General features: G+C 70.0%; 48 protein-coding genes. 23 read left to right on the top strand and 25 right to left on the bottom strand.

The features are described 5' to 3' along the window. Window positions 1-52: 52 nt before the first annotated feature. Genes A8G15_RS01630 through A8G15_RS32195 form a run of 3 tightly spaced genes read right to left on the bottom strand, consistent with a single transcriptional unit; the run spans window position 53 to window position 2,075 of the window. A complete protein-coding gene (locus A8G15_RS01630; protein ID WP_068154695.1) occupies window positions 53-391 on the bottom strand; it encodes a 4Fe-4S dicluster domain-containing protein in 339 nt (112 codons plus the stop codon). Next, a complete protein-coding gene (locus A8G15_RS01625) occupies window positions 388-1,956 on the bottom strand; it encodes an FAD-dependent oxidoreductase (RefSeq protein WP_068154693.1) in 1,569 nt (522 codons plus the stop codon). The genes A8G15_RS01630 and A8G15_RS01625 overlap by 4 nt, the downstream gene beginning before the upstream one ends. Next, on the bottom strand, window positions 1,953-2,075 hold the full coding sequence (locus tag A8G15_RS32195) for a hypothetical protein (RefSeq protein WP_281180586.1): 123 nt from the start codon (window positions 2,073-2,075) through the stop codon (window positions 1,953-1,955). Before A8G15_RS32195 ends, A8G15_RS01625 begins: the two co-directional genes overlap by 4 nt. Before the next feature lie 149 nt (window positions 2,076-2,224). On the opposite strand from A8G15_RS32195, the gene A8G15_RS01620 reads away from it, so the two are divergent. Beyond that, a complete protein-coding gene (locus A8G15_RS01620) occupies window positions 2,225-3,625 on the top strand; it encodes a T3SS (YopN, CesT) and YbjN peptide-binding chaperone 1 (RefSeq protein WP_068154691.1) in 1,401 nt (466 codons plus the stop codon). On the opposite strand, the gene A8G15_RS01615 is transcribed toward A8G15_RS01620, so the two are convergent. Further along, window positions 3,622-4,140 (bottom strand): O-acetyl-ADP-ribose deacetylase, encoded by a 519-nt coding sequence (locus tag A8G15_RS01615; RefSeq protein ID WP_068154689.1) that lies wholly within the window; start codon window positions 4,138-4,140, stop codon window positions 3,622-3,624. The genes A8G15_RS01620 and A8G15_RS01615 overlap by 4 nt on opposite strands. A gap of 53 nt (window positions 4,141-4,193) precedes the next feature. Between A8G15_RS01615 and malQ the strand changes: the two genes are divergently transcribed. Then, window positions 4,194-6,323: a 4-alpha-glucanotransferase gene (gene malQ / locus A8G15_RS01610; protein ID WP_068154722.1), complete on the top strand. Its 2,130-nt coding sequence runs from the start codon at window positions 4,194-4,196 to the stop codon at window positions 6,321-6,323. A gap of 72 nt (window positions 6,324-6,395) precedes the next feature. Here the strand turns inward: malQ and A8G15_RS01605 are convergent, their stop codons facing one another. The 7 genes from A8G15_RS01605 to A8G15_RS01575 form a co-directional block, all read right to left on the bottom strand. Next, the gene (locus tag A8G15_RS01605; RefSeq protein WP_068154719.1) at window positions 6,396-8,189 is read right to left on the bottom strand and encodes an AMP-dependent synthetase/ligase; all 1,794 of its coding nucleotides are present in this window, start codon (window positions 8,187-8,189) and stop codon (window positions 6,396-6,398) included. Then, on the bottom strand, window positions 8,182-8,643 hold the full coding sequence (locus A8G15_RS01600) for a MarR family winged helix-turn-helix transcriptional regulator (RefSeq protein ID WP_068154720.1): 462 nt from the start codon (window positions 8,641-8,643) through the stop codon (window positions 8,182-8,184). Before A8G15_RS01600 ends, A8G15_RS01605 begins: the two co-directional genes overlap by 8 nt. Window positions 8,644-8,739: 96 nt before the next feature. Continuing rightward, on the bottom strand, window positions 8,740-9,192 hold the full coding sequence (locus A8G15_RS01595) for a MaoC/PaaZ C-terminal domain-containing protein (RefSeq protein WP_068154717.1): 453 nt from the start codon (window positions 9,190-9,192) through the stop codon (window positions 8,740-8,742). 193 nt (window positions 9,193-9,385) lie between these two features. Next, a complete protein-coding gene (locus A8G15_RS01590; protein WP_068154715.1) occupies window positions 9,386-10,465 on the bottom strand; it encodes an ABC transporter substrate-binding protein in 1,080 nt (359 codons plus the stop codon). 22 nt (window positions 10,466-10,487) lie between these two features. Further along, a complete protein-coding gene (locus A8G15_RS01585) occupies window positions 10,488-11,420 on the bottom strand; it encodes a TauD/TfdA dioxygenase family protein (RefSeq protein ID WP_068154686.1) in 933 nt (310 codons plus the stop codon). A gap of 4 nt (window positions 11,421-11,424) precedes the next feature. Continuing rightward, a complete protein-coding gene (locus A8G15_RS01580; RefSeq protein ID WP_068154684.1) occupies window positions 11,425-12,369 on the bottom strand; it encodes a TauD/TfdA dioxygenase family protein in 945 nt (314 codons plus the stop codon). Between the two features lie 113 nt (window positions 12,370-12,482). Beyond that, a complete protein-coding gene (locus tag A8G15_RS01575; RefSeq protein WP_068154682.1) occupies window positions 12,483-13,211 on the bottom strand; it encodes an IclR family transcriptional regulator in 729 nt (242 codons plus the stop codon). Window positions 13,212-13,452: 241 nt separating this feature from the next. Between A8G15_RS01575 and A8G15_RS01570 the strand changes: the two genes are divergently transcribed. The 4 genes from A8G15_RS01570 (at window position 13,453) to A8G15_RS01555 (ending at window position 21,872) form a co-directional block, all read left to right on the top strand. Next, entirely contained in the window at window positions 13,453-14,895 is a 1,443-nt protein-coding gene (locus A8G15_RS01570) for a DUF2397 domain-containing protein (protein ID WP_068154680.1), read from the top strand. After that, the gene (locus tag A8G15_RS01565; protein WP_068154679.1) at window positions 14,892-16,025 is read left to right on the top strand and encodes a TIGR02678 family protein; all 1,134 of its coding nucleotides are present in this window, start codon (window positions 14,892-14,894) and stop codon (window positions 16,023-16,025) included. The genes A8G15_RS01570 and A8G15_RS01565 overlap by 4 nt, the downstream gene beginning before the upstream one ends. Beyond that, on the top strand, window positions 16,022-20,158 hold the full coding sequence (locus A8G15_RS01560) for a TIGR02680 family protein (RefSeq protein WP_068154677.1): 4,137 nt from the start codon (window positions 16,022-16,024) through the stop codon (window positions 20,156-20,158). The genes A8G15_RS01565 and A8G15_RS01560 overlap by 4 nt, the downstream gene beginning before the upstream one ends. A 157-nt stretch (window positions 20,159-20,315) precedes the next feature. Then, window positions 20,316-21,872 (top strand): long-chain-fatty-acid--CoA ligase, encoded by a 1,557-nt coding sequence (locus tag A8G15_RS01555; protein WP_068154675.1) that lies wholly within the window; start codon window positions 20,316-20,318, stop codon window positions 21,870-21,872. 50 nt (window positions 21,873-21,922) lie between these two features. Here the strand turns inward: A8G15_RS01555 and A8G15_RS01550 are convergent, their stop codons facing one another. Further along, window positions 21,923-23,107 carry a thiolase family protein gene (locus tag A8G15_RS01550; protein ID WP_068154712.1) on the bottom strand — a complete coding sequence of 395 codons (1,185 nt, stop codon included), beginning with the start codon at window positions 23,105-23,107 and terminating at the stop codon, window positions 21,923-21,925. 131 nt (window positions 23,108-23,238) lie between these two features. Beyond that, window positions 23,239-24,003, bottom strand: a complete 765-nt coding sequence (locus tag A8G15_RS01545) for a hypothetical protein (RefSeq protein ID WP_245687679.1) — start codon at window positions 24,001-24,003, stop codon at window positions 23,239-23,241. Window positions 24,004-24,474: 471 nt separating this feature from the next. Between A8G15_RS01545 and A8G15_RS01540 the strand changes: the two genes are divergently transcribed. Further along, window positions 24,475-24,795 (top strand): chorismate mutase, encoded by a 321-nt coding sequence (locus tag A8G15_RS01540; RefSeq protein WP_068154673.1) that lies wholly within the window; start codon window positions 24,475-24,477, stop codon window positions 24,793-24,795. A 60-nt stretch (window positions 24,796-24,855) separates the two neighbouring features. Here the strand turns inward: A8G15_RS01540 and A8G15_RS01535 are convergent, their stop codons facing one another. After that, the gene (locus A8G15_RS01535; RefSeq protein ID WP_068154671.1) at window positions 24,856-25,653 is read right to left on the bottom strand and encodes an SDR family NAD(P)-dependent oxidoreductase; all 798 of its coding nucleotides are present in this window, start codon (window positions 25,651-25,653) and stop codon (window positions 24,856-24,858) included. A gap of 170 nt (window positions 25,654-25,823) precedes the next feature. Between A8G15_RS01535 and A8G15_RS01530 the strand changes: the two genes are divergently transcribed. Continuing rightward, a complete protein-coding gene (locus A8G15_RS01530; RefSeq protein WP_068154669.1) occupies window positions 25,824-26,390 on the top strand; it encodes an NADPH-dependent FMN reductase in 567 nt (188 codons plus the stop codon). Here the strand turns inward: A8G15_RS01530 and A8G15_RS01525 are convergent. Both A8G15_RS01525 and A8G15_RS01520 read right to left on the bottom strand, forming a co-directional pair. Then, a complete protein-coding gene (locus tag A8G15_RS01525) occupies window positions 26,371-26,877 on the bottom strand; it encodes a hypothetical protein (protein ID WP_245687678.1) in 507 nt (168 codons plus the stop codon). The two genes, A8G15_RS01530 and A8G15_RS01525, sit on opposite strands and share 20 nt — an antisense overlap. Before the next feature lie 142 nt (window positions 26,878-27,019). After that, complete coding sequence (locus A8G15_RS01520; protein WP_068154668.1) at window positions 27,020-28,444, bottom strand: aldehyde dehydrogenase family protein; 1,425 nt, start codon at window positions 28,442-28,444, stop codon at window positions 27,020-27,022. 280 nt (window positions 28,445-28,724) lie between these two features. Here A8G15_RS01520 and A8G15_RS01515 point away from each other — a divergent pair, with 280 nt between their 5' ends. The 3 genes from A8G15_RS01515 (at window position 28,725) to A8G15_RS01505 (ending at window position 38,124) form a co-directional block, all read left to right on the top strand. Next, on the top strand, window positions 28,725-34,235 hold the full coding sequence (locus tag A8G15_RS01515) for a glutamate synthase-related protein (protein ID WP_068154706.1): 5,511 nt from the start codon (window positions 28,725-28,727) through the stop codon (window positions 34,233-34,235). Further along, window positions 34,232-35,992 (top strand): sulfite reductase subunit alpha, encoded by a 1,761-nt coding sequence (locus tag A8G15_RS01510; RefSeq protein WP_068154666.1) that lies wholly within the window; start codon window positions 34,232-34,234, stop codon window positions 35,990-35,992. The genes A8G15_RS01515 and A8G15_RS01510 overlap by 4 nt, the downstream gene beginning before the upstream one ends. Before the next feature lie 68 nt (window positions 35,993-36,060). Next, window positions 36,061-38,124: an elongation factor G-like protein EF-G2 gene (locus tag A8G15_RS01505; RefSeq protein WP_068154664.1), complete on the top strand. Its 2,064-nt coding sequence runs from the start codon at window positions 36,061-36,063 to the stop codon at window positions 38,122-38,124. A gap of 3 nt (window positions 38,125-38,127) precedes the next feature. Here the strand turns inward: A8G15_RS01505 and A8G15_RS01500 are convergent, their stop codons facing one another. Together A8G15_RS01500 and A8G15_RS01495 are read right to left on the bottom strand one after the other, a co-directional pair. Continuing rightward, on the bottom strand, window positions 38,128-38,832 hold the full coding sequence (locus tag A8G15_RS01500; RefSeq protein WP_068154661.1) for an alpha/beta fold hydrolase: 705 nt from the start codon (window positions 38,830-38,832) through the stop codon (window positions 38,128-38,130). Window positions 38,833-38,841: 9 nt separating this feature from the next. Next, complete coding sequence (locus A8G15_RS01495) at window positions 38,842-39,336, bottom strand: beta-class carbonic anhydrase (RefSeq protein WP_068154705.1); 495 nt, start codon at window positions 39,334-39,336, stop codon at window positions 38,842-38,844. Between the two features lie 190 nt (window positions 39,337-39,526). Between A8G15_RS01495 and A8G15_RS01490 the strand changes: the two genes are divergently transcribed. Then, window positions 39,527-40,186 (top strand): YoaK family protein, encoded by a 660-nt coding sequence (locus tag A8G15_RS01490; RefSeq protein ID WP_068154703.1) that lies wholly within the window; start codon window positions 39,527-39,529, stop codon window positions 40,184-40,186. 9 nt (window positions 40,187-40,195) lie between these two features. Here the strand turns inward: A8G15_RS01490 and A8G15_RS01485 are convergent, their stop codons facing one another. After that, window positions 40,196-40,837 (bottom strand): hypothetical protein, encoded by a 642-nt coding sequence (locus A8G15_RS01485; protein WP_211270097.1) that lies wholly within the window; start codon window positions 40,835-40,837, stop codon window positions 40,196-40,198. Between the two features lie 128 nt (window positions 40,838-40,965). On the opposite strand from A8G15_RS01485, the gene A8G15_RS01480 reads away from it, so the two are divergent. The 3 genes from A8G15_RS01480 (at window position 40,966) to A8G15_RS01470 (ending at window position 43,271) form a co-directional block, all read left to right on the top strand. Then, window positions 40,966-41,724 (top strand): GNAT family N-acetyltransferase, encoded by a 759-nt coding sequence (locus A8G15_RS01480; protein ID WP_068154659.1) that lies wholly within the window; start codon window positions 40,966-40,968, stop codon window positions 41,722-41,724. A gap of 155 nt (window positions 41,725-41,879) precedes the next feature. Beyond that, entirely contained in the window at window positions 41,880-42,782 is a 903-nt protein-coding gene (locus tag A8G15_RS01475; RefSeq protein ID WP_068154657.1) for an alpha/beta fold hydrolase, read from the top strand. Window positions 42,783-42,842: 60 nt separating this feature from the next. Continuing rightward, entirely contained in the window at window positions 42,843-43,271 is a 429-nt protein-coding gene (locus tag A8G15_RS01470) for a PPOX class F420-dependent oxidoreductase (RefSeq protein ID WP_068154655.1), read from the top strand. On the opposite strand, the gene A8G15_RS01465 is transcribed toward A8G15_RS01470, so the two are convergent. Continuing rightward, the gene (locus A8G15_RS01465; RefSeq protein WP_245687677.1) at window positions 43,268-44,305 is read right to left on the bottom strand and encodes a DNA polymerase IV; all 1,038 of its coding nucleotides are present in this window, start codon (window positions 44,303-44,305) and stop codon (window positions 43,268-43,270) included. The genes A8G15_RS01470 and A8G15_RS01465 overlap by 4 nt on opposite strands. Further along, a complete protein-coding gene (locus A8G15_RS30375; protein WP_068154649.1) occupies window positions 44,302-45,213 on the bottom strand; it encodes a pseudouridine-5'-phosphate glycosidase in 912 nt (303 codons plus the stop codon). The genes A8G15_RS01465 and A8G15_RS30375 overlap by 4 nt, the downstream gene beginning before the upstream one ends. Window positions 45,214-45,406: 193 nt before the next feature. On the opposite strand from A8G15_RS30375, the gene A8G15_RS01455 reads away from it, so the two are divergent. Then, on the top strand, window positions 45,407-46,552 hold the full coding sequence (locus A8G15_RS01455; RefSeq protein WP_068154647.1) for a serine hydrolase domain-containing protein: 1,146 nt from the start codon (window positions 45,407-45,409) through the stop codon (window positions 46,550-46,552). A gap of 134 nt (window positions 46,553-46,686) precedes the next feature. Here the strand turns inward: A8G15_RS01455 and A8G15_RS01450 are convergent, their stop codons facing one another. After that, on the bottom strand, window positions 46,687-47,847 hold the full coding sequence (locus tag A8G15_RS01450) for an acid phosphatase (RefSeq protein ID WP_068154646.1): 1,161 nt from the start codon (window positions 47,845-47,847) through the stop codon (window positions 46,687-46,689). Between the two features lie 224 nt (window positions 47,848-48,071). On the opposite strand from A8G15_RS01450, the gene A8G15_RS01445 reads away from it, so the two are divergent. From A8G15_RS01445 to A8G15_RS01435, 3 genes are all read left to right on the top strand, one after another. Continuing rightward, on the top strand, window positions 48,072-48,488 hold the full coding sequence (locus A8G15_RS01445) for a Zn-ribbon domain-containing OB-fold protein (RefSeq protein ID WP_068154700.1): 417 nt from the start codon (window positions 48,072-48,074) through the stop codon (window positions 48,486-48,488). 36 nt (window positions 48,489-48,524) lie between these two features. After that, window positions 48,525-49,670, top strand: a complete 1,146-nt coding sequence (locus A8G15_RS01440; RefSeq protein WP_068154698.1) for a thiolase family protein — start codon at window positions 48,525-48,527, stop codon at window positions 49,668-49,670. Window positions 49,671-49,774: 104 nt separating this feature from the next. Continuing rightward, window positions 49,775-50,428 carry a maleylpyruvate isomerase family mycothiol-dependent enzyme gene (locus A8G15_RS01435; protein ID WP_068154644.1) on the top strand — a complete coding sequence of 218 codons (654 nt, stop codon included), beginning with the start codon at window positions 49,775-49,777 and terminating at the stop codon, window positions 50,426-50,428. Window positions 50,429-50,528: 100 nt separating this feature from the next. Here A8G15_RS01435 and A8G15_RS01430 read toward each other — a convergent pair whose 3' ends face one another. Genes A8G15_RS01430 through A8G15_RS01420 form a run of 3 tightly spaced genes read right to left on the bottom strand, consistent with a single transcriptional unit; the run spans window position 50,529 to window position 53,154 of the window. Further along, window positions 50,529-51,209, bottom strand: a complete 681-nt coding sequence (locus A8G15_RS01430) for an NAD(P)H-binding protein (RefSeq protein ID WP_068154642.1) — start codon at window positions 51,207-51,209, stop codon at window positions 50,529-50,531. Then, window positions 51,206-51,565 carry a 4Fe-4S dicluster domain-containing protein gene (locus tag A8G15_RS01425; RefSeq protein ID WP_068154697.1) on the bottom strand — a complete coding sequence of 120 codons (360 nt, stop codon included), beginning with the start codon at window positions 51,563-51,565 and terminating at the stop codon, window positions 51,206-51,208. Before A8G15_RS01425 ends, A8G15_RS01430 begins: the two co-directional genes overlap by 4 nt. Beyond that, the gene (locus A8G15_RS01420) at window positions 51,562-53,154 is read right to left on the bottom strand and encodes an FAD-dependent oxidoreductase (RefSeq protein WP_068154641.1); all 1,593 of its coding nucleotides are present in this window, start codon (window positions 53,152-53,154) and stop codon (window positions 51,562-51,564) included. The genes A8G15_RS01425 and A8G15_RS01420 overlap by 4 nt, the downstream gene beginning before the upstream one ends. Window positions 53,155-53,389: 235 nt before the next feature. On the opposite strand from A8G15_RS01420, the gene A8G15_RS01415 reads away from it, so the two are divergent. From A8G15_RS01415 to A8G15_RS01400, 4 genes are all read left to right on the top strand, one after another. After that, complete coding sequence (locus tag A8G15_RS01415; protein WP_068154639.1) at window positions 53,390-53,617, top strand: hypothetical protein; 228 nt, start codon at window positions 53,390-53,392, stop codon at window positions 53,615-53,617. A 6-nt stretch (window positions 53,618-53,623) separates the two neighbouring features. Further along, on the top strand, window positions 53,624-53,968 hold the full coding sequence (locus A8G15_RS01410; protein ID WP_068154637.1) for a DUF1036 domain-containing protein: 345 nt from the start codon (window positions 53,624-53,626) through the stop codon (window positions 53,966-53,968). Window positions 53,969-54,035: 67 nt separating this feature from the next. After that, on the top strand, window positions 54,036-54,725 hold the full coding sequence (locus A8G15_RS01405) for a M12 family metallopeptidase (protein WP_068154635.1): 690 nt from the start codon (window positions 54,036-54,038) through the stop codon (window positions 54,723-54,725). Next, a partial coding sequence (locus A8G15_RS01400; protein WP_211270096.1) for a hypothetical protein occupies window positions 54,709-55,735 on the top strand: 1,027 nt, incomplete at its 3' end. The genes A8G15_RS01405 and A8G15_RS01400, both read left to right, overlap by 17 nt.

The raw sequence follows: 55,735 nt of genomic DNA, 5'->3' as shown, positions 1-55,735 counted from the left end.
CCGTGTGTCTTTGTGGCGCCCAGAGGCGCCACAAAGACACACGGGCGAAACTTCAGCGCGGTCCGGTGAACAGATGGTTGTGGTCTGCCCGCGCCCCGGCGGTGCGGCCACCACCCCAGCCCACCATCTCGCGGTACCGCCCGAGTGCCCCGCGCTCGGCCAGGTGGCCTGCGTCGCGATGCGGTGAATCCTGTTCGACCGCTTGACCATACGGTGCGACGTACAACGCATCGGTCGGGCAGTTCACTTCGCACATGAAACACGTCTGACAGTCGTCCTGATGCGCGATCACCGGTAACCCGTCCGCACCGCGAGCGAACACGTCCGTCGGGCACACCTCGATGCAGATGTCGCACCGCACACAACGATCGGTGACGACAACCTCGATCATCCGCGCGCTCCGGTCGCGATCGGGCTGCGCCCGCTCTCCGGTTCGACCAGGACCTCGTCGAGTCCTCTGGCGATCAACCGCCGGGTCTGCCCGGGATCGGTGTCGGGAAAGTCGGTGCGCACGTGCATGCCTCTCGTCTCGGTTCGCGCCGCGGCGCTGTAGGTGACCCATCGGGCGACGGCGAGCAGCGCCGCGGCCGACCGTGCCCGCACCAGCTCCCGGCCGGTGCCGCCGAGCAGTTCGCGGGCACCTCCCCACACCTCGTCGAGGACACCGATGCTGTCGGTCAGACTCGTGGCCGAGCGCCGGTAGGTGCGCCGCAACGGCAGCGTGTGTTCCTGCACGAGACCGATGACCGCGCGGGCACGATCGCGCCGGTCGTCGCGGTCGAGTCCGACCGTGCCTGTGCCGCGGACCCGATCGGCGACGGTGCGGCCGCGGCCGAAGACTGCGGCAGCGGACCCGGCCCACGTTCCCGAGGAGATCGCCCAGGCGCCGTTGTGACTGCCGCCGCCGCTGCGGGCGCCGGTGATCAGTTCGCGCGTCGCCGCGTCCCCGGCCGCGTACAGACCGGGTATTCCTGTGCTGCAGTCGTTTCCGACGAGACGAATACCCCCGGTCCCGCGGACCGTTCCCTCGAGCACCGCGCGTACCGGGTAGCGGTCGGTGAACGGGTCGATGCCGGCCTTGTCCAGCGGCAGGAAGTAGTTCGGCTGCGACGTTCGCATCAGCGCGTGCCGGTCCCCGGGGGCCAGGTCGAGCCGTGCGTACACCGGACGGCCCGTCGCGAGCCGATGCATCGCGGTCTCACGGCCGCCGTCGCCGAGCAAACGGCCGTCCTCGTCGTAGAACCGGGCGAACTGCATGAACAGGCCCTTGGTGTGCCCACTCCACGCCGGGGCGAGGGCGTAGGCACTCGCGAACTCCATCCCGGAGAACTCGGCGCCGACCTCGGCAGCCATCAGGTGTCCGTCGCCGGTGTCCACGTCGGTGCCGAAACTGCCGGACAGGAACGCACAACCCCCGGTCGCCAGCACGACCGCGCCTGCGCGCACCGTCCACGCCGCGTAGCCGTCCTGCCGGTGCACCCCGGCCGCACCGGAGACCACGCCGTCGGAGTCGGCCAGCAGCTGCAACGCCGGCGACTGGTCGAGGATGCGCACCCCTGCGCGGTGCACGAGCCGGCGCATCCGTCGCATGTACTCGGGTCCCTGCACACTGCTGCGCCGCTGCTCCCCGGTGCCGGCGTCGACAGGGAACGGGTAGCGGCCGTTCGTCGCGAGATCGTCCATGCGACGGTAGGTTTCGTCGACGACGCGATGCATCCACGCCGGTTCGGACAGCCGGCCGCCCTCGCGGTAGCGAGCCTGTACCGACTCGGCGCGGGCCGGTCCGGGAGGCAGGTACCACAGATTGTTGCCGCCGGAGGCCGTCGGTCCGCTGGTGCCGCAGTAACCCTTGTCCGCGAGCACGACGGAGGCGCCGGCACGGGCCGCGGCGAGCGCGGCCCACGTCCCCGCGGGTCCACCTCCGAGGACGAGGACGTCGGCGGTGAACGCGCTCACAGCGCGAACCTGATCGCGGTGGTCGCCACGGCGTCTCCGGCGCACGCGGACACGCCCGTGGCGTCCACGAATGTGCGGAGCAGAGCGACAGCGAGGCCGAGCACGGCGGATCCGGTCATCGGGCGATGATGACCCGCCGAACCGACCGGACGGAACCGTTCCGATCAGCGCGATCGCAACCGCCACCTGCGACACCCGTCTTTTGTCGGTGTCCCCCGCTAGTCTTTCCGGCACATTGTTCGGGCTACAGCGGGAAGGGAGGCGGATCATGCCGGGCACGCCGTGGGAGAAGGCCGACACCCGGTTCGATCGCGACGTCGAGCGGGCCTGGAGAGAATTCCGGGTGCGCCTGGCCGACCATGTGGCGGCGATGCGCGACGGCGACGGCCTGGTTCTCGAACCGCTGGCCGAGGAGTCCGCCGGTCCGGCGGGGCCGTGCGTGCAGTTCTATGCGTGGGACGGCGGGCAGGTGCGGTGCGAGGTCCCGTCCGATGCGCACCTCGACGGCGACCGCCACCTGAGTTCCACCGATCGCGCGTTGCTGACCGACCTGGGCCTGCAGGAACCGACCCGGGGTCCCGACGATCCGGAGGACGGCGGGTCTCCGGCGTACTGGATGGACCGGCCCACCGGCTGGTCGGACGAACTGGCCGCGGTGTCCGTGCGGGCACTGCGCGAGATCTGGGGTGTTCCCCATCCGCTGTTCCTGCGTATCGAGACCTTCGGTCCCGGCCGCACCCCGACGTTCGAGGCGGTCCCGACGGTGAGCGAGGCACCCGGCGCTCCTGCGTTGCCAGTGGCCGTCGAACCCACCGGTGAGGACCACCTGCGCGAACTCGTCGAAGCGACCGTGCAGCGGCGGATCGGGGCGGCACCGCCGTGGGACGACGACGGCGACATCGTGCTGCGGGTGGCCGGGGTCCTGTTGTTCGTCGGCATCGGGCAGGGCTCGGGAACGGTGGATCTGTTCGCGCCGATCGTGCACACCATCACCGGTCGCACGCGGGCCGCGGAGGTCGTCGCCGATCTCAACCGTCGCTGGCCGCACCTGAAGTTCGTCCTGGTCGAGGACCGGGTCGCGGTCGCGTTGCATCTGCAGAGCTCGCCGTTCGTGCCCGCCCATCTGTTGTCCGGCCTCGATCGGATGGCCGAGTTCCTCGAGACGCTGGACGTGGAGTTCGCCACGCATCTCGGGGGCGAACTCCTGCGCGAACCCGACCACGTCTGCGCGCCGGACGACGACGAGGACCCGCCGTGGAGCCCCGACTCGGAGGAAGATCTGCCGCTCGCATTGTTGGCGCTGCGCGATTTCCACCAGCAGGGGGCGGTGGAGATCCAGGTCAAGACCGTCGCCGCGATCGGCGACAACGAGCCCACCGAGCTCCAGCGGTTCCTCGCGATGACGGTCGAGCAGCAGGTCGGCTGGGAGTGCGAGGCGCTCGAGCGCGCAGCGGCGGGCGACGACGACGGCGTGGAGGCCGCCGACGCCCGGGCGCTCGAGTGGGAGCTGACGGGCCGGTCGCTGACCGCGGCACTCCGGTTCCTCGACCGGCCCGCGGAGGACTCGGAGCGCACAGCAGCGGTGAAACGGCACCGGCAGGCACGACCTGCGGCACCGGATCAGCCGGCGCTGTTCGACGATCCCGACGAGCCGACCTTGTTCGACTAGTGGTCGCTCGCCGCCGCGCGCCGGAGCGCTTCCTCGGCGGCCGCGTCGAAGGCGACCATCAGGGCCCGCTCGACGCCGGCCACCGATGCGCGGATCGCGGCGACCGCCTGCCGGGCGGCATCGTCGAGGGGCCACCCGTACACGCCGGACGAGATGAGCGGAAACGTCACGACGCGGGCGCCGAGCCCGTCGGCGACGACGAGGCTGCGCGTGTACGCCGAGCGCAGGATCGCCGACCTGTCGTCGTCGGCGGAATACACCGGCCCGACGGTGTGGATGACCCATCGGGCCGGCAGCAGACCCGCGGTCGTGGCGACGGCGTCGCCCGCGGGCAGCCCGTCCGGCAGAGCGGTGGCGCGCAGGTCCCGGCAGGCCGCGAGGATCTCCGGGCCGCCGACCCGGTGGATCGCGCCGTCCACCCCGCCCCCGCCGAGCAGCGACGAGTTCGCCGCGTTGACGATGGCATCCGCCGCGATCCGGGTGATGTCTCCCGGGACGACCTCGACGACAGGCATGGTCCGCTCCTTCCACGCTGACGGACGGATCCTTTCCTGGCATGATCCCACCCGTGACGGCGACGGCGAAGCTCCGCGAACTGGCCGAACAGTCCGGCGTGTCCTGCTCGTACCACGGTTGGGACGGCCAGGAACACTACGTCGGCGACCCCACCCTGCAGGCGGTGCTCGCGGCACTCGACGTCCCCGCCACGACGGACGAGGAGATCGCCGCCTCCCTCGACGACGTCCCGAACCGCGCGTGGCGCCGTGTCGTGCCGCCGTCGCTGGTGGTCGTCGAGGGCGAGCACCGGACCTTTCCGGTGCACGTCCCGCACGGCGATCCGGTCGAGGTGTGGGTGGTTGCCGAGGACGGCACCGAACTCGAGGCGGAGCAGCTCGACGTGTGGGTCGATCCGCGCACCGTCGACGGCCGGCTCGTGGGCCGGGCGACCTTTGCGGTGCCGGATCTTCCGCCGGGATGGCACACGCTGCACGCGCGCAGCAACGACGTCGAGGCCGTCTCGACGCTCGTGGTGACGCCCGCGCGGCTCGCGGGCGCGGACCGCCTGTTGCAGAAGCGCCGCTGGGGTGTTGCGGCACAGGTGTATTCGGTTCGGTCGCGACGATCGTGGGGTCTGGGTGACTTCGCGGACCTCGCAGACCTCGCCGCGGTGACCGGCGCCCGGTACGGCGCGGACTTCCTGCTGATCAACCCGGTGCACGCCGGGGATCCGCGGCCTCCGGTCGAGCCGTCGCCCTATCTGCCGTCGTCGCGGCGGTTCGCCGATCCGCTGTATCTACGGGTCGAGGACATCCCCGAGGCCGTCTACCTGCCCGGCAAGCACCGCAAGCGCCTCACCGAGTACGCCGCGCAGTTCGCCGGGGCGAACCGCAAGGGCAAGCGGCTCGACCGTGACACGACGTTGCGCGCGAAACTCGATGTGCTCGAACACGTGTACCGGGTGCCGCGGTCCCCCGCCCGCCGGCTCGGGTTCGAGACGTTCCGGATCGCGGGCGGCCGCCCGCTCGCCGATTTCGCGTTGTGGTGCGCGCTCGCCGAGAAGTTCGGGGACCGGCCGGAGCGCTGGGCTGAGCGCGCACCGTCCCCGGATCATCCGGACCTCGAGCGGCTGCGCTCGAAGTTCGCCGACCGCATCGATTTTTACTGCTGGCTGCAGTGGGTGTGCGACGAGCAGCTCGCGGCGGCGCAGCGGGCGGCGCGGACTGCGGGGATGGACGTCGGCATCGTGCACGACCTGGCGGTCGGGGTGCGCCGCGACGGCGCCGACGCGTGGACGCTGGGCGATGCGTTGGCCACCGGAGTGACGGTGGGGGCACCCCCCGACGACTTCAACAGGCGCGGCCAGGACTGGAACCAGCCACCGTGGCGGCCGGACCGCCTCGCCGAACTCGGATACCGGCCGTTCCGGGACGTGCTGCGGGCGGCGTTGCGGCACGCCGGCGGGCTCCGCGTCGACCACATCCTTGGGTTGTTCCGCACCTGGTGGGTCCCCGACGGCTGTTCCCCCGACGAGGGTGCCTACGTGCGGTACGACCACGAGGCACTCGTCGGGATCCTCGTGCTCGAGGCGCAGCGCGCCGGGGCCGTGGTGATCGGTGAGGACCTGGGGGTGTTCGAAGGCTGGGTGCAGCAGTACCTGGCCGGTCGCGGTATCGCGGGCACGTCGATCCTGTGGTTCGAGACGGACGGGCACGATCCGCGCCCGCCCGAGAGTTACCGGCGGCTGTGCCTGACGTCGGTGACCACGCACGATCTGCCGCCGACGACCGGCTATCTCGCCGGCGACCACGTGCGGTTGCGTTCGGAACTCGGTCTGCTCGAACGCGATCTCGACGACGAACTGGCCGACGCGATGCGGCAACGCGATGCGGTGCTGCGGCTCGCCCGTGAACGGGGCCTGTTGCCACAGGCCGACCCGGACAGCGCGGGCGAGGGCGCCGACGACCGGCGCACCGTCGAAGCCCTGCACCGACTGATCGCGGCGAGTCCCTCTGCGCTGCTGGCGGTTTCACTCGCCGATGCAGTCGGTGAGCGGCGCAGCCAGAATCAGCCGGGCACCGAGGACGAGTATCCGAACTGGCGGGTCCCCCTCGCCGACGATCGCGGCAGGGCCGTGTTGCTGGAGGACCTCGCCGACAACCCCCGGTTCGCCGCGCTCGCCGCCGCCGTCCGCGGCTGACACTTCCCGCGCACCCGATACGACGCCGCGGACCCGCCCGGATTCCGGGCGGGTCCGCGGCGGTGAGCGGAATCAGCGGGTGTACAGGCTCTCGATGTCCTCGGCGAAACGCTCGGTGACGACGTTGCGCTTGATCTTCAGGGTCGGGGTCAGTTCGCCCGTCGCCTCGGTCAGGTCGCGGTCGAGGATCACGAACTTCTTGATCGCTTCGGCGTGCGAGACGGTCGTGTTGGCGTCGTCGACGATGGTCTGCATCGCGTCCCGCAGCGACGGGTCGTGTCGCAGCTGGGCGATCGTCGCGGTGGCGGGTTTGCCGTTCTCGGTCTTCCAGTTGTCGAACACGTCGGGGTCGACGGTGATCAGCGCGGTGATGTAACTGCGGCCGTCGCCGATCACCACGGCCTGCGAGACCAGCGTGTGCGAACGCATGCGGTCCTCGAGCGGGCCGGGCGAGACGTTCTTGCCGCCGGCGGTGATGATGAGATCCTTCTTGCGGCCGGTGATGTACACATAGCCGTCGTCGTCGATCTCGCCGAGGTCGCCGGTGCGGAACCAGCCGTCGCGGAAGACCTCCTCGGTGGCCTTCTCGTTGCGCCAGTAGCCCTGGAAGACCACGCCGCCGCGCAGTTCGATCTCGCCGTCGTCGGCGATGCGGGTGCTGTTGCCGCCCATGGGCTGACCGACCGAGCCGATCTTCTGTGCACCGGGCGTGTTGACGCTGTGCGCGGCAGTGGATTCGGTGAGGCCGTAACCCTCGTAGATCGGTACTCCGACGCCCCGGAAGAAGTGACCGAGCTTCGGGCTGAGCGCACCGCCGCCGGAGATCGCGTACCAGCAGTCGTTGCCCATCGCGGCCCGCAGCTTCGAGTAGACGAGCTTGTCGGCCATCGTGTGCTTGGCCTTGAGCGCCAGCGACGGCCCGCCGTGATCGAGGGCTTCGCTGTAGGCGACGGCGGTTTCCTCGGCGAACCGGAAGATCGATGCCTTGAGCTTGCCTCCCGCCGCCGCCTTGCCCGCGGCGGCGTCGCGGACCTTCTCGAACACCCGGGGCACGCCGAGGATGATGTTCGGCGAATACCGTTCGAACTGGGTGGACACCGTCGAGAAGTCCGACCAGTGCGACTGCGCGGTGCCGGATTCGAACAGCGCCAGCGCCACCGCGCGCGCGAGAACGTGTGCGAGCGGCAGGAACGTCAGGCCGCGGTTGCCGGGCCTGGCGACCTCGCCGACCGCGGAGGTGAGGATGGCGCGGACCTCGGACAGGAGGTTGCGGTGGGTGAGGATGCAGCCCTTGGGCCGGCCGGTGGTGCCGGAGGTGTAGACCAGCGAGGCCAGGTCGTCGGCGCGAATCCCCTCGAGGCGGGTCTTCAGCTCGATGTCGTCGACACCGGCGCCCTCGGCGGTGAGCGTGTCCACGGCACCGCCGTCGATCTGCAGGATGCGGCGCAGCGTCGTCGGCATCTCCACGAACAGCGCCTCGTGACGTGCCGACTCGACGACGGCGACGACCGCCTCGGAGTCCTGCAGGATCCAGCGGATCTGTTCGGTCGAGGACGAGTCGTAGATCGGCACCGACACCGCCCCGGCCGCCCAGATCGCGTAGTCCAGCAGGGACCATTCGTAGCGGGTTGCGGACAACAACGCGACACGGTCGCCGGGCTGTACACCGCCGGCGATCAGTCCCTTCGCGACACCCGCGACCTGCTCGGCGAACTGGCTCGCGGTCACCGCGACCCACTCGTCCCGGCCTTCGGGTCGCGAGAACATCACCCGGTGCGGGGTCTTCTCCGCATGCACGAAGACCGTGTGGACGACGGATTCGTCGTCACCGACGGTGAACTGGGCGGGGGTCGAATACTCACGCACGGGCATCTCCATCGTTCGGGTCGGTCGTCGCGGCGGACATGGTGTCCACACCGTGACGGAATCGGCGCAGCAGGTGGACGAACCGGTCGAGTTCATCCTGGTCCCAACCGGCGAGCCCCGCACGCACTTCGTCGTGCCGGCGCCCGACCGTGTCCGCGAGGACGGTCCGGCCGTGATCGGTCAGGTTCAGCGGATGCCCGAGCCGGGTCGGTCCCGGTTCCGCCGCGACCCAGCCGGCGTCGACGCAACTACGCAGCTGGCGGGACACGGTCGACCGGTTGACACCGAAGGCGTCCGAGATGTCGGTCGCGCGGCATCCGGGGTGCCGGGCGATGTACCCGAGCAGGGAGTGCTGCGCGAGGCTGAGCGCACCGTCGTGCGCACGTTCCCCTGCGGTCAGGTAGCGGACGAGGTTCACGAATTCGTCGTACACCTCGCCCACGGCGGCCGGCACGAGCGGACGCTCGGTGCCGGCGACATCTCCGACCGCGGAGTGGTTCTGTTGCACAGCGCAACTGTAAGCCTCGGGTGGCGCGGACCACGAATCGGCCTACCCGCGGCGCCGCACGTACGACTCGACCGTCCCGTCGAGCACGGCCGTTCCCCTGTCGTCGAGCAGCGTGACCGTGGCAACGACCAACCCGCGGCCCCGGTCGTCGAGCGTCACGTCGTCGACGACATAGGTCCCGGTCAGCGTGGTTCCCGGCAGCACCGGACTCAGAAACCGGACCTGGCTGAGCCGCCTGCCCGCGATCACCGCCCACCGGCCGTAGGCGGCCTCGACCGTCAGCCGCTGCGCGACCGCGAGGGTGTGGATACCGCTGGCGATGAGGCTGCCGAACGGTCCCGACTCCGCCGCGTCGCGGTCGGTGTGGAACCACTGCGGATCCCAGGAACGGGCGAAGTCGACCAGTTCGTCCTCGCCGACCGTGTGGGTCGCCAATTCGATCCGGTCGCCGACGACCAGATCTTCGGCATACAACAGGCTCTGCGGTGCACTCACGTGGGTTTCTCCTCGGTCCGTACCGGATCCGGTGACAACGATCCGGTCCGGCCATTGGATCACCCCACACTCCGCCGGGGACGTGCGGCCGGTTCCTCCGGACGCGACGGTTCACCGGGATACGACGGTTCACCGGGACACGACAGTGCCCCGGGACGACGTACGTCCCGGGGCACACTGCCGGATCCCCCTGCTATCCCGCAGTCGGTTCCCCGTCCGGTCCGCTGTCCGGCGGGTAGGTTCCGTTCGCATAGGGGTTGAACTCGTTGGTGAACAGCTCCTCCGGCTCGACAGCGCCCGGCTGCAGAGTGCCCAGCCGCACGCTCTGGTCGATCCAGATCGCGAACTCGTCCGGGGCGATCACCCCGCCCGGTGTCGGCACTCCCGTGCTCTTCCACTGCCGCACGAAGTCGGTGGATTCGTTGCGTCCGCGGCCGTCGATGATCGAGACGAACCGGTCGACGACTTCCTGCCGCGGCGTGACCTGCGCCCACCGCAGCGCCCGCGCGGTCCCCTGCACGAAGTCGGCGACCTCGTCGGGATGCTCGGCGACGAAGTCGTCCCGGAGGACGATCCCGCCGATGCCCAGCGGCCCGGTCAGGTCCACGTCGGTGAACAGCGGTCGCAGTCCGCCGCGGGCCAGCGCCGCGTCCTTGATGACACCGCCGAGATTGCCGACGTCGATCTGCCCCTGCCGCAAGGACTGTTCCGTGTTCAGCGGTGGCACCACGACGAGTTCGACCTGCGCGATCTCGTCGTCGCTCAGACCCTCCCGGAACAACCACTCCTTGATCACGTACTCGTGGTACGCGCCGAGCGTGTTGATCCCGATCTTCTTGCCGATCAGGTCACGTGCCGACCGCAGCGGGCTGCCGTCGAGCACGTAGTACCCGTTGAAACTGTCCTCCTCGGTGTCGCCGTCCGATCCGTAGTTCGCGATCACCGCGGTGAGTGGAGCACCCGCGTCGACCAGCTTGGCGATCGCCCCGTAGAACGCGGATCCGAAATCCGATTCACCGGTCGCGGTGTTCTGGATGCTGGACGGCCCACTCGTGTTGTCGCCCAGCCACTCCAACGTCACCTCGTCGAAGAACCCGAGGTCCTCGGCGAGTTCCGGGTAGGTCACCGAACTCGCCGTGCCCTCGTATCGAAGCACGGTCTTCCCGTCCGGGGACACCTCTCCGGTGTCCCCGGACGGGCCGGCGCACGCCGCCGACACGAGTGCGAGCAGCACGGCGAGGGCCGTGCCCACCGAAACCCTTCTTCGCAGCATCGACGGCATCTGCATCTCCTCGTCAGTCCCGCCCGTGGAAGGGCTCGCCGATCACGGAGACGGACCGCTGCCCGTCCGGTCCCACCGGAACGTCACCCTCCACGGTGGTGCGGTGCAGAACGCGCACCACGTCGAGGTGATCGAGGTCGGTGGGCGCCTGATGCGCCGTGATCCGGTTGTCCCACACGCCGATGCTGTCGTCCTCCCACCGCACCCGCACCGTGTAGGCCGGGTTCGTGATCTCCTCGAACAGCAGGTCCAGCAGCCGGTCGCTCTGACGCGGCGACACCCCGACGATGCGGCTGGTGAAACCGGGGGTCACGAACAGCGCCCGCTCCCCGGTTTCCGGATGGACCCGCACGATCGGATGTTCGGTCACATACGGTTCGGTGACGACGTGCTGTTCCGATCGGCTGCCGGACGCCCACCGCGGTGCCCGGCCACCGAACCGGTGCTCGGCCCGCAGACCGTCGAGAAAGACCTTCAGGGAATCGGGCAGATTCGCATACGCCGCGCCCAGGTCGGTCCACGTGGTGTCACCGCCGACCTCCGGAACGAGTTCGGAACGCAGGAACGTGATGGCCGGGGGATTCACCAGCGCCGAAATGTCCGAATGCCAGAAGTTCGCGTACGAGTACTTCCTGGTTCCGGCTCGCTCCGCGTACTTGCGGCTGTCGACCTCGAGGATCTCCGGGAACCGCGAGGCAGGATCGTAGTTGTACGGATGCGCCGGGGTGACCCGGCCGAAGTACTGCGTGAACCGGATCTGCTGCGCGTGGTCGAGCGGCTGGTTCCGGAAGAACAGCACCTTGTACTCGAGCAGCGCGGCGCGCAGTTGCGCGACGGTGGCCGCGTCCAGCTCGCCGCTCAGGTCGACCCCGTCGACCTCCGCGCCGAGGTATCCGGCGATCGGCGCGACCTTCAGGTCGGTGGCGTGCTCTGCGAGTGCGGTCATGGTCTCACTCCTGCCCGCGGAAGGCGTCACCGGCGAGGGACACCGACGCGCGACCGTCCGTCCCGACCGGGACGTCCCCCTCGATGGTCGTGCGGTACAGCACCCGGGTGACGTCGAGGTGGTCGAGATCGGTCGGGGCGAGATGCGCGGTGGCGCGGTTGTCCCACACCGCGATCGAGCCCGGCTGCCAGCGGAAACGTACCGTGTAGGCGGGGCTGGTGACCTCCTCGAACAGCAGATCGAGGAGCCGGTCGCTCTGCGACGGCGACAATCCGACGATGCGGGCGGTGAATCCGGGCTGCACGAACAGGGCACGTTCACCGGTCACCGGATGGACCCGCACGACCGGATGCTCCGAGACCAGTGGGTTCTCCTGCACGCGGCGACCGTAGTCGCTGTCCGAGGACCACTGCGGCCGGCGTCCACCGAATCGATGTTCGGCGCGCAGCCCGTCGACGAGCCGCCGCAACGGCTCGGGCAGGCCGTTGTACGCGGCGACGAGATTCGTCCAGGTGGTGTCGCCGCCCCGCTCGGGGACCTCACCGGACCGCAGCAGCGTCACCGCCGGCGGGTTGACGACCGCGGTGACGTCGGTGTGCCACTGATTGTCGTAGCTGTACTTCTTACGGCCGAAACGCTTTTCGTACTTTCGGCTGTCCACGGCGAGGATCTCCGGGAAACCTTCGGGCGCTTCGTCGTCGTACGGGTGCGACGGGGTCACGGTGCCGAAGTTGCGGGAGAACGCGATGTGTTGTGCGTGGTCGATCTCCTGATCGCGGAAGAACAACACCTTGTGCTCGTGCAGAGCGGCGCGCAACTGCTCGGCGATGTTGTCCGCGAGCGGGTTTCGCAGATCGAGTCCGCCCACATCGGCGCCGATGTGACCGGCGACCGGGGTGACCGTGAACGTGCCTGCGACGCCGACGGGTGCTTCGGATGCGAGTGTCATGGGAATCCCTCACTTGTGGAGACGATCGTGATTCGGACCGGAACCGGTGCCTGCCACCACCGTGCCGCCCGGGAACCCCCTGCGAAACCCGCTTTTCACCATGCGAAAAAGACTCAGCCCGAATATTTCTCGACACTGCTCGCCGGCGGCAGCCGGCGGCCGATGCGGGCGGCGGCACGCTGCATGGCCGGCACCACCTCACCGACGGCACGGTCGGTGAGGCGGCGCCGTCCTGCCTGTACACCCACCGCACCCCACGGTCGACGATCGGTCCCGAACACCGGCACCGCCAGTGCCAGTACCGACGACCGCTCGCTCCGGAACTCGAGGGCATATCCGCGGCGGCGGACGAGCTCGAGTTCGGCGGCCAGAGCCGGTGGGCGCGGCTGCGCGGGACCGAACGCCAGGATCGCGCGGCCCATCACGCTGTCGTCGATGCTCTCGCTCGACCGCGGGATCTGCGTGTCACAGCACCCGTCCGGCGGGCGGGCCGAGAACAGGGACAGCACCTCACCGGAACGCGCGACCCCGAGACTGGCCGCAAGGTCGATGTCCGCGGCCAACGCATACAGATCGGGAGCCCAGTGGTCGACACCGAGCCGCATCAACGGCGGCACCGCGAGCGAGAACAAACCAGGGCCGACCCGATAACCCTCGCCGCCGGGAACGCGTTCGAGCATCCGGCCGCGGACGAGAGCCTGCGCGATCCGGTGCGCGGTACTCACCGGCAGTCCGGTGCGCACAGCAAGCGAACTGACCCCGATCTCGGCCTCGCCACCACCGAAACATGCCAGCACGGCAATCGCGCGTTCCACGGCCTGCGACCCGGACCTCGGTGTCATCGCTCGGTACCCCTCGGTGTCATCGCTCGGTACCCCTCGGTGCCATCGCTCGGTACCCCTCGGTGTCATCGCTCTGCGCTCCTGGCTGGGCGGGTCCCGGCGCTGCGCCGCACCGGCCGGTTCGCACTATGTCCGGAGCCGCGCCCGGCTGCAATGGTTTTCCGCACCGGGTGGCCCAAGTCCGCGGGCCCCGGCTAGCCTGTCCGTACGCAGGGACATGGGTGGGGAGGTTGGCACGGCAATGGGCGAGAACCGGCGCCGCGATCTGTTCCGCCACCTCATCGACGACAACGCCGACGACTACCTCGCAATCGTGACCTGTCTCTCCGGCACGCTCGTGTCCGATCTGTCCGCCGCCGACATCGCCGCGCGCATCCCGGGCAGCCCGCTGAGCGCCGACATCGTCGAGCAACGCTGCCGCCGCCTGGTCGAATGGGGCAATCTGACCGCGACCCGCCCGGTGGGCGTGAACACGGACACCGACCGCGACCGATTCCGGGTCACAGTCTTCGGCGGGCGCGTGCACCGCGAGGCCACCGCGGTCCTGACCGCGCACGACGGTGCACGCGACGTGGCCCGCGAGGTACTCGGCCTGATCGCCTCGGACCTGGACCGCCTCACCGACGCGCTCCGGACGGCCCGCGTCGACCCGGATGCGGTGGCCGGTCTCGTCACCAGCGTGTTCACCCATCACCGGACCTTCACCGACAGCATCGCCGATTTCTATGCCCACCTCGCGGACGTGCTGGCGCGGCTCGAACTGTCCCGAGACGACGTCGGCCGGCTCAAGACGCTGCTGCTCGAATACGTCGACCTGCTCGACGGCGACGTCACCTCACACACCCCGGTCATCGCGGCGCGGCTCGGCGCGCTGATCCCCCGGCTCGATCCGCTGCTCGCGGCGCTTCCCGGCCCGCCCGTACCGGACGGCACCCCGGTCGCACGGCCCGCGGGCCGCGCCCGCAGCGACTGGGAGGAACTCGCCGCGTGGTACGCCGCCGACGCCGGGCCCCGGCAGTTGCGGGAGGCGGCCGGACAGGCACTGGGCCGGCTGCTCGGTCACACCCGGCGGCACCTCGCACCCGCGGGTGCGGGTGGTTCGCGCCGCTCCGACCTGCTGGCCCTGGCCGGCCGCTTCGCGGAATCCTCGGATGCGCAGGCCCACCGGCTGTTCACCGCGGCCTTCGCCGCGTACCCGAGCCGGCATCTGCTGCTCGGACCCGACGAACCGGACCCGCGGATCGGACCGGGCACGTCGTGGTGGGACGCCGACCCGGTTCCGGTGCCGGTGTCGCTGCGCGAGCGCGGAGACCGGTCCCCCCGCGGCCACAGTGCGCGCGTGCCGGACCCCACGGCGGACCGCCGGCGGATCGCGGCCCTCGCCCGGGCCGACACGGACGCGCGGCGCGCGGCCGCGGCCGAACTCGCCGCCGCCGGCGACCTGAACGGTGCGACCGTGTCCGCCGCGGCTCGCGAACTGCTGCTCGACCGGCTCGCGGCGCTGCTCGCCCGGCACCGCACCCTCGACACGGCGGTGCGGGTCCACGACAGCGATCTCGGGTTGTGCCTGCACGCCGCGCCCGGCCCGGACACCGTGGTGCACGGCCCGGACGGGGACCTGACAGTGCACGCGGTTCTGTTGCGCGCGACCGTCGTGGATTCGTGGCAGGTGAGCGCGCAGTGACGACGGGCACCGGCACCGCCGCGCAGGACGTGACGGGGCGCCGCGACGCGGCACGCATCCTGTTGCAGCAGCCGATTCTCACCGCGGGACGCGATCCGGATGCGCTGGCGCTGATCCGACGGCACGCCACCGCACTGCGCACGATGTTCGCGACGCGCCTCGGCTACACGCTCGTCGTGGAGTCGACGTTCGCCCGCCTGGTCAAGACAGCTCCAACCGCGGACTCACGTCCACGGCCGCTGCTTCGCGACGGCGGCGAACCGTTCGGGGCCGCAACCTACGCCAATCTGACGCTGGTGTGCGCGGCGCTGCTCGCGCCGGGCATCGGCGATCACGTGCTCGTCTCGGCGCTGGCCGAGCAGGTACGCGTGGACGCCACCGCACTCGGCATCGCCGGATCCGATCCGGTCGCGGACCGGCGGCAGCTGGTGGCGGCGCTGCGGGCACTGCAGGACTGGGGCGTGCTGACCGACGACGCCGGGATCATCGAGGGCTGGGCAGCCGACGGCAGCGCCGACGGGGTATTGGACGTGCACCGTCCGCTACTCGCTCATGTGCTCGCACCGCAGCCGGCGGGTACCCCGGAGCCGCAGGTTCCCGCGCGCGTGCGGCTGTACCGGAGGCTCGTCGAGGACCCGGTCGTCGCCCGCGACGACCTCGATGCGGACGAGCTCGACGAACTGCACCGCGACCGCGTCGATCTGGCGCACCGCCTCGACGAGGACTTCGGCCTCACCCTCGAGGTCCGCACCGAAGGCGCCCTCGCCTACGACGCCGACGGTTCCCTCACCGACCTGTCGTTCCCCGGTGCCGGAACGCTGAAACAGGCCGCACTGCTTCTCATCTCGTCACTGATCGAGGAACACGAGCCGACCCCGGGAGCGGATCTGGCGGTCACCTCGTCCGCAGTGGACACGGCGATCGCGAACCTGCTGGCCGCACACGGCCGGAACTGGCGGGCACGGTACGTGCGCGACCCGGGCACCGTGCGCCGTGAGATCACCGAGCTGCTGGTCGAACTGCACCTGGCCCGCCCCGACGGCGACGGACTGGTGCTGCGCGCCCCCGCCGCCCGCTACCGCCCGACCGTGACCGAAAGACACACCGCCACCGAAAGACCCGAGCCATGACCCGATCCACCGACTCGATCGCACCCGTGCACCACCCCCGGCGGTGGCGGCTCTCGCGCGCCGGCATCGTCAACGTCTGGCACTATCTGGACACCGAGTTCACGCTCTCGGGTGGTCGGTTGATCCTGCGGGGCACCAACGGTTCCGGCAAGTCCCGCGCGCTCGAGATGCTGCTGCCGTACCTGCTCGACGGCGATCGCAAACGCATGGACGCGACCGGCTCCGGCAAGGTGAACCTGGACGAGCTGATGCGGACCGGCGCGGGCGACCAGGACAACAGGATCGGCTATCTGTGGCTCGAACTCGCCTGTCCAGATGGTCATTTCACGATCGGTGCACACATCCGGTACAGTGCCGCCGCGCATCGCAGCGAGGTGCATCTGTTCACCACCGGGCTGCGCGTCGGCCACGATCTGACACTGATCGACGAGCATCGGATGCCGCTCTCACGCGACGACCTGATCGCCGCCGTCGGCGCCGACCGCGTCACCCGCAGCCCCGAGGAACACCGTGACACCGTCCGCGCCGACGTCTTCGGCCTGCGCGGCGAAACCGGACGCGACCGCTACACCGGCCTGCTGCAACTGCTGCACACCCTGCGCTCCCCCGATGTCGGCAACCGCATCGACGAGGGCCGCCTGCCGCAGATCCTGTCCGATGCGCTGCCGCCGCTGAGCGAGAACCTGCTCACCACCGCCGGCGACCGGCTCGACGGACTCACCGAAACCCGCACCGTCCAGGAACATCTCGAACAGACGCGGGACCAGCTCGAGCAGTTCCACGGGGTGTACCGCCGCTACGCGACCGGTGTGCTGCGCGAGGCCGCCGACGCCGCGGCCCGCGCCGCCGACCGGGTGGCGGCGACCCTCACCGAACTCGCCGATGCCGACGCCGACGCCGCGGACCTGGAAGCCCAGTCCGCCGCCGCCGACACCCGGCTGCGCGAACGTCGCGATCAGCTCGACGAACTCGAACGCGCCGTCCGGGGACTCGAATCGCGCCCGCTGTTCCGGGACGCGGACGATCTCGCCCAGCGGCGCGCGACCGTCGCCGCCCTCGCGGACGCCGCGGAACAGGCACTCGACAGCGCCGGCCGGGCCCGCCACCACGAACAGGTCGATGCCGACGTCGCGGCCGAGCACGTCGGCGAACTCACCGCGGCGGTGTCCCGGACCGCCGAACTGCTCGCCGACGCGAAAGCGCGCCTGGCCGCGGCCTCGATGTCGCACGGCCCGCTCCCGGCCGAAGTGCTGCTGCACATCGACACCACCCCACCGCACATGGAACCGGTCCGCACCGACCGCGACAGCGTGCCGGTCGCGCAGGTGCGCCCCGCCGTCGCGGACGTGCAATTGCGGCCCGGCGACCTCGAATCGGCCCGCGACGCCGCGCACGACGCGGCCACCGCCGCCCACCGTCGCAGCGACCGCGCCGGGCGGCGGCTCGAGGAGGCACGCCGCCTGGAGGCCACCGAACGCGCCGTCCGCGCCGCCGAGGCGGACGCCGAACGCACCGCCGGCGACGCCGAACGCGACCGTACCGACCTCGCGGAGTCCGCCCGGGTCCGCGATGACGCCGCCATCGACCTCAACCGCCGGTGGCAGGCGTGGATCACCGACGCCCGCACCACGCGGCTCCTGCCGACGGTCGAACGGTCCGGCCGCGAACTCCTGCAGGTGCTCTCCTCCGACCTCGAGGCCCTCACCGGCACCGGAGGCGCCGACGCCGGGGCCGCCCTCACCGAACTCGACCACCTGCCCGAGGCTGCCGCCCGCACCGCCCGCGACGACATCGCCACCGAACTCGTCGCGCTCGAACTCGCCGACCAGGCCGCCGCCGGGATCCGCGCGGCCCTGCTCGACGAACGCAAGACCCTCGAAGCGGACCGCCGGCACGGACCCGAGGACGCCCCGTGGCGCCGCGAAAACGACGGTGTAGCACTTTGGCGCGCAGTCGAATTCGCCGACAGCCTGGGTGCGGACGATCGGGCCGGGGTGGAGGCGGCACTGCTGGCCGCCGGATTCCTCACCGCCACCGTCGACGGGGACGGGCGCCTACGCGCCCAGTCCGGTCAGGTCCTCGTCTCACCCCGCAACGACCCCCCGCGGCATCCGTTGTCGACGGTGCTGACGCCCTCGGCCACCGCACCGGTGCCGACGACGGCGATCGCGACCGTCCTCGCGGCGATCGGATTCGAGGACGCCGGCGCGGTCGCGTCGGTCTCCCGGGACGGGCGCTGGCACAACGGTGTGCTGCGCGGACGGCACACCGCCGACGAAGCCCGGTACATCGGCGCGGCGAACCCCGGCGATTCCGGTCGCCACACCGAACGGCTCGACGAGATCGCCGCGGAACTGGCCGCAGCCGACGCCGCGGACGCGCAACGCGCCGAGCGCCGCCGCACCCTCGAACAGGATCGCCGCGACCTCGACAGCCACCTGCCGACCGCGCCGCGGTCGCTCGCACTGCGCGAGGCCCGTGTCCGCACCCGCGACCACGAGACCCGCGCGGCACGCAGCGCCGAGACGGCCGCCGCGGCACGCGACCGCGCCGCCGAGCTGCGTGCCCGCTGGTCCGCCGACCTCGACACGCACCGTGCCACGTGCGCACACTTCGAGATGCCGTCCGATGTCCCCGCCCTCGAGGCGGTCGTCGCCGCGTGCGCCGACGCCGGACGAGCCTGCGTCGATCTCGCCCGGGGCCTCGACGAGGTGCGCGCGAGCCGCGACCGCCACGCCCGCGCGCTGCGCCGGTTCACCGACAGCGCCGCGCGGCGGGTCGACGCCGAGACCGTCGCCGAGGTCCGTTGGCACGAATGGCACGGCAGGGCGGCGGTGGTCGCGGCCCAACACGAGGCCGTCGCGATGAGCGTGGCCGACCTCGAGGCCGAACTGTCGAACTCCGTCACCGAGCACGCCCGCACCGAGGAGCAGTGCCGGCGCACGCAGGCACACCGGGAACAGCTCGGCAAGGACGTCGCGCAGGTGCGCGAACGCTGCTCGGCGATCCGCGAGCGGCTGGTGCGCGACCGGGAGGAACTGGCCGCGGCGGGTGCCACCCTGTCCGCGCGGCTGCAGCTGCCGTCGATCGCCGCCGCCACGGACGTGCAGGTCGATCCGGTCGCGCACACCGACGATCCGGACACGGTGCGAGCGGTCGCCGATGCGGTGCGCGCCGCCCTGCCCTCCGGCAAGACGACCGGACAGAACCGGGCGCTGGCGGCACTGCAGCAGTTCGGCCGGGTGGTGTCCGGCCGGCTCGACGTCGAGCACACGGTCGACAACGGCGTGCACGTGGTGCGGGTGACCGGGGCGGGTGCCGGCGGAACCCCGACCGAGGTGCTCGAGCACGTGACCGCGCGGGTCGACGAGGGACGGCGCGCGCTCACCCAGCGGGAACGGGACGTGTTCACCGGGTTCGTCCTCGGGGGTGTCGCCGACGAACTGCGTCGCCGCATCGAGCGGGCCGGCGAACTCGTCGAGGCGATGAACACGAGCCTGTCCGGCAGCCGCACCAGTCACGGTATCGGGGTGCGCATCGGGTGGGCCCCCAACCGCGGCGACGACGAGATCGCCCGTATCACCGCGCTGCTGGCGGATCAGGCCGGGGCGGGCAACGGAACGGAGCTGATCGAACTGCTGCGCCGTCGTGTCGAGGCGTCGCACACGACGGATCCGTCCGCCGGGTACGCCGCGCATCTCGCACACGCACTGGACTACCGGAACTGGCACACCGTCGACGTGACGATCCTCGGCCCCGAACCCGATCAGGAGAGGCGGATTTCCAAGCGCGCCAAGATTTCCCAGGGCGAAACCCGGTTCGTGTCGTACGTGACGCTGTTCGCGGCCGCCGACGGCTATCTGTCGAGCCTGCCCGAGGTGGACCGGGCCCTGCGACTGGTGCTGCTCGACGACGCGTTCGCGAAGATCGACGATCCGACCATTGGCGAGCTGATGGGTCTGCTGGTCCGGCTCGACATCGACTTCGTGATGACCGGTCACGCCCTGTGGGGTTGTGTGCCACAGGTTCCCGCCCTCGACATCTACGAGGTGCGGCGGCTCGAGGACAGCTCCGCGGTGACCACGCACGTGCACTGGGACGGCCACAGTCGGCACCTGCTCCCCACCAGCTGACCCCCCTCCGGTGATGGGAACCAATATTCGGTCCAACCGACTGAAGGTTCCTATCACCGGGCGGGTCCGGCGAAATCCGGGACGGCCGCACCGGCCGGCTATAGCCTCTGATCCAACGTCGCGGTGCACGACCGGCGACGAGAAGGAGGCTCCCCGAATGTCCGAGTCGACCCGCCCCACCCTGCTCGAACGTGTCGCACACTGGGCGCGCACGACACCGGATGCCGAAGCCGTGCGGTACCTCGACCGCAGCCATACCTGGTCGCAGTGGCACGAACGCCTGCTGCGGCTCGCCGGAGCACTGGCCGACGCCGGTGTCGGCCCCGGCGACACGGTGGCATTCGTGGACAAGAACAACCTCGCGTGCATCGAGGTCACCTACGCCGCGTCCGCCCTCGGTGCGGCCACCGCGATACCCAACTTCCGGCTCGCCGGCGACGAACTCGTCCACGTACTCGACGACGCAGGGCCTCGAATCCTGTTCGTGGGCAACGAATTCGTCGAACAGATCGGCGCCATCGAAAACCGCTTGAGCAGCACCCCGCAGATACTGGTGGTGGGCGGGGAGAACGACGAGTTCGAACCGTCGATCGCGCGCTCCGGGCCGCCGGCGGAACTGCCGGAGGTCGCCGCGGACACCACGGCACTGCTGCTCTACAGTTCCGGCACCACCGGTCACCCGAAGGGTGTGCAACTGACCCACCGGAATCTGGTCGCGCATGCCGAGGCGGTGATGTCGGTGCTGCCGTTCACCGACGGGGACTGCCTGCTGGTGGCGATGCCACTGTTCCACGTGGGCGGCACCTGCTACGCGGCGATGGGTATCCACGACGGACGACGCTGCGTGTTCACCCGCGAGGCGGACGCACCGTCGTTGTTCGCGGGGCTCGCGGCGGGCGGGAACATCGCGTTCCTGGTGCCGCCGGTCATCGCCGGGGTGCTCGCCGCCGGCGAGCAGGCCGTCAAGGCGTTCTCCGCACTCGCCCGCATCACCTACGGTGCGGCCCCGATGCCGTTGCCGCTGCTGCGCGCGGCGCTGGCGGCCTGGCCCGACACCGAATTCGTGCAGGTCTACGGGATGACCGAACTTGCCGGGGTGATCACCGCGCTGCTCCCGGACGTGCATCGCGACGAGACGCAGGTCGCGCGGATGGCGTCGGCGGGGACCCCGTTGCCCGGTGTGGAGATGCGCATCGTCGACCCGGCGACCCTCACCGACGTCGAGCCCGGCGCCGTCGGGGAACTGTGGTGGCGATCGGAGCAGACCACCCCCGGCTACTGGCACCGACCGGACGCGACGCACGAGGCGATCGTCGACGGCTGGTTGCGCAGCGGCGACATGGGCCGTGCCGACGACGGTGGTTTCGTCTACATCGAGGACCGGCTCAAGGACATGATCATCACCGGCGGGGAGAACGTGTACTGCCCGGAGGTGGAACGAGTGCTCGTCGAGCATCCGGCCGTGGCGGAGGTCGCGGTGATCGGCGTGCCGGACCCGAAGTGGGGTGAAACGGTCAAGGCCGTCGTGGTGCCGACCGCGGACAGCACCGCCGACGCTCAGGAGCTGATCGACTACACCCGCGAACATCTCGCGAAGTTCAAGTGCCCCACCAGCATCGACATCGTCGGGGAGCTGCCGCGCAATCCGACCGGCAAGATCCTCAAGCGGTCGCTGCGCGCGCCCTTCTGGGCGGATCGGTCACACAGCATCTGAGCCGCGTGTCGTGCGGTGGGTGCGCATCAGCGCCCCCACCGCACGCCGGATCAGCGGATGCGACGGAACAGCGCGGCCAGGGCCTGCCCGCCGCCGATGCACATCGTGACGATGCCGAGCTCGAGGTCGCGGCGCACCAGATCCTTGGCGACGCGGACGGTGAGGATCGCGCCGGTCGCGCCGACCGGGTGCCCGAGCGCGATCGCCCCGCCGTACGGGTTGGTCTTCTCGGGATCGAGGCCGGCGTCGCGGATCACGGCGACCGCCTGCGACGCGAACGCCTCGTTCAGCTCGACGGTGTCGATGTCGGAGGCCGTGGTGCCGGTCTGCTCGAACAGCTTCTTCAGAGCCAGCACCGGGGCGTATCCCATGAGTTCCGGTTCCATCGCAGCGGTCGCGACGGACTCGAGGGTGACCAGGCCGGTCAGGCCCTTCTCCTCGGCGACGGACTGCCGGGCCAGCACGACCGCACCGGCGCCGTCGTTGATGCCGGACGCGTTGCCGGCGGTGACGGTGCCGTCCTTCTCGAACGCAGCGCGCAGCTTGCCGAGCGTCTCGACGGTGGTCTCCGGCTTCGGGTGCTCGTCGGTGCTGACGGTGACCGGGCGGCGGCCACCGATCTCGACGGAGGTGATCTCCTCGTCGAACGCGGCCTTCGCGGCCGTGGACGCGGCGCGGCGCTGCGACTCGACGGCGAACTCGTCCTGCTCCTCGCGGGTGATGCCGTACTTGCGGGCCACGTTCTCGGCGGTCACACCCATGTGGATGTTGTGGAACGGGTCAGTGAGCATGCCGACGGTGCCGTCGACGAGGGTGTGATTGCCCAGCTTGTAGCCGGCCCGCGCGGAGTAGTCGTAGAACGGCATCCGCGACATGTTCTCGTCGCCGCCTGCGACCGCCAGATCGACACCGCCCCAACGCATCTGCATCGCAGCGGACCACACGGCCTGCAGACCCGAACCGCACAGGCGGTTCACGGTGTAGGCGGGAACCGAGTCGGGAATTCCGGCGGCGAGGGACACACGGCGGGCGTTGTAGGCATCGGGACCGACCTGCCCGATGCACCCCATGACGACCTCGTCGATGTCGGAGGCGGCCACACCGGACCGTTCGAGGGCGGCCTTGACAGCGGTCGCACCGAGTTCGTGCGCGGGCACGTCCTTGAAGACGCCACCGAAGCTGCCGACCGGGGTCCGCGCCCCGTCGACGACGACGATCGGTTCCGGAGTGGTCATGTCGTGTCCAATCTTCTCGAAACGCCCGGAGATCCCGGTGTGGGGAATCCCGGCATCGGGTGTCAGCACTGCCGCCGACCAAGTTACCTGCGCCACGTGATCGGCCACACCCCCGACCCGGTGCGACACCGTCAGCGCGGGTCGGCGAGGTCGCGCTGCAGAATCCGTTCCGTCGCGCGGGGTGAGCCCAGTTCGCGGCGCAACTCCGGGAAGCGGGCATAGAACTCGAGTACCCGGTGCAGCAGGACCGGGTCGATGTCGAATCGCCGCGAGTCCACTTCGATCATCGGCGCGTCCGGGATCCGATCCAGCCGGAAGAGGCGGCTGGTGCGTCGCCTGGCCCACGCCGCGGTGGGGGCGCCGAGCACCCAGGTCTCCGGGTACCCGTGGTGGTCGGCACGCACGCCGGCGACCGACACCCACGGCAGATACGACTCGAGGGTCCATCCGCGCTGACGGATCCCGTCGGGCCCCAGCAGCAGGGAACCACAGCGGATGCGGCCGAGCAGAACCTCGACGACGAACGCCACGCACGGCACCCCGAGCAGCGCGAGCACGGGACTCACCCAGGGGAACCCGCTGCTGAAGACGAACACCTCGACGGCGGCACCGACGGCCAGCGCTGCGCCGCATCCCACCATCGCAACGAGCAGCCCGAACACCGACCGCCGCGACCGCACCTCGGTGACGCCGGCCGTGCCGTTCGGCACGTACCGGACCGCGGGCTCACCGCGCCACGGCCGCCAATAGACACATCCGAACAGTGCCGTCAGTCCCATCAGCGCCGCGAGTATGAGGAAGAAGCGGGTCACCGCGCCGGAGTCGGCGTCGCCGGTACCGGCGCGCCACAGCGCCAGGACGAAGACGACGGCGGCCATGACGATCGCGACCGCCACTCGCGGATTCCGGGAGCCCTCCGGCCATTCCGGGGGCCGTTCCAGCGGTGCCGCGGACGGTGCGGATTCCGGTTCGTCATCCCGCCGTACGAACGCCCGTCCCACTGCGATTCCCCTTCCGGAAGCGCCAGGGGACCCCGCCGCCCCCGACCGGTGCCGGTTTGGGCGCGAACGCTACCGCAGCGGAGGCGCTCGAGCGGGTAGACACGCCCGGAGCTGGACATTTGCCCAGCAAGCGGCGAAGCTGGTCACACTGGCCTGGAGAATGCACACAAATATCTCCTGCACCAGTGTGATCATCACCATACTGGAGAGTCAGTCGTCGTATTTGCGCTGTTCAGGCAGCGTTTCACTGGGGGGAATCGAATGGCACGGAAGAGACACGCGGATTTTTGTGTACGGATGAGTAACACCTTCGGCGATCGGCACGACACAATCTGTGACGATTCAGACGAGACCGGAGGAATCTGCATGACTGTCCAGCTTGATTCGCCTGGCATCGAAACCGCCGAGCAGGCTGCTTCGACCGAGGTCGAGCTCGTTTCGGCCGAAGTCGAACTCGCTCATCTGTTCGACGAGATCCAGGAACTCGACGCCCAGATTCTCGAGGTGATCAAGCGGCGCTGCGAGCTGTCTCAGCTGATCGGCGTTGCGGCGAAGGCCACCGGCCACTCCCGTGAGGCCCAGAACCACGAGATGCAGGTTCTGGACCGCTTCACCGAGCTGGGCACCGACGGCAACACCCTCGCGATGACGCTGCTGCGTCTCGGCCGTACGCGCCTCGCTTCCTGACGACCGCCCAACGGGCCACGAAGCCCCCGCACCCGATCGGTGCGGGGGCTTCGTCCTTCCTCAGTAGTAGACCGCGCCGGGCACGCCCCCGCCGACGGCGATGGCGTCGCCGGTGATCCCGACACTGAGCGGGGACGCCAGGAACGCGACCACGTCCGCGACCTCGCTCGCGTCGATCAGCCGGTGCAGCGAGTTCTGTGCCAGTTCGCGCTCGAGTTCGTCGACGGGAACTCCCGTCTCCTCGGACCGCGCCGCGACCTGCGCGACGAGCCGCTCGGTCCGGGTCCGGCCCGGATGCACCACCGTCACGTTGATGCCGTGCGGTCCGAGTTCGTCGGCCAGGTTCTTCGTCAGCGCGGACACACTGACGTTGCGGACCGTCTGCGCGATCGAGTTGGCGGCCCGCGCCCCGAGGCCGCTGATGTTGATGATGCGGCCCCAGCCCTGGTCGACGAGGTACGGCGCGCCGGCCCGCGCGGTGCGCAGGTAGCCGAGCACCTTGATCTCGATCTCGCGGCGCACCACATCGTCGGTGGTCGCGGCGAAATCGGTCGGGGCGTTCGCACTCCACGGCGTGGCCGCCGAGTTCACGAGGATGTCCACACCCCCGAATTCCTTCACGGCCCGGGCGACGAGAGCGTCCACCGAGTCCTGGTCGCCGGTGTCGGTGGGGACTGCGACGACGCGGCGGCCGGTTTCCTCGGCGAGTGCCTTCGCAGCGAGTTCGAGGTCGTGTGCGGTGCGGGACGCGACGACGACGTCGGCTCCCTCGGTCGCCAGTGCCCGGGCGATCGCGTAGCCGATGCCGCGACTACCTCCGGTGACGATCGCGCGCTTGCCTTCGAGGCCGAGATCCATGGTGCTCCTCACGAAATTCCGGTTGGTTCACCGCCGACGCTAGCCCGCGACCGGGGTGCCGCCACCGGTTGCCGTCACGGTGACCGGAAGTCGGGGTCGGCCGAAAAGCGCACTGCCGACGTCGTGATCGGCGGATACTCGACCGAAGTCACCCGGGAAGGACATCGCCCATGCCCACCTACACGGTCGGTTACTTCGTCGGCAGTCTCTCGTCGCGCTCCATCAACCGGATCCTCTCGAAGGCGCTGATCCGGCTGGCACCGGACGAGCTCGAGTTCCTGGAGATCCCCATCAAGGATCTCCCCCTCTACAGCCCCGACTACGACGCGGACTATCCACCGGAGGGCACCGCCTTGAAGGAGACGATCGCGACGGTCGACGCGGTGCTGTTCGTCTCTCCCGAATACAACCGGTCCATTCCGGGTGCCCTGAAGAATGCCATCGACTGGGCGTCGAGACCGTGGGGCCAGAATTCGTTCGATCACGTGCCGACCGCTCTGATCGGCGCATCGATCGGCGCCATCGGCACCGCGGTCGGCCAGCAGAGCCTGCGCGGGGTGATGGCGTTCTGCAACGCCCGGTTGATGACCGCCCCCGAGGCGTACATCCATTACACACCCGAGGTGTTCGGCGACGACGGCACCGTCCACAACGAATCGACGGAAGCGTTCCTGCGCAACTACATGTCGGAGTTCCGGGACCACATCGTCCGGGTCCTCACGGTGCTCCCACGATAGGACCGAGCGGCGCGACCTTCTCGAGTTCGAACTCGGCGAGAACGCGGCCGGCGACCGCGGCGATGCGATCGGCGGGAAGTTCCTCGTACGCCGAGAGCACGATGGCGAGCTGTTCGGTCGGCGGCAGCGTCGCGAACAGCACCGCGCCGTGGGGGCAGTCGCCGGAAACCCGGCCGACGTGCCCCTTCCGGGGGCGCTGCAGGTGGACGAACCAACACAGCACGTAGGCGCACAGTTCGGGTCCGACGGGCCCGCGCCAGGTCGCCGCGGCCCGCGCGACCGCGCGGTCGAGGATCTCCGGTGCCGCGTCGCCGGCGAGGAGCCGCGCGCACGGCGCGAGATCGGGGAGTTTTCCTTCGAGGACTTCGCGCAGACCGACGAGCCGTTCCCGGTCCACGCCCAGGGTCCGGACCTCGTTCGCGCGGATGCTTGGCGCGCGTTCGCCGCTGCTGCTCGCGATGGTCGTTTCTGCCGCCGGCTGGTACATGGCTCCGCTTCTTTCCTCGCGTCTCTCTACTCCGACCATCGTCGCGAGCGTGAGGAATGTCACGCGTAGTCGCCTACGCGTGTCGCGATCGACGACTACGCGGGACCGCCTGCGGCGTCGGCGGCCCGCGTAGTCGAACCGGTCAGCGCAGGATCGATTTGATCTCGAGGAACTCTTCGAGGCCGAACACTCCGGCCTCCCGGCCCAGGCCGGACTGCTTGTAGCCGCCGAACGGCGCGTCGGTGTTGAACGCGCCCCCGTTGACGTACACCTGGCCGGTGCGCATCCGGCGGGCCACGCGTTCGGCGCGGTCGCGGTCGCCGGACCACACGCCGCCGGACAGCCCGTACTCGCTGTCGTTGGCGATGCGCACGGCGTCGTCCTCGTCGCGGTAGCCGAGGATCGACAGGACCGGCCCGAAGATCTCCTCACGGGCGATGGTCATGGTCTCGGTGACGTTGCCGAACACGGTGGGGCCGACGAAGTACCCGGTGGCCAGACCGGTCTCGCGACCGTCGAGGACCAGATCGGCGCCTTCCTCCACGCCCTTGTCGATGTAGGACCGGACCCGGGCGAGCTGGGTCGCGTTGACGAGCGGACCGAGCTTGGACGCCGGGTCCGACGGGAGTCCGACGGTGTAGGCCCGGGCGACCGTCGCGGCGAGTTCGGCGGCCTCGTCGAGGCGGTCGGCGGGCACCAGCATGCGGGTCAGGGCGGTGCAGGTCTGCCCCGAGTTGAGGAAGCACTTGGAGACGCCCTCGGTGACGGCGGCGGCGAGGTCGGCGTCGTCGAGGATGATGTTCGCGGATTTGCCGCCGAGTTCGAGCGCGACCTTCTTGACCGTTTCGGCCGCGACCGCGGCGACACGCTTGCCGGCGCGGGTGGACCCGGTGAACGAGACCATGTCGATGTCGGGGTGGGCGGCGATGGCTTCGCCGACGACCGGTCCGTATCCGCTGACGAGGTTGAACACGCCCGCGGGCAGGCCGGCGTCGTCGCAGATGTCGACGAGCGCGTAGGTGACGAGGGGCGCGACCTCGGTGGGCTTGAGGACGACGGTGCAGCCGGCGGCGAGGGCGGCGAACACCTTGAGCACCACCTGGTGCAGCGGGTAATTCCACGGGGTGATGGCGCCGACGACCCCGACGGGTTCGCGTACGACGAGGGCGTTGCCGATCTCCCGGTCGTCGAAGTCGTACTCGCCGGCGAGCGTGGCGTAGGCGGCGATGTTGTGCAGCGGCATCCCGATCTGCACGGCTGCGGCGAGCTTGAGCGGCATCCCCATGTCGCGGGAGACGAGTTCGGTCAGTTCCCCGGCGCGGTCGGCGGCAAGCGCGGCAACCTTGCCGAGGTAGGCGCTGCGTTCGGCGCCGGACAGGGCCGACCAGGCGGGGAACGCGGCGCGGGCGGCGGCGGTGGCGCGGTCGACGTCGGTGGCGGTGCCTTCGGCGACGACGGCGATGATCTCCTCGGTGGCCGGATCGATCACGTCGATGCGTCCGGTTCCGTCGGAGTCCACCCAGGCGCCGTCGATGTAGATCCTGGAGCGGTCGAGTACGTCGGTCATGCCAATTCCCTCTCTGCGGCGCGGTCGCGGTGTGTTCTGGGACACTCCGCCCTGCAGCCTAGCCGAGCGCTCGCTCGGGCAGTGTGACGAAGACGGCGTCCGCGCCGGGCGGGTCGTGCGGTACGCTGACACAGCACTCGCGGGTTTCGGTTCTGCTACGCGCGGGTTGCCAGACAACGACGTCTGCCTCATTTCAGACGTCGGCATCCGAATCCACCGAGTCCGGTTTCCGGGCTCTGCTGTGGCGGCTGCCGACACGATCCATCGAGGAGGACGTCCGTTGCTTACGCATGCCGGCGGAACCGGCCTGTACGACAGCACTCTCGACAAGAGCAGCTGTGGCGTCGGATTCATCACCCGCAAGGACGGCGTGCAGACGCGCGAGGTCCTCACTCGCGGTCACGAGGCCCTGTGCGTGGTCCCGCACCGCGGCGGTATGTCCGCCGAGGGTGTCGGCGACGGAGCCGGCGTCAACGTCGACCTGTCGGTCGCGTTCTTCTCGAAACTCACCGGAAAGAGCCTTCGGGCAGGCGAATTCGGTGTCGGCAACTTCTTCCTCCCCACCGATCCGGCGGCGCGCCCCGCGGCGGAGGACCTGATCGGTGCGGCCCTCGCGGCGCAGGACATCGACGTCCTCGCGGTCCGGGACGTGCCGGTCGACGACAGCGTGCTGCGGCCGGCCGCCCTCGTCTACCAGCTGCCGATCCGGCAGTGGATCTTCACCCGTCCCGAATCTGCGGTGACGGCACAGGATTTCGACCGCATCCTGCACACGGTGCTGCTCGCCGTCGAGGCGCAGGCGTACACCGATCCGGCAATGGCCGGGCTGTACCCGCTCTCCCTCAGCGCACGCACTCAGGTCCTCAAGGGCCGCTTGAACTCTCACGAGGTCATCCCCTACTTCGCCGATCTCACCGATCCGGCGCACGCGGTGCACACCCTGTACTTCCACACCCGGTTCTCCACCAACACCGACCCGCATCCGACGATGGCGCAGCCGTTCCGGCTCATGGCGCACAACGGCGAACTGAACACCGACCGCAAGAACAGGCTGTTCGAGGGCGCACTCGCTCGTGCGCTGGGCCGCAACATCATCCGCCCGCCCGGGCAGTCCGACAGCTGCCGCTTCGATCAGACCCTCGCCTCGCGGCTCGTCCACGACGAGCTCGATCTGGTGACCGCGGTCGTGCAGATGATGCCGCCCGCATGGGAGAACGACACCACCCTGTCACCCCAGGTGCGCGCGATGCTCGAGTTCTTCTCGCTGTACGAGGAGAAGAACGATGGCCCGGCCGCACTGATCTTCGGCAACGGCAGCGTCGTCGGCGCCCGCCTCGACCGGCTCGGGCTGCGTCCGCTGCGCACCGTCGAGACCGCCGACTACCTGTGTGTGACCTCCGAGGCCGGCCAGTTCGGGTTCGCGCCCGAGAGCGTGCTGCGCCGCGGCCGCATCGAGGCCGGCGGGATGCTGTACTTCGACCACGAGCAGGGCCGCTCGTACGGCACCGTCGAGGCGCTCGAACTCCTCGCCGCACGCCGCGACTACCCGGCGCTGGTCGCCGACGCCCGCGCCGAGCTCGCGTCGCTGCCGGAGATCCCCGCCGAGAAGGCCGGCTCGCCGCTGCGCTACAACGGTGATCTCGACCGCTACCAGCGGTACGTGTCGTACTCCCTGAACCAGGAGTCGTTCAAGTTCATGCTCGACCCGATGCTCGCCTCGGGGACCGAGAAGATCTCCGCGATGGGCTACGGCAACGCCATCAACGCGCTGTCCGACCAGGAGGGTGGTGTCGCCAAGTACTTCTCACAGCGGTTCGCCCAGGTCACCAACCCGTCGCTGGACTCGATCCGCGAGGCCGACGGCATGACCCTGCGGGTCGCCCTCGGTGCCCGTCCCGGCTCCGGTGCCGCCGAGGCCCGGCAGATCGTGGTGCCGTCGCCGATCCTCACCCACCTGGACATGCTGCGCATCCGCGAGCAGACAGACACCCCCGTGCGGCGGTTCCCGATGCTGTACACGCCGGTGTTCGGCGATCCGGCCTCGAACGCCGCCGCGCTCGAAGCGGCCGTCGAGACCGTCGCCGACGAGATCGTCTCGTTCGCCCGCGAATCCGGCGGCATCGCGGTGCTCACCGACCGGCACGTCGCGACCGATCGTGCCGCGCTGCCGATGATCCTGACCACCTCCGCGGTGAACCAGCGGCTCATCGACGAGGGCCTGCGGCTGCGCGTCTCGGTGATCGTCGAATCCGGCCAGCTGTTCTCCTCGCACCACATCGCCGCGACCCTCGGTTTCGGTGCCGCCGGCGTGTACCCGCTGACGGTGCAGATGCGCGCGGAGGAGAAGTACGGCGACGACGCCGACACCGCGTTCCTGAAGTTCCGCAAAGCCGCCGAGAAGTCGCTGATGAAGACGATGGGCCGGGTCGGGCTGTGCACCGTCGAGTCGTACATCGGTGGCGAATTCTTCGAACCGAGTTACCTCGACACCGACGACGCCGCGCTGCGTCGCTGGTTCCCGAACGTCCGTACCCCGGTCGGCGGTGTCGGCTTCACGACGATCGCGCAGGCGGTGGCGGACTGGCACCAGCGTGCCCTGACGGTCGCCACCGAGAAGGACGTGCCGCTGCTCGGCCTGTTCAAGGAACGCGCCGAGGGCGCCGGGCACTCCTACGGCACCACCGCGGTGCGCGGCTTCGTCGACATGACCGAGGAGCCCATCACGCTGCCGGCCGGCGAGCGCGACGGCGAGCCCGACCTCACCGATGCGCTGCGGCTGCTGCCGCTGCACCGGCTCGGCGACGCCCACGGACTCGACGACGCCGCCTACCGGTACGGCGGATTCCGGGCGCTGACCTCCGACGAGATCGACCGGTTCGCGATCACCCCCGGCTATCGGGCGTTCGCGCGCACCATGGCCGACGAGCGGGCGCAGCGTCCCGCCGCGCTCCGTGACGTCCTGGCGACCCCCGCCGACGTCACCTACGCCACCACCGCCGACGAGTTCCGCCGCGAGATGGGACGGTTCGCCCGCTACGGCAACAACTCGATGCTGGTGCGCGGCGTCTCCGCGGCCCGCGTCGGCGACGAGGAATTCGTGCTGCGCCTCACCGGTCCGCGCGCCGACGAGGCCGACCGTCTCGAGGCGCTCGCGCAGTCGCTGCTCGCCCGGTTCGGCGACGAGATCACCGGCTACCGCTGCTACGGCGACACCGTCACCGTGCAGGCCACCGGCCAGGCCCGCGACTATCTCGCACAGGTCCGCAAGGCCCCCGACGGCGTGCCGCTGGACCGGGTGCAGCCCGCCCACGAGATCACCCGCACCCTCGCGTCCGGCGCGATGAGTCACGGCGCGTTGAACTCCAACGCGCACGAGGCGGTCGCGCACGGCACCAACATGGTCGGCGGCATGTCCAACTGTGGTGAGGGCGGCGAGCACATCTCCCGCTACGGCACCATCCGCGGTTCGCGGATCAAGCAGTTCGCGTCGGGCCGCTTCGGGGTGTGGGCCGGCTATCTCGCCGACCCGATGCTCGAGGAGATCGAGATCAAGATCGCGCAGGGCGCCAAGCCCGGCGAGGGCGGTCAGCTCCCCGCGCCGAAGGTGACCGTGGAGATCGCCGCCGCGCGCGGTGCGACGCCCGGCGTCGAGCTGGTGTCCCCGCCGCCGCACCACGACACCTACTCGATCGAGGACCTCGCGCAGCTCATCCACGACTGCAAGGCCGCCCGGGTACGGGTCATCGTCAAGCTGGTGTCCTCCGAGGGCATCGGCACCATCGCGGTCGGTGTCGCGAAGGCCGGCGCGGACGTCATCAACGTCGCCGGCAACACCGGCGGCACCGGCGCCGCGTCCGTCACCTCCCTCAAGTACGCGGGCCGTTCCGCGGAGATCGGCGTCGCCGAGGTGCACCAGGCGCTGTGCGCCAACGGACTGCGCGAGAAGGTGGTGCTGCGCTGCTCGGGTGCTCACCAGACCGCGTCCGACGTGATCACCTCGGCGCTGCTCGGTGCCGACAGCTTCGAGTTCGGCACCACCGCGCTGATGATGCTCAAGTGCGTCATGGCCAAGAACTGCAACGTCAAGTGCCCCGCCGGCCTGACCACCAATCCCGAGGTGTTCGACGGCGATCCGCGCGCGATGGCGCAGTACCTGCTCAACGTCGCGCACGAGACCCGCGAGCTGCTGGCCCGCCTGGGCCTGCGGTCGCTGCGCGATGCCCGCGGCCGCGCGGATCTGCTGCACCTGCTCGACCACCCGTCGTCCGTCGGGAAGCTGGACCTGCGCGCCATGCTGACCGTCGTGCCGGAGGTCCACATCGAGAACCCGGTGTACCTGGAGAAGGACTACGAACTCGACGACCGCTGGATCGGTGAACTGCGTGCGGCGCTGGTCGAGGCCGGCGAGTCCGTGGTCGCCCTCGGCGACGGGATCGCACTGACCAACCGCAACAAGAGTGTCGGCGCCCAGCTCGCGATCGACATCGAGCGGATGCTCGTTCACGAGGATCTCGGCGAGATCCCCGCGGCGCTGCGCGACGAGCGCGGCCGGCGCTGGCTGCGCGACGGCGCGGTCACCGTCACCACCACCGGCTCGGCCGGGCTGTCGTTCGGTGCGTTCTGCAACGACGGAATGGTGCTGGCGCACACCGGAACCGCGAACGACGGTGTCGGCAAGGGCCAGTGCGGTGGCGAGATCGTCGTCCTCTCCCCCGGCGGCGGCTCCTCCGGTCACGGCGGCAACGTGCTCATCGGCAACTTCGCGTTGTTCGGCGCGACCGGCGGCCGGCTGTTCGTGCAGGGGCAGGCCGGCGACCGGTTCGCGGTCCGCAACTCCGGTGCGGCCGCGGTCGTCGAGGGTGTCGGTGAATTCGCCTGCGAGTACATGACCAACGGTGTCGTGCTCAACCTAGGCGGATTCGGCAAGGGCCTGGGCAACGGCATGTCCGGCGGGTTCGTCTACCAGTACGACCCCGAGGGGCTGCTGCCCGGCAAGGCGAGCGCCGACTCGATCGTGCTCGGTGCGATCACCGGCGACGACCCGCAGGCCGCCGTGCACAACGCGGCCGTGCTGGAGCTGCTGCACCGGCACGTGGAGGCCACCGGGTCCGTCAAGGCCCGCATCCTGCTGGACAACTGGCAGACCGAGCAGGCGCACTTCGTCTACGGCATGCCCCGGGCTCTGCTGCAGTACCAGGACGCCGGGGAGATCCTCGCCGCGAAGTCCCGCAAGGATCTCGCCGAGGAGGTCGCCGCGGCCCTCGTCGAACATCAGGTCCGCAAGTTCAAGACCGATTACCAGCGGGGCACGCCCGTCGCCGGAGGGGTCACCCCCGACGGCACCGACAGCGAGGCGATGTTCGCGCTGCTCAACAACTACACGGTGCTCGCCGCCGCCCAGTCGATGGCGATGCAGCGCATCCCCGGTGCCACCGACGCGTCCGCCCCGGCCGTGCAGAAGGCGGTGCGCAACCTGCTGCTGACCGAGGATTTCTTCCTGGTCAAGAAGCTGCAGCGGTACGCACTCGAGGCGATCGCCGAGCGCACCGACGAGGAGCTCGCGGTACTCGTCGCCGACAAGCGCCTCACCGACTACAAGCGGTCGCTGGCGTTGCGCAACGTCCGGTCCGTGCACACCCCCGGCACGTACGGGTGGATCCTGTTGCAGGACAGGAAGAACCACGTCTCCGTCGGACGACTGCCCGGGTACGAGGAGTTGTTCGCGCGGCACGCGGTGCCGGATCTGCTCACCCAGTCGCCCGCCCTGTCCACGGAGGTGGCTCCCGCATGACCCCGTTCATCCCCACCGACGCCCCGTTCACCACCGACCAGCGGTCGTGGCTCGCCGGGTTCCTCGCCGGCATGCAGACCCGCCTGTTCGCGACCGGTCCCGACACCGCGGGCGCCGCGGGCTCGGCGCCGGCCCTGCACGTGCTGTACGGATCGCAGACCGGCAACGCCGAAGCGGTCGCCGAGGACACCGCCGCCGCGGCCCGGAGCCACGGCTTCGCCCCGACGGTGTGCGCCCTCGACGACGTCGACCTCGACCGGTTCGCGACGTTCGGTCGCGTGCTGATCGTGACGTCCACCTACGGCGAGGGCGAGATGCCCGACAATGCCGAACTGTTCTGGGACGCACTGGCGGCCGAGTCCGCGCCGCGCCTCGAAGGCATGGACTTCGCGGTGCTCGCGCTCGGCGACACCGGCTACGACGGGTTCTGCCAGGCCGGCAAGCTCATCGACATGCGGCTCGAACAGCTCGGCGCGCAGCGCATCGTCCCGCGTGTGGACTGTGATGTCGACTACGAGGACATCGCCGCCACCTGGATCGCCGAGACCCTGCCGCTGGTCGCGGCCGTCGAAGGCATCCACGGTGACGGCACGGCGGCTGCCGCAATTGTCGCGACCTCGGCACCGGCTCGCGTGAAGTCCCAGTGGAACCGCAAGAATCCGTTTCCCGCGGCCGTCACCGTCAACCGGTTGCTCTCGGGTGACGGGTCGGGCAAGGAGATCCGCCACTACGAGTTCGACCTCACCGGCTCGGGCCTCGAATACGAGGCCGGCGATGCGCTGAACGTGGTGCCGGTCAACGATTCCGGGCTCGTGCAGGCGCTGCTCGACACACTCGGTCTCGACGGGTCCGTCGTCCCCGCCGGACACGACCGCACCCTGACCGAACTGCTCACCTACAGTTTCGAGATCACCGCGCCCAACATCGACCTTCTCGAAGAGGTCGAGAAGCGCACGCGCAACGAGGAACTGACCTACGTGCTGCGGCACGGCGACAAAGCCGCGCTCGACGACTGGCTGTGGGGCCGTGACATTCTCGACGTACTGCGCCTGGAACCCACCCCGGAGCTCACCGCCGAGGAGTTCCTGGCGCTGCTCAAGCCGCTGCAGCACCGCGCGTACTCGATCTCGTCGAGCCCGAACGCCACGGAACAGAGCGTGCACCTGACCATCGCTGCCGTGCGGTACGGCACCGACGGCCGCGAACGTCGCGGCGTGTGCTCGACGTTCCTGGCCGACCGGGTCGGCGAGAACGGCACCGCCGGCGTGTTCGTCACGAAGAACAAGGCGTTCCGGGTGCCGGTGGACGACGCCGCCCCGATGATCATGGTCGGCCCCGGCACCGGAATCGCGCCGTTCCGCGGTTTCCTCCAGGAACGCCGCGCGCGGGGTGCGACGGGCCGGAACTGGCTGTTCTTCGGCGACCAGAAGCGCGAGTGCGACTTCGTGTACGAGGACGAGCTGGCCGAGTTCGTCGATGCCGGGGTCCTGACCCGCCTGGACCTGGCGTTCTCCCGCGACCAGGCCGAGAAGATCTACGTGCAGACCCGGATGAAGGAGCACGGCGCCGAGCTGTTCGCGTGGCTCCAGGACGGCGGCCACTTCTACATCTGCGGCGATGCCTCACGGATGGCGAAGGACGTCGACCGGGCGTTGCACGAGATCGTCGCCGAGCACGGTGGTCTGTCGCAGGACGCCGCCGCCGAATACGTCACGACCCTCAAGCGCGAGAAGCGGTACGTGCGAGACGTGTACTGACCCCGTGGGATACCCTGGTCGGAGGCCGTGTCGCGCGGTGGCACGGATGCCACGGGAGGAGACCTCCGATGCCCGACCGCACCTCGGCGCGAACCGAACGGGCGCCTGTCGTCGAACGCCCGGACCAATTGCGCAACGTCGTTCTGATCGGGTGCAGCGGGGTCGGCAAGACCACCCTCGCCGAATCGCTCGCGCTGGCCGCCGGTGCGATCGGACGGGCGGGCCGCACCGCGGACGGCACCACCATCTCCGACTTCGAGCCCATCGAACAGCAGCACCGCCGTTCGGTGCAGCTCGCCGTGATTCCCCTGGAATGGAACGGCATCAAGATCAACCTGATCGACACTCCGGGCCACCCCGACTTCGACGCCGAGGTGCGCGCCGCACTGCGCGCCTCGGACTCGGCGGTGTTCGTCGTCTCGGCGACCGACCCGATCAGCGCCGCGACCCGGGCGTTGTGGCGGGAATGCGCCGACGCGGGCCTTCCCCGCGGCATCGTCGTCACCAAGCTCGACATCGCGCGCAGCGGATACGAGGAGATGCTCACCGAATGCCACGACGCGTTCGGCCTCGGTCCGGACACGCTGCGCCCGGTGTTCGTGCCGGCCTACGACGGCGCCCGCCCGTGCGGGTCGGTGGACGTGCTGCTCGGCCGCAGCTACGGCGACCCCGGTGAGACACCCGATCTCGCGCAGGCCCGCGAGAGCCTCGTCGAGGCGATCTCCGGGCAGGACGATTCGCTCATGGAGCGGTACCTCGCCGGCGAGACCCTCGACACCGACTCGCTCGCCGACGGTATGCGACGCGAAATGGTTTCGTGCGCATTGCATCCCGCATCCGCCGCGACCGATTACGGGGTCGGCGCCGCCGAACTCCTCGACCTGATCGCCGCGGTGTTCCCCGATCCGACGCACCGGCGGCCGGGCGCACCGGCCGCCGACGCCGACGCACCGCTGGCCGCGCAGGTCGTGCGCGTCACGGGCGACGCGTACGTGGGGCGCATCAGCCTCGTGCGCGTCTACTCCGGCACGCTGCGCCCCGACACGTTCGTGCGGTTGAGCGGTCCCGGCCACACCGACGACACCACCGAGCGTGTCCCCACGCTGACCAGCCCGTTCGGCAAGCAGCAACGTCCCGTGGCGGACGCCGTCGCCGGGGACCTGGTGTGCATCGGCAAGCTCGGCAGCGCCGTGCCGGGCGACACCCTGTGCGACCCGGACCATCCGGTCCTGCTCGACCCGTGGCCGCTCCCGGAGGCGCTGCTGCCCGTCGCCGTGGAGGGGCACACCCGCAGCGACGACGACAAGCTCGCGCAGGCCCTCGCCCGCCTGACCGCCGAGGATCCCGCGGTCCGCCTCGAAAACAATCCGGACACACACCAGTTGGTGCTGTGGTGCACCGGGGAGGCCCACGCGGAGGTCGTCCTCGACCGGCTCCGCACCCGGCACGGGGTCAACGTCGATGTCGTGGACTACCGGGTCGCGCTGCGCGAAACCTTCGCCGGCGCCGCCAACGGCCACGGCCGCTTGGTGAAACAGTCCGGCGGGCACGGCCAGTACGCGGTGTGCGACATCGAGGTCGAGCCGCTGCCGGTCGGCAGCGGAGTCCGGTTCGAGGAGCACGTGGTCGGCGGCGCCGTACCCCGCCAGTTCATTCCGTCCGTCGAGAAGGGCGTGCGCACGGCGACCACGAAGGGCGTGGCGACCGGGCATCCGCTCGTCGATGTGAAGGTCACGCTCGTCGACGGCAAGGCCCACTCGGTCGATTCGTCGGACGCGGCGTTCCAAGCCGCTGCGGGACTCGCGTTGCGCGACGCCGCCGCCCACGCCACGATGCGGGTGCTCGAACCCGTCGACGCGGTGAAGGTCGTGCTGCCCGACGACTATCTCGGCGCGGTCCTCGGCGACCTCTCGGCCCGGCGCGGCAGGGTTCTGGGCACCGAGAACGCCGGGCAGGGCATGACGCTGCTGCGCGCCGAGGTCCCCGAACTCGAATTGGCGCGCTATCCCGTCGATCTGCGCGCGCTGACGCAGGGTACCGCCGAGTTCGCCCGCGGCTACCTGCGTCACGAGCCGATGCCCGAGGCCCTCGCGGCCCAGCACACCTTCACCGGCAACGGTGACGGACGCTGACGGTCACGCCCGGTGGCGGCCGTCGGCGACCGGCGTGACCAGCAGCTCGGTGAGTTCACGCGGCCGCGCGAGTGCCACCAGGTGCCCGCTGTCGACGACATCGGGTTCCACGCCGATCCGCTCGCGGGAGATCCGTCGGATCAGGTCGAGCGGGAACAGGCGGTCGTGCCGGCCGGCGACGACCCGCACCGGAACGTCCGGCCAGCGGTCGGCGCGCCACGGCGGTTCGAACGCCGAATCCGACAGCACCGGACCGTCGTGGGCGAAGGCTTCCTCGGCGATCTCGGCGGACACGTCGTGGAAGAACAACTCGCGCGGGTCCAGCGGCGCGTCGGGATCACGGCCGTCCGCGACATCTCGAGCGCGTTTGGCCTGTTCCTGCCCGACCGCACCCCACCACCGGCCGGGAGATTCACCGGGAGCCGGGATCATCGGCGCCACGAGAACCAGCCGGTCGACGGGCAGGCGCTCCGCCGCGATCACCGCGGTGAACGCGGACATGGACTGTCCGACCAGCACCAGCGGGCCCACCGCGTCCCGGGTCGCCGCGACCACGGCATCCGCGTACTCGTACTGTCCGGCAGCGGCGTCGGAGTACGGCAGGTCCACGGGAATCACGGTGTGCCCCAGTTCCTGCAACAGCGGAACCACCAGATGCCAGTACCACGAGTCCGATCCGGCGCCGGGCAGCAGCACGTACGTCGCCACGGCGCCGCCTCAGTCCCGGGTGACTTCGGTGAGCAGGCCGGTGGCGACGTCGAAGACGAAGCCGCGCAACGATTCGGTCGCGGTGATGAAGGGACTGGCCTCGATGCGCCGCAGCGACTGGCGCACGTCCTCCTCGACATCGGGGAACGCCTCCGCCGACCAGGCGGGTTTGATGCCGGTCTCCTCCTGGATCGAGCGCTTGAAGTCGTCGTCGGTGAATGTCAGCATGCCGCAGTCGGTGTGGTGGACGAGGATGATCTCGCGGGTGCCCAGCAACCGCTGGCTGATCGCGAGAGATCGGATCTCGTCGTCGGTCACGACACCACCGGCGTTGCGGATCACGTGCGATTCGCCTTCGCGGATCCCCAGCACCCGGTACACGTCGAGCCGGGCGTCCATGCAGGCGACGACCGCGACGTGCTTGCTCGGCGGCAACGGCAGGGGGCCGGTGAAGGTCTCGGCATACTTCTTGTTGTTCTCGAGGTACTCGTCGGTGACACTCATGGGCTGCGCCTCTCGTCGACCGGTGTCCGCGAGCACGGACACACCGGGGTCCATGGTCCCCCGTCCGGCCGGTCGCGGTGAAGAATTCGGATCGGCGCGGTCCGTACCCTGGACGGTCATCGAAAACCGTGCAGGCGCCGCGACGGCCGAACTACCGTGGTCTGAGCACCCCGGCGGAGGAACCCGGTTCATGGCGACGCAGACCTCGACATCCCTACGGTTCGCGCTGGTCCTCACGCTGGTCGGCGGCTATCTCGACGCCTACACGTTCATCACTCGCGACGGAGTCTTCGCGAACACGCAGACCGCCAACGTCATCCTGGGCGGTATCGATCTCGCCGAGGCGCAGTGGCGCGCCACGCTCGCCCACCTGTATCCGATCCTCGCGTTCCTCGCCGGTATCGGCGTCGCGATGCTCGTCAAGACCGGCCGTATCGAACGTCGTGTCACCCGCCCACTGAGGTGGGCGACGGGCCTGCAGGCCGTCATCCTCGTGATCGTGGGGTTCCTGCCGGCCGGTGTCCACGCCGCGGCGGTCACGGTGCCCATTGCGTTCGTCGCGGCGCTGCAGATGGGGCTGTACCGCACGATCGGCGACCTCACCTACATGTCCATCGCCACCACCGGAAATCTGATGCGGCTCACCGAAGCCTGGTTCCGTGGGTTCGTCGACCACGATCCGGTGGCCCGCCGGCACACCGCCGTGTACGCCGCGATCTGTGCGGCATTCGCGGGCGGGGCGATCTTCGGTGCCCTCGTCGCCCAGTGGATCGGCGGGCGCGCCGCGTGGGTTCCCGCACTGATCCTGGCCGTCACCCTGGTGCTGTTCTACCTCGACGATCAGGATTGACGCCCGCCTTCATCCCGCGGCATCACCGACCCGCGCGCGCACCCGGTCCGGATACCAGGCGGAGAACTTGATCGCGGCGACCATCGCCGCGACCTGGATCAGCCATCCCGTCCACAGGTTGTCGTCGTCGTGCAGCACCGCGTCGCCGATCCACCCGGCGACCGCGGCGACCAGGAACGCGAGCGCCCAGACCCCGGTGATCACGTAGTTGGTGCGCAGGAACACCGGCGAATCCCAATACTGCGGATCGACCTGCTCCCGGGCGTACTGGATCGTGAACGGCATCCGCGCCAGCATCGATCCGGCGGCGATGAGGACGAGCGTGATGTTCGCGATCTCACCGATCCACGTCTCCAGCCACAACTGGTTGTCGACGCTCAGCGAGAAATGGGTGATCAGCAACGCCGCGAAGAACACGACGTCGACGACGCCCAGCAGTTTCAGGGACCGGCCACGGACCAGGTCGAGGACGACGAACACCACCGACAGTGCCAGGGCCACCGCCGCCACCCACGCGATGCTGCCGGGCCCTTCGAACACCGCCAGCACGATCCACGGGGCGAGGCCGGCGAGCGGACTGTCGAGCAGTCCGTCCACGACGGCCGGAAGACGGTGCTGCCGGTGCGGGGCGTGCTCGGTGTCGTCGGCCATGCCGGTACCTCACGGCGATCACGGGTCTCTGGCAGTTTTCGATTTTAGGTGCGCGCACGCGCGCGTACCGGCGGTTTGGCCATCACCCGCCGGAACCGCCGCCACGGCGAGATGAGAAGGTCGGGATCATGTCACCGGAGAAGTACCTGCCCAGCCGCCCGAGCAGCCCTGTCCCGGTCGCGGACGTCGCTGCTCTCGACCACCCGGTGGAGGCATCCCTCGACGGCCACCACGCGCACCTGTCCCGCCGGATCGGCCGGGCAGCGACCTATTGCTCCGAGGTGGCGACGTTCTGCTCGGTGCCGGCACAGCCGGAGCCCGGTGACTGGGCGGATCTGGCCCGGCTGCTCGGTTCCGGCGCCCTCGCCGACCTGTTCAGCGGCCGCGCGCAGCCGCCGGCGGACTGGGAACCGGTCTTCGCGGTCGACGGGCTGCAGATGGTGGCTCCGCCGGTCACCGCGTCCGACGCGGGTGCGCCGGACACCGGCCTGACCACGGGCACCGAACTCGTCGAACTCGGCCCCTCGGATCGCGCGGACATGCTCGAGCTCGTCGAACGAACCCGACCGGGCCCGTTCCGGCCGCGGACCCCCGAACTCGGCACCTATCTGGGGATCCGGCAGCACGGCACGCTGATCGCGATGGCCGGTGAGCGACTGCAACCGCCCGGATGGACCGAGATCAGCGCCGTGTGTACGGCGCCCGAGGCGCGCGGACACGGTCACGCCGGCAGACTGGTCCGGACCCTCGCCGCACGTATCTCGGCGCGCGGCGACGGCGCGTTCCTGCACGTCGTCGACGGCAACGCGAGCGCGATCGCGCTCTACACCCGGCTGGGCTTCCGGCCGCGCGCCCGGGTGGCGTTCCGCGGATTCCGCGTCCCCTGACCGCCACGAGGACCGCGTCGTTTCCGACCGCGACGAGAATCGCGTCCCCGATGTCTGTGCTCGTCCACAACTGGCGCACCGGATCGACCGGGAGAAAATATGATCTAGGTCTGCCGGCGACCCTGGCACAGTGCCGCGGGCGCAGAAAGGGATTCATGGCCTCGCAACGCTCGGACGACGAGTTCGCACTGCTGCCCGAGACCGCCGCCGACCTCGGCCTGGAACCGACGGCCGTGCCGATCGTGCAGCGCGTGGGCACCGAGATCCGTGACGACCTCCACGTCAGCTCCCTGCAATGGGGCACGGAGCGCCCGCGTGTGGTCTTCCTCCACGGCCGGGGGCAGAACGCCCACACGTGGGACTCGCTGATCCTCGCGCTCGGCCTGCCGGCCCTCGCCGTCGACCTGCCCGGACACGGGCATTCGTCGTGGCGCGCGGACAGCGACTACTCACCCTGGACGACCGCCGACGCGGTCGCGCACGCCGTCCGCCGATGGGCACCCGACGCGGAGACGGTCGTAGGCGCATCCCTGGGTGGGCTCACCACCATCCGGCTCACCGCGATCGTCCCGGAACTGGTGCGCCGCGCGATCATCGTGGACGTCACGCCGTCGGCACCGCAGCGGCACCGCGAGATGACCGGCACGGAACGCGGCGCGACCACCCTGATCCAGGGTCCGGACAGCTTCGATTCATTCGACGAGATCGTCGAACTCGCGGCGGCCGCCTCGCCCCAGCGGTCGCGGGCGTCGATCCGGCGCGGCGTCGTCCACAACACCCGGCAGCGACCCGACGGCCGGTGGGTGTGGCGGTACGACCGGCACGACAGCGGCCGGGACACCACCCCGTTGTGGGAGGATCTCGCCGGAATCCAGGTTCCCCTGACACTGATCCGCGGGGGCGCATCACGTTTCGTCACCGACGCCGACGTCGACGAGGTGAGACGCCGCAATCCGGCCGCGCGCATCCTCGCCGTTCCGGGCGCCGGTCATTCGGTCCACGGCGACGCGCCGCGCGAACTCGCCGAGCTCATCGGAGCGTCGCTCGAAACCGTATGACGCACTGCGTATTCCGCCGCTCACCGGAAGGGCGGCACACCCGGCCACTAGGCTGTCCGCATGGCACCGGCAGCCGATCCGTTCGAAGCGCTGTTCACCACCACGAAAGTCGTCACGCTCGTCACCCTCAAACGTGACGGGCGGCCGCAGCTGTCGAATGTCGCGGCCCACTACGACACCCGCACCCGGACGTTCTCCGTGTCGGTGACCGACGGCCGCGCCAAGACCCGCAACCTGCGCCGCGACCCCCGCATCAGCGTGTTCGCCGACTCGGACGACGGCTGGTCCTACGCGGTCGCGGAGGGATACGCCGAACTGTCCCCGGTCGCGGCGCTCCCGCACGACGACACCGTCGAGCAGCTGGTCGAACTGTATCGGCAGGTACAGGGCGAACATCCGGACTGGGACGAGTTCCGCGCGGCGATGGTCACCGACCGGCGGCTGCTGCTGCGCATTCGCGTCGAACGCTTCTACGGGACGGCTCGCTAGTCCTTCACGGGATCGGTCATCACGACCCGCACCCCCAGCAGCCGCACCCGCCGGCTGTGATCGAACCGGTCGAGCAGGGCGACCGCAGCGTCCGCGACGACCTGCGGATCCAGCGTCGGATCGGGCAGCGCCCGGGCGGTGGTGTGGGTGGTGAACGGCGCGTACCGGATCTTGACCTCCACCCGCACCCCCGGCCGCTGCTCGGCACGAATGTCGTCGGTGACGCGCGCGGCGAGCCGGCGGGCATGCTCGGCGACCTGCGCCCAGTCGTCGACGTCCTGCTGGAACGTCACCTCCCGCCCGTGTGACCGCGCCACCCACGGTTCGGCCGTCACCGTGGTGCCGCCGACCCCGCGGCCGAGTCCGACGAGCCACGGTCCGGTCTTCGGTCCGAACCGAGCCGCCAGGTCCTGTTCCGAAGCGGCCGCGAGTTCCCGCACGGTACGGATGCCGAGCGCGTCGAGTTTCTTCGCGGTGCGCGACCCGATACCCCACAACGCGTCGGTGCCGCGCTCCCCCATCACCGCGAACCAGTTGTCCCGGGTGAGCCGGAACATGCCGCGCGGCTTGCCGAACCCGGTGGCGATCTTGGCGCGGAGCTTGTTGTCGCCGATGCCCACCGAGCAGTGCAGTCCCGTCGCGTCGAACACCGCGCGCTGCACGGTCCGCGCGACCGACTCGGGATCGTCGGTGTCCGCACCGAGGAACGCCTCGTCCCAGCCGAGCACCTCGACCACGACGCCGAGCCCGCGCAGGGTGTCCATCACCGTGTCCGAGACCTCGTTGTAGGCGTCCGCATCGACGGGAAGGAACACCGCGTCGGGAATCTTGCGTGCCGCGACCCGCAACGGCATCCCCGATCCGACGCCGTGCTCGCGGGCCTCGTAGGACGCGGTGGACACCACACCCCGTTCGGTCGGGTCGCCGCGGCCGCCGACGATCACCGGCCGACCGGCCAGCGCCGGATTGCGCAGCACCTCGACCGCGGCGATGAACTGGTCGAGGTCGACGTGCAGCACCCAGTGCCCGGTCACCGGGACACCAGTTCCGCGGCCACGGCGCCGCCGAGGGCGACGTTCGCGCGGTACACCGCCACGTTCACGTCGAGGCTGCGTCCCCCGGTGGCGCGATGCAGGTGGTCGAGCAGGAACGGGGTCGTCGCCTTGCCGGTGATCCCCGCGGCCTCGGCGGCCTGCACTGCCTCGCGCAGCACCCGATCGTGCAGTTCCGGGTCGAGCTGGTCCTCCTCGGCCACCGGATTGACCAGCAGTACGGCGCATTTCGTGCCGAGACGATCGCGGGCGTCGGCGATCGCCGCGACCTCGACGGGCGATTCCACGGAATAATCGATCGCGCAACCACTCTCGCGGACATAGAACCCGGGGAACCGCCGCGTCCGATACCCGACGACGGGAACACCCAGGGTTTCCAGACGTTCGAGCGAGGCCGGAACGTCCAGGATCGACTTCACGCCGGCACTGACGACGAGAATCGGCACCGCCGCCAGCGTCGTCAGGTCGGCGGATTCGTCGAACGTCGTCGCCGCGCCCCGATGCACCCCGCCCAGGCCACCGGTCGCGAACACCCGCACGCCGGCGTGATGGGCCAGGACCGCGGTGGAGGCGACGGTCGTGCCACCCGACAGCCCTTTCGCCGCGGCGACCGGAAGATCGCGGACGCCGAGTTTCTCCACTCCCGCCTCCGATCCGAGCGCGGAGATCTCCCCGGCCGACAACCCGACGATGGGGACGCCGCCGACCACTCCGACGGTCGCGGGTACGACACCGGCATCGCGCAGGTTCCGCTCGACCTCGAACGCGACCTCCAGGTTGCGGGGCGGAGTCAGTCCGTGCGTGAAAATGGTGGATTCGAGTGCGACGACAGGTCGCCCGGCGGCGACCGCGTCACGCACGTGCTGCGATACGTGTATGAGCGGCTTCATCGAAACTCCGATCCGTCGCCCCACGGTAGGACGGGGCCGCGGTGGCGCGGGCGGATTCGGTGATCACCCGCGAAGCCGGTCGCGGCGGACGCATACTGGCCGAGCCACGTTTCCTCAGTTCGCCCGGACGATCCCGTACAGCAGAGCCGATACAGCAGAGCCGACACAGCAGAACCGATACACCGGAGGCCCGATGCGCCGACTCCCGATCGCCTTGACCGCCGCCCTCGTCGTCCTGGTTCCCGCCTGCACCAGCGACACCGACACCTCGACGACGACCACCTCCGCGTCCGCGGACAGCGCGGACACCGCGCTGGCGGACCGTCTGCAGGAGACCATCGACAGCCTGCACGGTGAGATCGGGTTCCCCGGCATCGTCGCACGGGTCGTGGGGCCCGACGGGGAATGGACCGGGACCGCGGGCGTCGCCGGGGTCGACGACCAGCGCCCGCCGACACCCGAGGACCACACCCGCGTCGGCAGTCTCACCAAGACGATGACGGCCACCGCCGTCCTGCAACTGTGGGAGGACGGCCGGCTCGAACTCACCGACCCGATCGGCAAATACGTGCCGGGCCTGCCGAACGGCGACATCGCGACACTCGACCAGCTCGCCACGATGACCAGCGGCATTCCGAGCTACACCTTCGACCCCGGATTCCAGCAGAAGCTGTTCGCCGACCCCGATGCCCCGTGGACCCCGGAGCAGCTTCTCGATGTGGTGCGCGGCGATCCGCCGAACTTCGCGCCCGGCGAGAAGTTCGAATACTCCAACTCGAACTACGTCGCGCTGGGACTCGTCGTCGAACAGGTCAGCGGGCAGAGCCTCGCCGACTATTTCCAGGACAACCTGTTCGGTCCGCTCGGCATGACCGAGACGTCCCTGCCCGCCGACGCGGCGTTCCCTGAGCCGCACCTGTCCGGCATCACCGAACAGGGTCAGCCGGACGGGGAGACCGCCGACGCCACCGACTGGAACCCGTCGTGGGGCTGGGCGGCCGGAGCGGTGATCTCCACCATCGACGACCTGCAGCGCTGGGCGAAGGCGCTGGGCACCGGCGAGGGCATTCTCGGACCCGAAACCCAGCAGTACCGGCTCGAATCGTTCAACTACGACGTTCCACCGGCTACTCCGGAGCGCGCGTACGGCTTCGGCTGGGGCATCGACAACGGATGGCTCGAGCACACCGGCGAACTCCCCGGCTACAACACCTATGCCGGTTATCTGCCTGCGTCGGGCACGATCCTGGTGGCCACGGTCAACAGCGACATCCCCACCTCCGACGGGGACGGCCCGGTCACCGCGGTCGTGAACGCCCTGAAGCAGGACCTGCAGTAGATCGGGTGATGGGAACCGATATTCGGTCTGACCGGCTGAAGGTTCCCATCACCCGAGGGCGGGGGGATCAGATCGCGTCGCGACCCCGGCGATCTCGTCGGAGGTGAGTTCGTGGGTGAGGTCGAGTCCGTGGATCAGCGCGCGCCGACCGCCTCGTATGCGGCGACGAGGTCGATGCGCAGCCAGCCGCCGTCGGGGCCGGTCCGGTCGAGCGGGTAGCCGGCGGGGATCGCCGTCCGCCGCAGTACGTCCAGGCGTTGCCTGTCGGTCAGTTCCGGCGCGACCGCGCGCAACAGCACCGCGGCCTCGGCGGGAATGTCGTTGACGAGATCGGGGTGGAGCTGTTCGAAGCCGTAGGTGAGACGCTCGGTGAACTCGGCGCGGGCCGTGTCCGCGGACCGGTACGGGCGGTCGGTGGCGATGTAGTCGCCGAGCGGCATGCCGGCCGCAGCTTCGAGAACGGCACGTAGTTCCGTTCCGGCCTCGTCGAGGAGTCGCGCGAACGCCGGATCGTTGAGCCGGTCCGCTGCGGCCGCCTGGCCCATGATGCGACCGCCCATGATGTCGAGTGGGTAGTGCACGCCCAGGACGATGCGTCCGTTGCCGATCTCGGAGGCGCGGGTGAGGATCTGCGGTGCCAGTTCGGGCAGCATGCCGGCGAGCAGGATTCCCTTCCAGTACGCCTGCGCCGCGTGCCCGGATGGGTACGAGTCGGTGCCGTACACCTCGGCGAACGGGTCGGCGGCGCCGCTGATGCCGTCACCGCGGTAGGCGACGATACGTTCGGGTGCGAGCTCGAAGGGCCTCGGATTGCTCCAGTGTTCCTTCTCGAGGAGCGTCGAGTTCGCGATGCCGCCGGCGCGGGCGATGTCGCCGGCGAGCAGAGCTTGTACCTTCGGCAGCCGGTGGTCGTCGAGCGCGGTGCGGAAGAGGGCGCCGAGTCCGTCACCGAGACCGTCGGACAGAGACAGCAGGCGGTCGTGATTGTGATCGAACAGGGCGCGTTGCTGTTCGAGTGGGGTCGCGGCGTTGTTGATCTCCACGCCGAGGTCGAGATTGCTCCGGATCAGGTCGGGGCGGGTGTCGCGGATCTCGGTGAAGCCGTCGAGCACACCGATGTAGGTGCCCCGCGCAGGAAGGTCCGACGGATACGGTCCGATCAGTTCCGGCAGGGTGAACGCCTCGGCCACGGGGGCCGCGGGCACGACCGGATCTGCGTAGGCGAACGGCATCGAGACCGTCATCGTCGTCGCCACGATCATCGCGGCCACCCCTGCACACCTGCGGAACGTCATAGAAGCTCCTCTCCGGAATCCGGACGCGCGTCCGTGAAGTTAAGCGTCCGAAGCATCCGGCTGGCAACCATGTGGTGAATCCGAGTCGACGACGTGCGGTGTCCGGCTGGACGGCGCTTCTCCCGATCCGGGGCAACCACACCCCAGGATGGTTTTACTGTATGGCTTACCGTATATTCGTCGACGTTCGGATCGCACCGCCCCGCGACGAAGGAGAACCGCCGATGCCCAAGGCCCTGGCACCCGAGATCTCCACCTGGCCCGCGCCGGATCCGCAGCTCATCGGCAGCCGCTGCAGCGACTGCGGGGCCGTCGCGTTTCCCGTACACAGCCGGTGCCCGCGATGCAGTTCCGGCAACGTCGCCGAGACCACGTTGCCGCGGCGCGGCACCCTCGTGTCGTGGACGACGCAGGGCTTCCTCCCCGGCCCGCCCTACGCCGGCCGGGAGACGGCAGAGATGTTCACCCCGTTCGGCGTCGGGTTGGTTCAGCTCGGTGACGTCGTCCGCGTCGAGGGACGCCTGACCGAGAACGACCCGGACCGACTGGCTTTCGGCATGGAGGTCGAGCTGACCATGGTGCCGATCGCCGTCGGCGACGACGGCACCGAAACCGTCACATTCGCGTTCCGCACAATCTGACCCACTCGGTCCGAACGACGAGGAGAAGTGCCCGACATGAACGATGTCGCCATCATCGGAGTGGGACTGCACCCGTTCGGCCGGTTCGACGGCAAGAGCGCGATGGACATGGGTGCCGACGCCGTGCACGCGGCGCTCGCCGATGCGGGAGTGCAGTGGAAGGACATGCAGTTCGCCGTGGGCGGCAGCTGGGAGATCGCCAACCCCGACGAGATCGTCGGGTCGCTGGGTCTGACCGGCCTTCCGTTCACGAACGTGTTCAACGCGTGCGCGACCGCGGCGAGCGCCACCCAGGTGTGCGCCGATTCGATCCGGGTGGGCCGCTTCGACATCGGCATCGCGATCGGGATGGACAAGCATCCGCGCGGGGCTTTCACCGTCGACCCCACCCTGGTCGGGATGCCGAAGTGGTACGGGGAGAACGGCCAGTACCTCACCACCCAGTTCTTCGGGATGAAAGCCAACCGGTACCTGCACGACCACGGCATCTCCCGACGCACTCTCGCGAAGGTCGCGGCGAAGAACTACCGCAACGGAGCGTTGAATCCGAATGCGTTCCGGCGCAAGCCCGTCGACGAGGACACGATCCTCGGCTCCCCGATGCTGAATTATCCGCTGACGCACTACATGTTCTGCGCTCCCGACGAAGGCGCCGCCGCGGTCGTCATGTGCCGGGCGGACCTTGCGCACCGTTTCACCCGTACCCCCGTCTATGTGCGGGCGGTGGAGATCCGGACGCGGCGTTACGGAGCCTACGAGGTCAACACGACGTTCGCACCCGTCGACGAGGACGCCGCCCCGACCGTCTACGCGTCGCGTGCCGCGTTCGAAGCCGCCGGGATCGCGCCCGCGGACGTCGATGTGGTGCAACTGCAGGACACCGATGCCGGCGCGGAGGTCATTCACATGGCCGAGGCCGGGTTCTGCGCCGACGGCGACCAGGAGAAGCTGATCGCCGACGGCCACACCGAGATCCACGGCCGCCTGCCCGTCAACACCGACGGTGGCCTCATCGCGAACGGCGAACCCATCGGCGCATCCGGGTTGCGGCAGGTCCACGAGCTGGTACGGCAGCTTCGCGGTGAGGCGGGCGACCGCCAGGTCGACGGCACACCCCGCGTCGGTTTCGCGCAGCTCTACGGCGCTCCCGGCACGGCCGCCGCCACCATCCTCTCGACCTGACGTGGCGCTCCGCGCCCCGTGCGTGCTTCTGGTAGCGGCCGCTACCAGAAGCACGCACGGGGCATGAGCAGCGGATGTCGGTGAGGTCGGGCACCATCGGACCCATGCCGCGCAACCGAGACCCGCTCTGGTCGGCCGTCCATGCCGAACGGGCTGCACTCGCCGACGATCTGTCCGCGCTGACACCGGAACAATGGAAGCAGCCGTCGCTGTGCGGCCAGTGGTCCGTCGAGGAAGTGCTGGCCCATCTGACCGCCGCCGCGAGCATCGGCCCGGCGCGCTGGTTCGCCAGCGTCATCGGCGCCCGGTTCGATTTCGACCGCCACAACGCGCGACGTCTCGCCGATCAGCTCGGTGCCACGCCCGAGGAGACACTCGCACGGTTCCGCCGGGTCCGCACCAGCACGACGGCACCGCTCGGGCCGACGGCCGCGTGGCTCGGCGAGGTCGTCGTGCATGCCCAGGACATCCGTCGCCCACTCGGCATCACCACCGTCCCACCGAGTTCCACCCTTACCGAGGTCGCCCGGTTCTACGCGCGGAAGGACTTCGCGGTCCCGAGCAGGACCACCGCCGACGGCCTGCGCCTCGAAGCGACCGACGGTCCCTTCACCTCGGGCACGGGACCGCTCGCCACCGGCCCGACCGTTGCGCTCGTCATGGCGATGGCGGGCCGCGCCGCCTACTGTGACGATCTCACCGGCCCCGGGCTGGCCACGCTGCGCGAGCAACTCCCGCACCCCTCCCCCCGTGCGTGATTTTGGTAGTCGGTGCTACCAGAACCACGCACGGGCCCAGGGTTTCGCTCATCACGATCCGAACCCTGGGGACGCGGTCATCAAATGCCGCCCGCGCGAATCAGGTCGACGGCAGGACGAGCACCTGACGCCGCCGGACGGTCGGCCGCACGATCTCGTCGGCGACGGCAGCCGCGAGCGTCTCGTACGACAACGTTGCGCCGAGCGATTCCGGGTCCACGACGGAATCGGTCAGCGTGTACGGCGAGGTCCCGGCCGCGTCGGATGACAGACCCGCGGGCGGGGTGACAATCAGCCAGTCCGGCGACGGGTCCGCCTGCGACAGCACCGCGTGTTCCCGCGCGTGGGCTCGGGCGAAGGGCGCCAGGAAGTCCGGGAAGATCCCCGGATTGGCCGACACGGCACGACCGTCCGGCAACTGCAGATTCGCGAACAATCCCACCGTGACGATCCGCACCGCGGGCGAGCGTGCCGCGGCGAGGATCCCGCCCAGCACCCGCTCGTAGAACGACTCGTCGAACCCGTCGAACGATGCGGGTGGCGCGGAGAACGGGGTCACCGCGTTGACGACCGCATCCGCATCGGCGACAGCGCGGGCCACATCGCCCGGGTCGGTGGCGTCCCCCTCGACGACGGCGACCCCGCTCGCGGTCAACCACGGGTGCCGTGCGCTCGACCGCACCAGTGCCGTGACCGAATACCCGTCCGCGAGGAGCTTTCTCGTCACCGCCGCACCCGCACGTCCACCGGCGCCGAGGACCGCGACCCTCGGCCCAGTCACGCCGGCCCGCTCCGCAGGACCGCGGCGGGCAGCCGCGGCGGCAACGGTCCGTGCGGCAGCGTCGGCCCGACCGCTCTACGAGCACCGGAGACACGACCGTGTCCCCAGCCGAGTTCGGCCCGGTACCGGCCGATGTGTTCGGTGTCGAGGTCGTCGGCGGACACCGGTGTGGACTGTGGATGCACGTACAGTGCGTCGGTCGGGCAATATGCCTCGCACATGAAACAGGTCTGGCAGTCGCTCTGACGGGCTATGACCGGGACGCCGGTCGCGGTCCGTTCGAACACGTTGGTGGGGCACGCGGCGACGCACTTGTCGCAGCCGATGCACGCGTCGGCGATCAGCAGCTCGATCACGACGCCACCAGCGCCGAGTTCCGCACCGCACCGGTTCGAGTCCACACCGTGTCGAGGCCGCCGGTGAGGATGTGGTGGTGCTGGCCCGGATCGAGATCGGGATGATCGGCTCTCTTGCTCATGCCGCGGGTTTCGGTGCGGGCCAGCGCCGAATGGTAGATCCAGCGCCCGACGGCGGTGATCGCCGCCGCCTGCCGCGCCCGGACCCGCTCGTCGCCGGTGGAGGCGCTGAGACCCCGTGCCGCGTCCGCCCACAGTCGTTCGAGCTGGTCGAGAGCCGCGTGCAGTCGGGCGCCGTCGCGCAGCAGATTCTTCTCGACCGGGATCAGTTCGTCGCGGGCCGCGGCGAGCACCGTCGCAGGCTCGAGCGTCGCTCGACCGGCCGGACGCAGCCCCGCGCGGCCCGCCGGACGCAGCTCACGGGTGGGCACGGGCACGACGCCACGCGCGAAACGGGCCGCTCCGGTTCCCGCCCAGCTTCCCGACGACATCGCCCACGCCGCATTGTGGCTGCCGCCGCCGGTGAAGCCCCCACAGATCCGTTCGCGGGTCGCGGCGTCACCGGCCGCGAACAGACCGGGTACCGACGTCGCGCACGTGTCGTCGACGAGGTCGATGCCGCCGGTACCGCGGACGGTGCCCTCGGCGAGCATCGTCACCTCGAACCGGTCGGTGAACGGGTTGATGCCCCGCCGGTCGAACTGCAGGAAGAAGTTGGGCTGACCGGCACGCATCTTCCGCTGCACCGCGGGGTCGGCGCGGTCGAGCTGCGCGAACACCGGCTCGGTCAGCAGGGTCCGCGCGATCACCGACCGGCCCTTCGACGAGCCCGCCCCTTCGAGGACGCGCCCGTCGGCGTGGAAGAACGTCGCGTACCCGTAGTAGGCGGTCTTGGTGACGGTCGAGCCGGCCGCCGCGATCCCGTAGGCGTTGGCGAATTCCATGCCGGAGAAGGTCGCGCCGACCTCGGCGGCCATGAGCGCGCCGTCGCCGGTGTCCACGTTGGTGCCGAGCGCGCCGGACAGGAACGCGCAGCCTCCGCTCGCGACGACGACGGCACCGGCGGTGATCCGGTAGTCGCGGTCGTCCTGTCGCCGGTAGCCGGTGGCGCCGCGCACCTGCCCGTCGGTGTCGACGAGCAGTTCCAGCGCCGGTGAGTGGTCGAGGATCCGCACGCCGGCACGTGTGATCCAGGCACGCATCCGTCGCATGTACTCCGGGCCCTGCAGGCCGGTGCGGATCTGCTGCCCGGTGTCGGGATCCACGGGGAACGGGTACCGGCCCTCGTCGGCGAGCAGGTTCATGTTCTCGTACGTCCGGTCGAGCACCCGGTCCATCCAGCGGTGATCGGCCAGGTGGCCACCGAGGGCCTCCCGGCTCGCCTTGGCCTGTTCCCGCGCGGCCTCCTCGGGCGCCACGTACCAGACTCCGGTGCCCGACGGCGCTGTCGCGCCACTGGTTCCGCAGTATCCCTTGTCGACGAGCACCACCTCTGCCCCCGCCCGGCGGGCACGCAACGCCGCCCACGTGCCGGCAGGCCCTCCGCCGATGACGAGAACGTCGGTACTCAGTTCGAGTGGTTCGGTCACGATGGGCTCCTGTCGCGCGGGGTCTTCCGAGAAGATTCCGCATTCGGTCCTCACCGGCCATGATCAGAATCAGCGTGACGCGAACTCGTCGCTGTCCGACTACGCACGTTCCCCGGCACGTCCTCGACGGTGCCGAGGGGAGGTGACCTCCGCACACAGGTAGCGCGCTACTCGTGACCGCCGGTACCGGACCGGCACAGACTGGGGGTCCGCACAGTCCCGACGAGGAGGAACCATGACGGACTCCCGAAGTTCTTCTCGCGAACCGGAACCCACCGCCGATTTCGGCGCTCCCGTGTTCGCCGGAACGGAGATCGACCACAGTGTCGGTTTCGACGACTCGGCCGGTGTCGCAGGTGACCCGTCCGAGGAGGGCGCGCAGGCACTTGCGCCGCGCAGCGAAGGTGACATCCCCACGGCGTCCGTCGCCGACCTGATCCGCCAGTATGCATCGGAAGGGTGACCGACGATGGAGATTCGCTTTCGCAACAACTATTCCGCCACTGTGTCGGTGGCGGTGATGTTCTTCAGCCCCGGAACCTGTGGACAGCACGGCAATTGGGGAACAAGAGGATGGTGGAACATCGCGCCCGGTCAGATGGCGCACGTGCTCAACACCGACAACCGGTACATGTGCTTCTACGCCGAGGCCGGCGACGGCGCGCGCTGGGTCGGCAACTTCGGCCCGATGTACGTCTATCGCAACAGTTTCGATTCGTGTCTCCAACTCGGATCGACAGCCGCGATCGGCCGCGTGGGCACACGGCAGGTCGACACCGGAGGGAAGAACACGATCGTCAACCTGAATCCCTGAAACCCATATCCCCTGGCCGAAACCGGCGTGATTCGTGTCCCGCCGGAGAACTCATCGAGGAAAAACCATGACCGAGAACAATGCCCGACACTTCTGCTCACTCGTGCTGCCGCCACAGGCCGCCGCGAAGACGAGGGCCGCACTGCTGAAGGAAACGAAATGGGGTGTCGGGGATCGGGTGACCGTCCGATTCCTCGAGGGCGATCCGGACCTTCGACGACGCGTCCGTGCCGTCGCGGAGGAATGGACCGGCGAGAAGATGGCGAATCTGTCCTTCCACTTCGTGAATTCGGGTCCCGCGGACGTGCGGGTCGGATTCGAGCAGGGCGACGGGTCCTGGTCGTACCTCGGAACGCAGTGCCGGCGCATCTCGCCGTCCGAACGCACCATGAACTACGGGTGGCTCACCCCGGATTCACCGGACGACGAGGTGCGCCGCGTGGTGCTCCACGAGTTCGGGCACGCGCTCGGGCTCATCCACGAGCACCAGAATCCGGATCGGCCGATCGCCTGGAATCGCCGCGCGGTCATCGCCGACCTGTCGGGTCCGCCCAACTACTGGCCCCCGGAGACGATCGAGCACAACATCTTCGAACGGTACGATCCGCGCTCGGTGTCGGCGACCCCGACCGACCCGGATTCGATCATGATGTATCCGATTCCCGCCCGGTGGACCACCGACGGGTTCTCTGCGGATCTCAACTCGGAACTGTCCGACACGGACAAGGAGTTCATCCGCGATGCCTACCCGTGGTGAGGAGCGCGCACCGGAGACCGGCCACTCGATGGCCGGTCTCCTGGCCCGGATGGTGCGGATGTTCGTGTACGCACTGACTCGCGCCCTCGGCGTCCTCTTCGCCGATCCGGGGACGAATGCGCGGCGGAAGACTCCGGAACAGGCAACGGCAGAGGAGATTCCGGACTACCGAGTCCTCGAATCCACTGCGGCACCGAAACCCACGGGCGGCACCCGCACTGCCTTTGCACGGCTCGACGCCCCCGACGGAGTGGCCCCGGGTGACGTGTTCGAACTGCGGGTGGGCATCGCGGAATCACCCGGTCGCGGAGTGATTAGCCCGAGCCCCCTCGCGGTCCCCGACACCGGATTCACGTTGACGGTGACTGTGCTGGCGGACGGGTTCGATGTCCTCGGCGGTTCCCTGATCCGCACGATCGCGGTGGGCCCCGACGATCCGTACGCGTACGACGTGATCCGCCTGCGCGCGGTCGACGATCCGGCCCTCGCACAGGCGCGCAGCGTCCTCGCCGTGTTCGCGATCGAGGGCCGTACGATCGGCATCGCCACCCGGTCCGTGCTGGTCGGCGACGGCCCGGTCGTCGCCGAGCCGGCCCGGCCGGATGCCGACTGGGTTCTGCCGACCGACCCGGGAACGCGGCCCGACCTGGAACTTCTGGTTGCGCCAGGCAACGACGCCGGCGGGCCGCGTCGGTTGTTGTGGTACTTCCGGTCGCCACACCCCACGGTCGGTGACGGCGAGTTCGTCGGCGCGGAACTCCCGGCGACGGTGGCGACGACCGTGCGTCAGCTGATGACCGGTGTGGAGGATCGGGCGGACGACACGGACCTGCCCTACTACCTGCGCGGTGTCGGCCTGCGCATCGCCGAGGCGATCCCCGATCCGGTGTGGCGTGCGCTCGAGACCGCGGCGTCCGCTACGGGCGGTCCGCCGAGCGTGCTCCTCGCGACCGCCGACCCGTACATGCCGTGGGAACTCGCCCGGGTCCCGCAACCGTGGTGCGACGACG

It is taken from the genome of Rhodococcus phenolicus (assembly GCF_001646785.1).
Taxonomy (GTDB): Bacteria; Actinomycetota; Actinomycetes; order Mycobacteriales; family Mycobacteriaceae; genus Rhodococcus; species Rhodococcus phenolicus.
The sequence above is the reverse complement of the archived record's forward strand: the minus strand, read 5'-3'. Positions and strand labels throughout refer to the sequence as shown.

Excerpts from the sequence above, each read along its gene's own strand:
- A8G15_RS01630 (WP_068154695.1), bottom strand. The coding sequence starts at position 391 with ATGATCGAGGTTGTCGTCACCGATCGTTGTGTGCGGTGCGACATCTGC.
- A8G15_RS32195 (WP_281180586.1), bottom strand. The coding sequence starts at position 2,075 with ATGACCGGATCCGCCGTGCTCGGCCTCGCTGTCGCTCTGCTCCGCACA.
- A8G15_RS01620 (WP_068154691.1), top strand. The coding sequence starts at position 2,225 with ATGCCGGGCACGCCGTGGGAGAAGGCCGACACCCGGTTCGATCGCGAC.
- A8G15_RS01615 (WP_068154689.1), bottom strand. The coding sequence starts at position 4,140 with ATGCCTGTCGTCGAGGTCGTCCCGGGAGACATCACCCGGATCGCGGCG.
- A8G15_RS01590 (WP_068154715.1), bottom strand. The coding sequence starts at position 10,465 with ATGCTGCGAAGAAGGGTTTCGGTGGGCACGGCCCTCGCCGTGCTGCTC.
- A8G15_RS01585 (WP_068154686.1), bottom strand. The coding sequence starts at position 11,420 with ATGACCGCACTCGCAGAGCACGCCACCGACCTGAAGGTCGCGCCGATC.
- A8G15_RS01580 (WP_068154684.1), bottom strand. The coding sequence starts at position 12,369 with ATGACACTCGCATCCGAAGCACCCGTCGGCGTCGCAGGCACGTTCACG.
- A8G15_RS01575 (WP_068154682.1), bottom strand. The coding sequence starts at position 13,211 with ATGACACCGAGGTCCGGGTCGCAGGCCGTGGAACGCGCGATTGCCGTG.
- A8G15_RS01570 (WP_068154680.1), top strand. The coding sequence starts at position 13,453 with ATGGGCGAGAACCGGCGCCGCGATCTGTTCCGCCACCTCATCGACGAC.
- A8G15_RS01560 (WP_068154677.1), top strand. The coding sequence starts at position 16,022 with ATGACCCGATCCACCGACTCGATCGCACCCGTGCACCACCCCCGGCGG.
- A8G15_RS01555 (WP_068154675.1), top strand. The coding sequence starts at position 20,316 with ATGTCCGAGTCGACCCGCCCCACCCTGCTCGAACGTGTCGCACACTGG.
- A8G15_RS01550 (WP_068154712.1), bottom strand. The coding sequence starts at position 23,107 with ATGACCACTCCGGAACCGATCGTCGTCGTCGACGGGGCGCGGACCCCG.
- A8G15_RS01540 (WP_068154673.1), top strand. The coding sequence starts at position 24,475 with ATGACTGTCCAGCTTGATTCGCCTGGCATCGAAACCGCCGAGCAGGCT.
- A8G15_RS01535 (WP_068154671.1), bottom strand. The coding sequence starts at position 25,653 with ATGGATCTCGGCCTCGAAGGCAAGCGCGCGATCGTCACCGGAGGTAGT.
- A8G15_RS01530 (WP_068154669.1), top strand. The coding sequence starts at position 25,824 with ATGCCCACCTACACGGTCGGTTACTTCGTCGGCAGTCTCTCGTCGCGC.
- A8G15_RS01525 (WP_245687678.1), bottom strand. The coding sequence starts at position 26,877 with ATGTACCAGCCGGCGGCAGAAACGACCATCGCGAGCAGCAGCGGCGAA.
- A8G15_RS01520 (WP_068154668.1), bottom strand. The coding sequence starts at position 28,444 with ATGACCGACGTACTCGACCGCTCCAGGATCTACATCGACGGCGCCTGG.
- A8G15_RS01510 (WP_068154666.1), top strand. The coding sequence starts at position 34,232 with ATGACCCCGTTCATCCCCACCGACGCCCCGTTCACCACCGACCAGCGG.
- A8G15_RS01505 (WP_068154664.1), top strand. The coding sequence starts at position 36,061 with ATGCCCGACCGCACCTCGGCGCGAACCGAACGGGCGCCTGTCGTCGAA.
- A8G15_RS01495 (WP_068154705.1), bottom strand. The coding sequence starts at position 39,336 with ATGAGTGTCACCGACGAGTACCTCGAGAACAACAAGAAGTATGCCGAG.
- A8G15_RS01490 (WP_068154703.1), top strand. The coding sequence starts at position 39,527 with ATGGCGACGCAGACCTCGACATCCCTACGGTTCGCGCTGGTCCTCACG.
- A8G15_RS01485 (WP_211270097.1), bottom strand. The coding sequence starts at position 40,837 with ATGGCCGACGACACCGAGCACGCCCCGCACCGGCAGCACCGTCTTCCG.
- A8G15_RS01480 (WP_068154659.1), top strand. The coding sequence starts at position 40,966 with ATGTCACCGGAGAAGTACCTGCCCAGCCGCCCGAGCAGCCCTGTCCCG.
- A8G15_RS01475 (WP_068154657.1), top strand. The coding sequence starts at position 41,880 with ATGGCCTCGCAACGCTCGGACGACGAGTTCGCACTGCTGCCCGAGACC.
- A8G15_RS01470 (WP_068154655.1), top strand. The coding sequence starts at position 42,843 with ATGGCACCGGCAGCCGATCCGTTCGAAGCGCTGTTCACCACCACGAAA.
- A8G15_RS30375 (WP_068154649.1), bottom strand. The coding sequence starts at position 45,213 with ATGAAGCCGCTCATACACGTATCGCAGCACGTGCGTGACGCGGTCGCC.
- A8G15_RS01455 (WP_068154647.1), top strand. The coding sequence starts at position 45,407 with ATGCGCCGACTCCCGATCGCCTTGACCGCCGCCCTCGTCGTCCTGGTT.
- A8G15_RS01450 (WP_068154646.1), bottom strand. The coding sequence starts at position 47,847 with ATGACGTTCCGCAGGTGTGCAGGGGTGGCCGCGATGATCGTGGCGACG.
- A8G15_RS01445 (WP_068154700.1), top strand. The coding sequence starts at position 48,072 with ATGCCCAAGGCCCTGGCACCCGAGATCTCCACCTGGCCCGCGCCGGAT.
- A8G15_RS01440 (WP_068154698.1), top strand. The coding sequence starts at position 48,525 with ATGAACGATGTCGCCATCATCGGAGTGGGACTGCACCCGTTCGGCCGG.
- A8G15_RS01435 (WP_068154644.1), top strand. The coding sequence starts at position 49,775 with ATGCCGCGCAACCGAGACCCGCTCTGGTCGGCCGTCCATGCCGAACGG.
- A8G15_RS01415 (WP_068154639.1), top strand. The coding sequence starts at position 53,390 with ATGACGGACTCCCGAAGTTCTTCTCGCGAACCGGAACCCACCGCCGAT.
- A8G15_RS01410 (WP_068154637.1), top strand. The coding sequence starts at position 53,624 with ATGGAGATTCGCTTTCGCAACAACTATTCCGCCACTGTGTCGGTGGCG.
- A8G15_RS01405 (WP_068154635.1), top strand. The coding sequence starts at position 54,036 with ATGACCGAGAACAATGCCCGACACTTCTGCTCACTCGTGCTGCCGCCA.